The sequence below is a fragment of the Marinobacter sp. genome (assembly GCF_052091845.1).
Taxonomy (GTDB): domain Bacteria; phylum Pseudomonadota; class Gammaproteobacteria; order Pseudomonadales; family Oleiphilaceae; genus Marinobacter.
Map to the genome: position 1 here is coordinate 57,672 of NZ_JBQDCO010000003.1, position 57,671 is coordinate 115,342.

46 protein-coding genes (2 of these 46 cut by a window edge) are annotated in these 57,671 nt (G+C 53.6%); 5 read left to right on the plus strand and 41 right to left on the minus strand.

Features of this window, described 5'->3' with window-relative positions:
- The 16 genes from ACTHYN_RS01840 to leuC form a co-directional block, all read right to left on the minus strand.
- A protein-coding gene (locus tag ACTHYN_RS01840) for a DNA translocase FtsK (protein ID WP_441810791.1) crosses the window boundary here: on the minus strand, positions 1-699 show its beginning. The gene continues 1,869 nt to the left of window position 1, outside the view; only the first 699 of its 2,568 coding nucleotides appear in the window; the start codon lies at positions 697-699; its stop codon lies beyond the left edge, outside the window.
- A 13-nt stretch (positions 700-712) separates the two neighbouring features.
- The gene (locus ACTHYN_RS01845) at positions 713-1,948 is read right to left on the minus strand and encodes an O-succinylhomoserine sulfhydrylase (protein ID WP_441810792.1); all 1,236 of its coding nucleotides are present in this window, start codon (positions 1,946-1,948) and stop codon (positions 713-715) included.
- A 26-nt stretch (positions 1,949-1,974) separates the two neighbouring features.
- Positions 1,975-3,501, minus strand: coding sequence for an amidophosphoribosyltransferase (gene purF / locus ACTHYN_RS01850; RefSeq protein WP_441810793.1), 1,527 nt, complete (start codon positions 3,499-3,501; stop codon positions 1,975-1,977).
- A gap of 34 nt (positions 3,502-3,535) precedes the next feature.
- Complete coding sequence (locus tag ACTHYN_RS01855; protein ID WP_441810794.1) at positions 3,536-4,072, minus strand: CvpA family protein; 537 nt, start codon at positions 4,070-4,072, stop codon at positions 3,536-3,538.
- 91 nt (positions 4,073-4,163) lie between these two features.
- Complete coding sequence (locus ACTHYN_RS01860; protein WP_441810795.1) at positions 4,164-4,835, minus strand: SPOR domain-containing protein; 672 nt, start codon at positions 4,833-4,835, stop codon at positions 4,164-4,166.
- Between the two features lie 111 nt (positions 4,836-4,946).
- The gene (gene folC, locus ACTHYN_RS01865; protein ID WP_441810796.1) at positions 4,947-6,251 is read right to left on the minus strand and encodes a bifunctional tetrahydrofolate synthase/dihydrofolate synthase; all 1,305 of its coding nucleotides are present in this window, start codon (positions 6,249-6,251) and stop codon (positions 4,947-4,949) included.
- On the minus strand, positions 6,232-7,158 hold the full coding sequence (accD, locus tag ACTHYN_RS01870) for an acetyl-CoA carboxylase, carboxyltransferase subunit beta (protein ID WP_441810797.1): 927 nt from the start codon (positions 7,156-7,158) through the stop codon (positions 6,232-6,234). The genes folC and accD overlap by 20 nt, the downstream gene beginning before the upstream one ends.
- Complete coding sequence (gene trpA / locus ACTHYN_RS01875) at positions 7,155-7,967, minus strand: tryptophan synthase subunit alpha (RefSeq protein WP_441810798.1); 813 nt, start codon at positions 7,965-7,967, stop codon at positions 7,155-7,157. The genes accD and trpA overlap by 4 nt, the downstream gene beginning before the upstream one ends.
- Positions 7,968-7,986: 19 nt before the next feature.
- Positions 7,987-9,195 (minus strand): tryptophan synthase subunit beta, encoded by a 1,209-nt coding sequence (gene trpB, locus ACTHYN_RS01880; protein WP_441810838.1) that lies wholly within the window; start codon positions 9,193-9,195, stop codon positions 7,987-7,989.
- A gap of 26 nt (positions 9,196-9,221) precedes the next feature.
- A complete protein-coding gene (locus ACTHYN_RS01885; protein ID WP_441810799.1) occupies positions 9,222-9,839 on the minus strand; it encodes a phosphoribosylanthranilate isomerase in 618 nt (205 codons plus the stop codon).
- Complete coding sequence (truA, locus tag ACTHYN_RS01890) at positions 9,836-10,747, minus strand: tRNA pseudouridine(38-40) synthase TruA (protein WP_441810800.1); 912 nt, start codon at positions 10,745-10,747, stop codon at positions 9,836-9,838. Before truA ends, ACTHYN_RS01885 begins: the two co-directional genes overlap by 4 nt.
- A gap of 106 nt (positions 10,748-10,853) precedes the next feature.
- Positions 10,854-13,973: a FimV/HubP family polar landmark protein gene (locus ACTHYN_RS01895; protein WP_441810801.1), complete on the minus strand. Its 3,120-nt coding sequence runs from the start codon at positions 13,971-13,973 to the stop codon at positions 10,854-10,856.
- A 312-nt stretch (positions 13,974-14,285) separates the two neighbouring features.
- Positions 14,286-15,401: an aspartate-semialdehyde dehydrogenase gene (gene asd, locus ACTHYN_RS01900; RefSeq protein ID WP_441810802.1), complete on the minus strand. Its 1,116-nt coding sequence runs from the start codon at positions 15,399-15,401 to the stop codon at positions 14,286-14,288.
- 112 nt (positions 15,402-15,513) lie between these two features.
- Positions 15,514-16,587: a 3-isopropylmalate dehydrogenase gene (gene leuB, locus ACTHYN_RS01905; RefSeq protein ID WP_441810803.1), complete on the minus strand. Its 1,074-nt coding sequence runs from the start codon at positions 16,585-16,587 to the stop codon at positions 15,514-15,516.
- 88 nt (positions 16,588-16,675) lie between these two features.
- On the minus strand, positions 16,676-17,323 hold the full coding sequence (gene leuD / locus ACTHYN_RS01910) for a 3-isopropylmalate dehydratase small subunit (protein ID WP_441810804.1): 648 nt from the start codon (positions 17,321-17,323) through the stop codon (positions 16,676-16,678).
- 21 nt (positions 17,324-17,344) lie between these two features.
- Positions 17,345-18,763, minus strand: coding sequence for a 3-isopropylmalate dehydratase large subunit (gene leuC / locus ACTHYN_RS01915; RefSeq protein WP_441810805.1), 1,419 nt, complete (start codon positions 18,761-18,763; stop codon positions 17,345-17,347).
- Between the two features lie 181 nt (positions 18,764-18,944).
- Here leuC and ACTHYN_RS01920 point away from each other — a divergent pair, with 181 nt between their 5' ends.
- The gene (locus ACTHYN_RS01920; protein ID WP_441810806.1) at positions 18,945-19,853 is read left to right on the plus strand and encodes a LysR family transcriptional regulator; all 909 of its coding nucleotides are present in this window, start codon (positions 18,945-18,947) and stop codon (positions 19,851-19,853) included.
- A 79-nt stretch (positions 19,854-19,932) separates the two neighbouring features.
- Here ACTHYN_RS01920 and aroC read toward each other — a convergent pair whose 3' ends face one another.
- The 9 genes from aroC to ACTHYN_RS01965 all read right to left on the minus strand — a co-directional run bounded on the left by aroC (position 19,933) and on the right by ACTHYN_RS01965 (position 29,675).
- A complete protein-coding gene (gene aroC / locus ACTHYN_RS01925; protein ID WP_441810807.1) occupies positions 19,933-21,027 on the minus strand; it encodes a chorismate synthase in 1,095 nt (364 codons plus the stop codon).
- 37 nt (positions 21,028-21,064) lie between these two features.
- Complete coding sequence (prmB, locus tag ACTHYN_RS01930) at positions 21,065-21,967, minus strand: 50S ribosomal protein L3 N(5)-glutamine methyltransferase (RefSeq protein ID WP_441810839.1); 903 nt, start codon at positions 21,965-21,967, stop codon at positions 21,065-21,067.
- 96 nt (positions 21,968-22,063) lie between these two features.
- Positions 22,064-23,200, minus strand: a complete 1,137-nt coding sequence (locus tag ACTHYN_RS01935; RefSeq protein ID WP_441810808.1) for a patatin-like phospholipase family protein — start codon at positions 23,198-23,200, stop codon at positions 22,064-22,066.
- Positions 23,201-23,204: 4 nt separating this feature from the next.
- Entirely contained in the window at positions 23,205-24,119 is a 915-nt protein-coding gene (locus ACTHYN_RS01940) for a DUF4892 domain-containing protein (protein WP_441810809.1), read from the minus strand.
- Positions 24,112-25,035 carry an alpha/beta fold hydrolase gene (locus ACTHYN_RS01945; RefSeq protein WP_441810810.1) on the minus strand — a complete coding sequence of 308 codons (924 nt, stop codon included), beginning with the start codon at positions 25,033-25,035 and terminating at the stop codon, positions 24,112-24,114. Before ACTHYN_RS01945 ends, ACTHYN_RS01940 begins: the two co-directional genes overlap by 8 nt.
- A 13-nt stretch (positions 25,036-25,048) precedes the next feature.
- On the minus strand, positions 25,049-25,399 hold the full coding sequence (locus ACTHYN_RS01950; RefSeq protein ID WP_441810811.1) for a PilZ domain-containing protein: 351 nt from the start codon (positions 25,397-25,399) through the stop codon (positions 25,049-25,051).
- 104 nt (positions 25,400-25,503) lie between these two features.
- A complete protein-coding gene (locus ACTHYN_RS01955) occupies positions 25,504-26,535 on the minus strand; it encodes a DNA polymerase III subunit delta' (protein ID WP_441810812.1) in 1,032 nt (343 codons plus the stop codon).
- A complete protein-coding gene (locus tag ACTHYN_RS01960; RefSeq protein WP_441810813.1) occupies positions 26,528-28,642 on the minus strand; it encodes a transglutaminase family protein in 2,115 nt (704 codons plus the stop codon). The genes ACTHYN_RS01955 and ACTHYN_RS01960 overlap by 8 nt, the downstream gene beginning before the upstream one ends.
- 13 nt (positions 28,643-28,655) lie before the next feature.
- On the minus strand, positions 28,656-29,675 hold the full coding sequence (locus ACTHYN_RS01965) for a DUF58 domain-containing protein (protein WP_441810814.1): 1,020 nt from the start codon (positions 29,673-29,675) through the stop codon (positions 28,656-28,658).
- A 373-nt stretch (positions 29,676-30,048) separates the two neighbouring features.
- On the opposite strand from ACTHYN_RS01965, the gene ACTHYN_RS01970 reads away from it, so the two are divergent.
- Positions 30,049-30,615 (plus strand): hypothetical protein, encoded by a 567-nt coding sequence (locus tag ACTHYN_RS01970; protein WP_441810840.1) that lies wholly within the window; start codon positions 30,049-30,051, stop codon positions 30,613-30,615.
- Between the two features lie 147 nt (positions 30,616-30,762).
- Here the strand turns inward: ACTHYN_RS01970 and ACTHYN_RS01975 are convergent, their stop codons facing one another.
- Positions 30,763-31,740 (minus strand): DUF6160 family protein, encoded by a 978-nt coding sequence (locus tag ACTHYN_RS01975; RefSeq protein ID WP_441810815.1) that lies wholly within the window; start codon positions 31,738-31,740, stop codon positions 30,763-30,765.
- Positions 31,741-31,886: 146 nt separating this feature from the next.
- Positions 31,887-32,486: a hypothetical protein gene (locus ACTHYN_RS01980; protein ID WP_441810816.1), complete on the minus strand. Its 600-nt coding sequence runs from the start codon at positions 32,484-32,486 to the stop codon at positions 31,887-31,889.
- A gap of 173 nt (positions 32,487-32,659) precedes the next feature.
- Here ACTHYN_RS01980 and pabB point away from each other — a divergent pair, with 173 nt between their 5' ends.
- On the plus strand, positions 32,660-34,021 hold the full coding sequence (gene pabB, locus ACTHYN_RS01985) for an aminodeoxychorismate synthase component I (protein ID WP_441810817.1): 1,362 nt from the start codon (positions 32,660-32,662) through the stop codon (positions 34,019-34,021).
- A 58-nt stretch (positions 34,022-34,079) separates the two neighbouring features.
- Here the strand turns inward: pabB and thrH are convergent, their stop codons facing one another.
- Entirely contained in the window at positions 34,080-34,694 is a 615-nt protein-coding gene (thrH, locus tag ACTHYN_RS01990; protein WP_441810818.1) for a bifunctional phosphoserine phosphatase/homoserine phosphotransferase ThrH, read from the minus strand.
- Between the two features lie 242 nt (positions 34,695-34,936).
- On the opposite strand from thrH, the gene ACTHYN_RS01995 reads away from it, so the two are divergent.
- Entirely contained in the window at positions 34,937-35,659 is a 723-nt protein-coding gene (locus tag ACTHYN_RS01995; protein WP_441810819.1) for a phosphoadenylyl-sulfate reductase, read from the plus strand.
- Between the two features lie 25 nt (positions 35,660-35,684).
- Here ACTHYN_RS01995 and cysB read toward each other — a convergent pair whose 3' ends face one another.
- Positions 35,685-36,662: an HTH-type transcriptional regulator CysB gene (cysB, locus tag ACTHYN_RS02000; protein WP_441810820.1), complete on the minus strand. Its 978-nt coding sequence runs from the start codon at positions 36,660-36,662 to the stop codon at positions 35,685-35,687.
- Positions 36,663-36,915: 253 nt separating this feature from the next.
- Between cysB and ACTHYN_RS02005 the strand changes: the two genes are divergently transcribed.
- A complete protein-coding gene (locus ACTHYN_RS02005; protein ID WP_441810821.1) occupies positions 36,916-39,624 on the plus strand; it encodes a LuxR C-terminal-related transcriptional regulator in 2,709 nt (902 codons plus the stop codon).
- Between the two features lie 257 nt (positions 39,625-39,881).
- On the opposite strand, the gene dinG is transcribed toward ACTHYN_RS02005, so the two are convergent.
- From dinG to ACTHYN_RS02065, 12 genes are all read right to left on the minus strand, one after another.
- The gene (dinG, locus tag ACTHYN_RS02010; protein WP_441810822.1) at positions 39,882-42,029 is read right to left on the minus strand and encodes an ATP-dependent DNA helicase DinG; all 2,148 of its coding nucleotides are present in this window, start codon (positions 42,027-42,029) and stop codon (positions 39,882-39,884) included.
- Positions 42,029-42,706, minus strand: a complete 678-nt coding sequence (locus tag ACTHYN_RS02015; RefSeq protein ID WP_441810823.1) for a general secretion pathway protein GspB — start codon at positions 42,704-42,706, stop codon at positions 42,029-42,031. The genes dinG and ACTHYN_RS02015 overlap by 1 nt, the downstream gene beginning before the upstream one ends.
- Positions 42,707-42,709: 3 nt before the next feature.
- Positions 42,710-44,419: an ExeA family protein gene (locus ACTHYN_RS02020; RefSeq protein ID WP_441810824.1), complete on the minus strand. Its 1,710-nt coding sequence runs from the start codon at positions 44,417-44,419 to the stop codon at positions 42,710-42,712.
- Positions 44,420-44,429: 10 nt separating this feature from the next.
- Entirely contained in the window at positions 44,430-45,878 is a 1,449-nt protein-coding gene (locus tag ACTHYN_RS02025; RefSeq protein WP_441810825.1) for a DUF3336 domain-containing protein, read from the minus strand.
- Positions 45,879-45,907: 29 nt separating this feature from the next.
- Positions 45,908-46,696 carry an MlaA family lipoprotein gene (locus ACTHYN_RS02030; RefSeq protein WP_441810826.1) on the minus strand — a complete coding sequence of 263 codons (789 nt, stop codon included), beginning with the start codon at positions 46,694-46,696 and terminating at the stop codon, positions 45,908-45,910.
- A gap of 62 nt (positions 46,697-46,758) precedes the next feature.
- The gene (locus ACTHYN_RS02035) at positions 46,759-47,880 is read right to left on the minus strand and encodes a beta-ketoacyl-ACP synthase III (RefSeq protein WP_441810827.1); all 1,122 of its coding nucleotides are present in this window, start codon (positions 47,878-47,880) and stop codon (positions 46,759-46,761) included.
- A 108-nt stretch (positions 47,881-47,988) separates the two neighbouring features.
- Positions 47,989-51,849, minus strand: coding sequence for an ATP-dependent RNA helicase HrpA (gene hrpA / locus ACTHYN_RS02040; protein ID WP_441810841.1), 3,861 nt, complete (start codon positions 51,847-51,849; stop codon positions 47,989-47,991).
- A 59-nt stretch (positions 51,850-51,908) separates the two neighbouring features.
- Positions 51,909-53,585 carry an AMP-binding protein gene (locus ACTHYN_RS02045; RefSeq protein WP_441810828.1) on the minus strand — a complete coding sequence of 559 codons (1,677 nt, stop codon included), beginning with the start codon at positions 53,583-53,585 and terminating at the stop codon, positions 51,909-51,911.
- A 239-nt stretch (positions 53,586-53,824) separates the two neighbouring features.
- Positions 53,825-54,868 (minus strand): AgmX/PglI C-terminal domain-containing protein, encoded by a 1,044-nt coding sequence (locus ACTHYN_RS02050; RefSeq protein ID WP_441810829.1) that lies wholly within the window; start codon positions 54,866-54,868, stop codon positions 53,825-53,827.
- Positions 54,865-55,224, minus strand: a complete 360-nt coding sequence (locus tag ACTHYN_RS02055; RefSeq protein ID WP_441810830.1) for a hypothetical protein — start codon at positions 55,222-55,224, stop codon at positions 54,865-54,867. The genes ACTHYN_RS02050 and ACTHYN_RS02055 overlap by 4 nt, the downstream gene beginning before the upstream one ends.
- Positions 55,225-55,716: a tetratricopeptide repeat protein gene (locus tag ACTHYN_RS02060; protein WP_441810831.1), complete on the minus strand. Its 492-nt coding sequence runs from the start codon at positions 55,714-55,716 to the stop codon at positions 55,225-55,227. It abuts the gene before it with no gap.
- Between the two features lie 2 nt (positions 55,717-55,718).
- Positions 55,719-57,671, minus strand: the 3' portion of a protein-coding gene (locus ACTHYN_RS02065; RefSeq protein WP_441810832.1) for a tetratricopeptide repeat protein. 873 nt of this gene lie beyond the right edge of the window; only the last 1,953 of its 2,826 coding nucleotides appear in the window; its start codon lies off the right edge, out of view; the stop codon is at positions 55,719-55,721.

Consider the following 57,671-nt stretch of genomic DNA (forward strand, 5'->3'; position numbering starts at 1 on the left):
TGGCTGTGTGTCTTCAGCTGAAGCAAAGCCGGAGTCGGTGGAGGGTGTTGTTTTGCTCTGCGTTGCCAGCCGCTTTAATGCCTGCCCCATGCGAAGCGTAAGCCCTCCCAGCTGATCCATCAGCCAGAACCAGGACAAACCAACAGTCACCGTCAGGGCAAAAAGAAAGATGGCGATAAGAAGCAGAGTGGTGGCCGGCAGGTTAAAAAAGCGCACCATAGCATCGGCAACCGCGGCTCCCAAAACCCCGCCCGATGAGACTCCTAACCCAAAAACGGAATACAGTGACAACAGACTTGTGGCGGACAGAAGAATCAGTAAAAAACCGCCAAATCGCATCAGAAAAAGCGGCCAATGCAAGTCCAGAGAGTCATTTCGTAGACGAATCAACATGATGGCATAGCCCGCGACCATCAGCGGAAACAGATAGGCAACGTGGCCAAAAAAGTCCATCAGCAAACTGGCAAGCCAGGCACCAGATCGGCCCGCCGAGTTAAGCACACTGGTGTCATGCCCAATGCTGGCCCAGCCTGGGTCTGCGGGATTAAATGTCACAAGCGCCATGGCCAAATAGATACAAAGGGCAATAAGCCCGATCACGGCGCCTTCACGGGCACCCTGCGCAGCAAGGCGGTGAAAGCGCAGTTGCTTATTGGTCAGTTCCTGTGATGGTTTCTTCGCTTTTGCAGATTCGGCCATGAATGCTCAAACATTAAGTGTTGCTTTCGTCCTGAAGCACCTGAAAACCTCTGTAAAGGTCTGTTTTCAGATCTTCGACTGCTTCTATGCCCACGGAGAGACGTAACAGATTTTCTGTTATGCCTGCTCTGGATTTATCTTCCGGGGATAACCGCCCGTGTGTTGTGGTCGCCGGGTGGGTGATCGTCGTTTTTACATCCCCCAGATTTGCCGTGATGGAGATCATTCGGGTGGCATCGATAAAACGCCAGGCTTCCTCACGCCCCCCTTTCAGACAAAACGACAGCACACCACCAAAACCTTTCTGCTGCTTTTTTGCAAGCAAGTGCTGTGGATGGCTTTCAAGCCCAGCGTAATATACGCACTCCACTTCTGGTTGCTGATCCAACCACTTCGCTAACTCTAACGCATTGTCGCAGTGGGCTCGCATACGGATTGGTAAGGTTTCCAAGCCTTTATGGAACACCCAGGCGTTAAAAGGGCTCATAGTAGGCCCGGCGGACCTCAGAAAACCATAAACCTCATCCATCAGTTTGTTCGGCCCGACCACAACTCCGCCGACACAGCGGCCCTGACCATCCAGATATTTGGTTGCAGAATGAATCACAATATCTGCGCCATGCTCAAAAGGGCGCTGCAGTACAGGCGTGCAAAAACAGTTATCTACCACAAACAAGGCATCGCTATCGTGGGCAAGTTTTGCCAGCGCCCCCATGTCTGCAACCTCACAAAGCGGGTTGGATGGCGTTTCAACAAATAGCATACGGGTGTCGGAACGCACTGCTGATTCCCACTCCTGGGTATCAGTGAGGCTTACAAAGGTGGTTTCGACACCAAATTTAGCCATATATTTCTGGAACAACACATTGGTGGTTCCAAATACGCCACGAGAGCAAATAACATGATCACCGCTTTGCAACAGAGCCATGCAGGTACTGAGAATAGCCGCCATACCAGACGACGTTGCAACAGCGCGCTCCCCGCCTTCCATGGCAGCCATACGACCCTCAAATGCCTGCACCGTGGGGTTGGTGAAACGAGAATAGATATTGCCCTGCTCTTCGCCACCAAAACGCGCCGCAGCCTGAGCGGCACTGCCGTATACAAAACTGGATGTGGGAAAAATAGCGTCACTGTGCTCAAGTTGGCCGGTTCGAATCTGCCCTGCCCTCACCGCCAGTGTATCCAGAGACATACCATCGAGATCCGATTCGGGAATCCGGATAATTTCTTCACGGTGAAAAGTCATGAGCGTCTCCTGGTAGGGCTCGGTAATTAGTCTTCGTCGTTGTAGAGATCAATAATGCCGTTATCCGATGAGGCAGCACTTTCTGCCCCTGAGCGCTTCATATCATTACGGGCTTCATCAAGGCGCTCGAGGTAGGCATCGTCAATCCCTCCCGTTACATAGTCTCCGGTGAACACGGAACATTCCCAACCGTCTATGTTTTCATTCACATCGCTAACGCACGTAACCAGATCTTCCAGATCCTGGTAGAGCAACCAATCGGCACCAATTAAGTCGCGGATTTCATCAACGCTTCTCTCGTGGGCAATCAGCTCTTTGGCAGATGGCATGTCAATGCCATAAACGTTGGGGTAACGCACCGGCGGCGCAGCAGATGCAAAATACACGTTTCTGGCGCCGGCATCCCTTGCCATCTGCACAATCTCCTTGCATGTGGTGCCCCGAACAATGGAATCGTCCACCAGCATCACGTTTTTACCGCGAAATTCGAGATCAATCGGGTTCAGTTTCTGGCGTACCGATTTTTTCCGCATCGTTTGGCCAGGCATGATAAAGGTTCGGCCGATGTAGCGATTTTTTATGAATCCTTCGCGGAATTTCAGCCCCAACCGGTGCGCCATTTGCATGGCTGATGTGCGGCTGGTATCCGGAATAGGCATAACCACATCAATATCGTGGTCCGGACGCTCACGCAGCACCTTATCTGCCAGGGTTTCTCCCATGCGAAGCCTGGCTTTGTATACCGAGACCCCGTCCATGATGGAATCCGGCCGAGCAAAATAGACATGCTCGAAGAGGCAGGGGTAAAGATTCGATTTTGTGGCACATTGCTGTGAATACAATGTGCCATCGGTTTCAATGTATACAGCTTCGCCTGGCGCAATGTCTCGCACCAATGTATATCCGGCCGCACTCAAGGCTACGCTCTCGGACGCAATCATATATTCTTTGTGGCCAGACTCGTCGGTTCTTTCGCCATAGCATACCGGGCGAATGCCGTTAGGATCACGAAAACCAACTATACCGTAACCGGTAATCATCGCTATCACGGCATAAGCGCCGACACAGCGTTGATGAACCGCACTGACTGCGGAAAAAATATCATCCTTTGTCGGATCAAGCTTACCCAGCTTTTGCAGCTCGTGTGCAAACACGTTCAGCAGCACTTCAGAGTCCGAATTGGTGTTGATATGACGAAGATCGGTGCGGAACAAATCCCGGCTTAATTCGTCGGCATTGGTCAGATTACCGTTATGGGCCAGCGTGATGCCATAAGGGCTGTTCACATAAAAAGGTTGAGACTCTGCAGAGCTGGAACTTCCTGCCGTTGGGTAGCGCACATGGCCGATACCTACATTGCCAACCAGGCGGTGCATATGGCGAGTATGAAAAACATCACGAACCAGACCATTATCCTTGCGCAGATAAAACCGTTCGTCCTGAAAGGTAACAATACCCGCCGCATCCTGGCCTCGGTGCTGAAGGACAGTCAGTGCATCGTAAAGCGACTGATTGACGTTGGAAGTGCTGACGATACCGACAATGCCACACATGGATAAGGTAATCTCCGGGTGTTAATTCTGAATGTTAGCGAGCTGCAGACGTGGGTTCCACGGCCTTTTGGGAATCAGGTTCAAGAAAACGGGCGAACTCATCGCCGAATGTCCGTCTGGACCAGTCCTCAACCACCGCAAGGCGATCGATCATGACAGATGTCCTCCACCAGGTATCCTGGGCCAGAGGGGTATAACGGATAAATGCAATTGCCACGATCACAACCACAATGCCACGCAACAGGCCAAATCCCATACCCAGCACTCTGTCAGTCGCTGACAGCCCTGTAGCACGGACGAGATGCCCGATCATGTTATTAATGATTGCGCCAACGATGAGTGTTCCGAAAAAGAGAATGGCAAATGCCGCTATCAGACGTACAAGCGGCGTTTCAACGGTATTTTCCAGCAAGGCCTGCATTTGCGGATGAAAAGTGCGGGCAAGAATGAACGCCCCCACCCACGTGACCAAAGACAAAGCTTCTTTTACGAAACCCCGCTTTAAACTAATAAGAGTGGAAACTGTGATGAGGGCAATGATGACCCAGTCAATCCAGATCAGCGCGTCCATGTATGTCCCGATGGAGAAAAGGAAGCGCGAATTCTATCAGGAAACCCGGGCGCACCAAACCGCCTGCGTGATATAAACCACGTAAAAAGTGCTATTTAGCGCCTGACGTAACCAGACTGTTCAAGCCGAAAGCCTTATCCAGGGTACGCTTTGCAGCTTCTGCTTTCGATTTTTCCGCAAAGGGCCCGCTAAACACCCGTGTGAGAGTGTTGTCACCGCGAACGACTTCTTGAAGATGCGAGTTATAACCTTTTTCGCGAACATCATCACGAAGGCCCCGGGCGTTGTCGCTATTTCCGAAGCTACCCAGTTGCACTACCCAGGCACCTTTTAATGACCGGGTAAACTCAGCTTCTGTTTGCTCAGTGCTCACCGGTGTTTCCGGCTCTTTTGAGGTCACAGGCTCGGGCGCTGCCGGTTCAGGGGCGACGGATTTGGCCACTTCGGGCTCTGCGCTGTCGGATTCGGGCTCCGCGCTGTCGGAATTGCCCGTGGCAGGTTGAGCGGCGGGCTCGCCATTTTCCACAATTTTGAAGTCTTGAGCGGCGGGTTCCTGGCTCGAAGCTTGATCCTGCTGGTATGAGGGGGGCGGCGCTATATCCGACTCTGGCGCTTCCACTTCCGGAAATGGTGGCTCTTCGGGAATATTAATCGACGTAGAAGTACGTTCTGAGTGAGGCTCATCAAAAACCATAGGAACAAAGATAACGGCCAGTGAGATCAGTACCAGCGCCCCAATTATTCTTTGCTTCAGTCCATCCACGTTGTTCAGCTCCCGGTTCGTTTTTGCTGAATTATAGTAACCGCCCACCCGCCATAACTCAAAGCCCTGCGGTTCCCTATGGATAAAGTTTAAGGCGACCAAACGCCTGGCTTACAGCAACAACGCACGCGCTCCGGCAACGGTAAAGAATGAGCCAAAAACAATCACGATGTCGGCAGGGGCGGCACCGACCTTGGCAGACTTAATAGCATCGGCAACGGAGTTGTGAGTGCTTGTCTGGCTCGGAAGGCAAGGGGCAAGCCTGGCACTGAGTGTTTCAGCACTTAGCCCCCGGGGCATATCCAATCCGGCCAAATGCCAGGTATCAACCACCGGAGCCATGGCCTGGACCACACCCTTTGCATCTTTATCTTCAAGCGCAGCATACACAGCGTGAACCTTGCGACTGCCGCCTTTTAGTACTCCGAGCCGTTGGGACAACCACCTGGCTGCGTGCGGATTGTGTCCCACATCGACATACAGGTCCGGGCGTTGTTCGAGGCGCTCAAAACGCCCTGGCAAACTGATCCGGGGCAGCGTGGTTTCTACCAAGGATACCTCCCCGGCCGGCTCAAGTATGTGCATAGCCACAACAGCGGCCGCCACGCTCTGAACCGGCAAGGGCCCAGCCGGAAGCCTGATAACCTGCCCTTGATGGTGCAGGCGGGCTGTCATTTCACCGGTATCCGCGACTATCTCTTCGATACTATAGTCGCACCCCGCCCTTAGTAGCCGGACCTTCTGAGCCGCTGACTGTTGCAGCACAGAGCTTGGCGGGTTCATATCGGCAACAATGGCAGGAATGCCAGGGCGAAGAATACCCGCCTTCTCAAAGCCGATAACCTCACGGTTGTCGCCCAGAAATGTGACATGATCGATATCAACCGACGTAATAATGGCCAAATCCGGGTCTATCACGTTCACCGCATCTAGCCGCCCGCCAAGGCCAACCTCAAGTATCCAGTCCTGCACGCCAGATTCCTCAAGGGCCACAAACGCGGCCAGCGTGCCAAACTCAAAATAAGTCAGGGTGACTGAACCCCGGGCAGCCTCAACCTTTTCAAACGCGCAGATCAGTGCTGAGTCATCAATATCCACACCGTCAATACGAATGCGTTCGTTGTAGCGCTGAAGATGCGGCGATGTATAGGCACCCGTTCGCCGGCCAGCCGCTTTCAGCAGGGCCTCAAGGGTTCCAACGGTACTGCCTTTCCCATTGGTGCCTGCAAGCGTAATGACCCGGGCATCTGGCTTGTGTCTGAACAATCGGCGCAACACCACCAGAACCCGGTCAAGGCCGAGATCAATGTCGGTGGGATGGATCAATTCCAGCCAGGACAGCCATTGGGCAACAGTGGCCCCGGCCCCCGGCGCTTTGGGGGGCGGGACTGCATTCTTACTCGGTGGGGGTGTCAATGTCTGGTTTTTCCGTTATTTCAAATTCGATGGGCTCGTCCGTTCCGGGCGATTCCGAGCCGGTGAACTTGGCCAGCACATGAGCTATACGTTCGCGCATCTGGTGTCGATGCTGGATCATGTCGATCGCACCATGCTCCAGCAAAAACTCACTGCGCTGAAATCCTTCCGGCAATTTTTCACGAACGGTCTGCTCAATCACCCGCGGGCCGGCAAAACCGATCAGGGCATTGGGCTCGGCAATATTGAGATCGCCCAGCATAGCGAGACTGGCAGAGACACCCCCAAACACTGGGTCCGTCATCACGGAAATGTATGGAATGCCCTCTTGCTTCATGCGCTCAAGCACTGCTGCGGTTTTGGCCATCTGCATTAGCGACAAGATGGCTTCCTGCATACGGGCTCCGCCACTGGCTGAAAAACAAACCAGAGGAATGCGCTCCGCGAGTGCAACATTGGCCGCCTGTACAAATTTCTCGCCCACGACCTGCCCCATGGAGCCGCCCATAAACCCAAATTCAAACGCACAAGCTACCAACGGAACACCCAGTGTCGTGCCCTTTTTAGCCACCAGCGCGTCTTTCTCTCCGGTGGCTTTCTGGGCCTGCACGAGGCGATCTTTATAGCGCTTGGAGTCCTTGAACTTCAACCGATCCCAAGGTTCCAGATTTTCGCCAATTTCCTCTCGACCTTCTTTATCAAGAAAAATATCGAGACGACGGCGAGCGTTGACCCTCAAGTGATGGTTGCACTTGGGGCAAACATCCAGGTTTTTCTCCAGCTCCGGCTTGTAGAGAAAGGCACCACACTTCGGGCATTTCTTCCAAAGCCCTTCGGGTACGCCTGTTCTGCGATTGGATTCCGAGCGGATCTTGCCCGGCATTATCTTGTCCAGCCAGTTACTCATGGTTTTATCCTGTCCAGTGCTTCTCGCATCGGGGTGAGCAGATCTGTCAGTGCTCGTTTAAGCCCTTCGATATCTGCCTGATTTCTGGCTATTGTATCGACCAGCACGCTGCCAACAATTACACCATCGGATACCCGCCCCACGGCAGCAGCTGTTTCTGCATCGCGAATACCAAAGCCGACACCAACCGGCAGAGCCGTTAATTCATGAATGTGCGCCACTTTAGCAGCGACATGATCCACATTTATCTTAGCGGCTCCGGTTACGCCATTAAATGAAACATAGTACACATACCCCGAAGAGTGATCGGCAATGGCACGAATTCTTTCATCAGTGGTGGTTGGCGCAAGCAGGAAAATGGGGTCGAGCCCCCTTTGGGAAAACAGAGGCGCAACGTCATCAGCCTCTTCTGGCGGCAAATCCACCGTAAGAACGCCATCTACACCCGCCGCAACCGCCGCATCAGCAAACACGTCGTAGCCCATGGCTTCAATGGGGTTAAGGTAGCCCATCAAAACAACCGGCGTTGTGGTGTTGGTTTCCCTGAACTCACTTACCATCGCCAAAACAGCGCGCAAAGAGGTGTTATGTTTGAGCGCTCTCTCACAGGCCAGCTGGATCACCGGCCCATCGGCCATGGGGTCCGAGAATGGCACCCCCAGCTCGATAATATCAACACCTGCATCGACCATACTATGCATCAGGCCGACCGTTTGGTCTGGGTGAGGGTCACCGGCGGTAATAAACGGAATAAGGGCCTTGCGGCCTTGTCCTTTGAGGGTGTTAAGAACCCCTTCAATTCGGCTCATGCCTGCTCCTGTTTATTGTTCAAAGTTCAATACCATCCAGCTGTGCAATGGTATGAATGTCTTTATCGCCGCGGCCGGATATGTTGATGATAACCGTTTGATCCTTGTCCATCGTAGCTGCCAGTTTGAGGGCATAGGCTACCGCGTGTGACGTTTCCAGCGCAGGCATAATGCCTTCCACCTGGGTAAGCCTGCGAAATGCGCCGAGCGCCTCTTCGTCGGTTACCGACACATAATTGGCGCGACCAATATCCTTTAGCCAGCTGTGCTCAGGCCCCACACCGGGATAGTCCAGGCCAGCACTGACAGAGTGCGTACTCGCAATCTGGCCGTTTTCGTCTTCCATCAGATAGGTACGGTTACCGTGCAGTACTCCGGGGCGTCCGGCGCACAAAGGGGCGGCATGATCACCCGAATCAATACCTAGCCCGCCGGCTTCTACACCATAGAGTTGCACAGATTCGTCTGTGAGGAATGGGTAGAACAAGCCAAGGGCGTTGGAACCGCCACCTACGCAAGCCACCAATGCATCTGGCAGCTTGCCGGTCTTTTCGAGTGACTGTTGACGCGCTTCGCGACCAATCACTGACTGAAAGTCCCTGACCAACAATGGGTATGGATGGGGTCCGGCAACTGTCCCGATTATGTAGAACGTATCATCAACGTTGGTGACCCAGTCGCGCATGGCTTCATTCATGGCATCTTTTAACGTGCGGCTTCCACTTTCAACCGCATGCACCTGAGCGCCCAGCAACTTCATGCGATACACATTCAGGGACTGGCGCTGCACATCTTCAGCGCCCATAAACACGTGGCAGTCAAGGCCAAGGCGCGCGCACACAGTGGCCGTGGCGACACCGTGTTGCCCCGCGCCTGTTTCGGCGATAATTCGCTTTTTACCGAGAAAGCTGGCCAGCAAAACTTGCCCAATCGTGTTATTTACCTTGTGAGCGCCTGTATGATTAAGATCTTCACGTTTCAACCAAATCTGCGCGCCACCGGTTTCGCGGGTTAACCGCTCAGCGAAGTACAGCGGGCTGGGCCGGCCAACATAATCCGCCAGATCCTTGTCAAACGTCGCCTGAAACTCCGGATCTGCCTTCAACCGAAGGTACTCCTTCTCAAGAGTCATCAGGGAATCCATCAGGGTTTCGGAAACGAACCGCCCTCCAAAGGCACCAAAATGCCCCCGCGCATCCGGCAGTGCCGCCAGCATTTCTTCAGTCAACTTTACAGACACGGTGAACCTCTCTATTAGACTCGATGAGCCTCTTTAATGAAGTCAGAAATTTTTTCGATGTCTTTGATGCCTTTGCTTATTTCAACACCACCACTGACATCAACAGCCCAGGGCCTCACCTTCTCGACAGCGCCAGCCACGTTAGCAGATGACAAACCGCCGGCCAATATAAGAGGCAAAGAGCGTTGCGCCGGAACCAGATCCCAATTAAACGTGCTGCCTGTTCCGCCGTAACGGTGAGGGTCCCATGCATCCACTAACAGACCCGAAGCGAGCTGGTAATCGTTGAACGCCTGTTTAATCTGTTCGGCTTTTTGAACCCTCACAGCCTTGATCCATCGCCGGCCAAACCGACCGCAGAACTCTGGAGTTTCATCGCCATGAAACTGGAGTAAATCCAGTGGAACACGGCCAAGAACCTCCCTGACCTGCTCTTCCGTTGGATTCACAAACAGCCCAACCACTGAAACAAACGCAGGGGCCTGCCTGGCCAGAACCTCCCCTTCTTCAGCAGTAATAGCCCGGGGACTGGGAGCGTAGAATACAAATCCCAAGGCGTCCGCCCCTTTATCAACCGCTGCTTTCACATCCTCAACACGGGTCAGACCACAAATTTTGATGCGTGTTTTCATGGCGCCTGCACCGGCTTTTGTTTGATATGAATATGCGTGGGTTCCACTGGACTGTTCTGTGCCTTGCCAAACCAAGGCCTTACAAAGGCCGGGCCACACTCCGCAGCAGGCACAGGGAAACCTCGCGGATACCCCACGTCTACCAGATACAAACCATGCGGCGGGGCGGTAACGCCTGCAAGGGTGCGATCCCTGGCAAGTAGTATGTCATTAATCCAGGATAACGACTGCTTTCCCGTCCCCACGTCCATGAGTGCCCCCGCAATATTTCGAACCATGTGGTGTAAAAATGCATTGGCCTGAACATCAATTACGACGAAACCACCTTTCCGGGTTACGTTTATTTGCTCAAGAAAACGAACCGGAGTTCGGGATTGGCAGCCTGCAGCACGAAATGAAGAGAAATCATGCTCTCCTACAAGCGCTTGGGCAGCATAATGCATGCGCTCGGCATCCAGAGGCCTGAACGTCCAGCTTACCTGACCACGCTGAATTCCGGGCCTGACCGGATTATTATAGATCACATAGCGATAGCGCCGGTAAACTGCAGAGAAACGAGCGTGAAAATCGTCACTACCATTCCCTGCCCAGTGCACAGAGATATCAAACGGCAGAGCAGTATTTATGCCCATTACCCATGAACGAAGGCTGCGAATGGAAGGCGTTTCAAAATGAGCGATTTGGTAACTTGCATGAACTCCAGCATCAGTGCGGCCAGCGCATACCAGGTCTACCGGATGGTCTGCTACCTTTGACACAGCTCTCGTAAGCTCTGCTTCGACCGAACGAACGCCGGACTTTTGCAGCTGCCAACCATGAAATTCACGGCCATCATATTCAAAAGCCAGAGCAACCCGCCCGCCACCGATAACTTTATCCGTTGTGAGTTCCTGGGGGTAGAGAAACACGTATGAACCCGAAAAGTATGTTGCTGTAAAAAGAAAACGCCGGCTGATTGCCGGAGTGTACCCCCAGCGGCCGGCGTTTGCTGCCTCAATATCCGATTATAACGGATCAGGACAGATTTTTAAGCAGATCCTGTGCTTCGACTTTCTGGTTGTCATCCCCCTCGAGAGACACTTCTTCGAGTATGTCGCGGGCGCCGTCGCTGTCACCCATCTCGATATAAGCTCTTGCCAAATCCAGCTTGGTCGCAGCTTCGTCTGTTCCCGCAAGGAAATCAAAATCATCGTCGTCACCAAGATCGCCTTCATCGATATCGGTAACGGGTGACTTTGCAGTCTCGTCCTGAACTTCATCAGACGCTACAGGTAGGTCCTCCTGCTCGATGTCACCCAGACTATCTTCAAGTCCAAGTTCATCGTCCAGAGAAAGCTCATCTTCCAGGGACAGCTCATCTTCTTCCGGACCAGCACCAGCGGAGCGTGCAGAATCTTCTGAATCGGAGAACTCTTCCATAAGGGCAAGATCGTCGTCGGATACATCCAGCTCAAGGTCATCAAGTGAAGACTTTTCCATTTCGGAACCGCCAAGCTCACCTTCATCACCTGCAACCTTATCCAACTCAGCATCCAGCTCATCAAGGAAGGACTCATCCAGAGACTCAAGACCTGTGTCTTCAGAATCTGTCCCAGCTTCAAATGGGTCGTCAGACGCTAACTCGGGCGAATCTTCAAGAGACGCAAATGCATCCTCAAGTGATTCCTCCTCCGGCTCCTCGAGCGAGTTATCAAAAGGCTGTTCAAGTGAGTCTTCAGCCTCCGGATCGTCCAGATCGATTTCCAAAGAAGAGTAATCGCTGGCCTCTTCCTGAGCGTCTTCCGGCGTCTCGTCTTCGGCATCTGACAAGTCAAGCCCAGACAGATCGTATTCGATCAGACCGTCATCGTCCTTTTTCTCTTCATCGACACCCGTGTCTGCCTCAGCTGGCTGATCTGTTTCGTCCAGGGCATCAAGACCGTAGTTCGTCTGGCCTGAGCCAAACTCGCTGAACCCGTTTTCTTCCTGCCCTGACTCTTCACGTACAAAGTCGTCGGTAGCCTCAGTTTCTTCACCAAAGGACCCTGAGCGCAGCTGAGATTCAAGGTCATCAATGCTAGGCATTGATTCAGCCTCTTCAAGGCGGGCACGAAGATCACTTGCCTGGGCAATTGCCTCTTCATCATCCAGTGTCTGGATTTCGCTGTATTGCTTTTCGAAAGACTCACGGTCCTGGTTGTCTGCATACACCCCTAAAAGCTTCAGTCGCAGGTCAGTGCGGCTCGGCTCTCGGGAAATGGCAGTTTCCAGCACCTCGCCAGCCTGATCATAACGACCATAGGCCACGTAGGCATCTGCTTCTGCCAGAGCATCACTGACACGGCTCTGCTCAGACTCGCCCTCATCGAGGGTTAAATCAAATGCACCGTTTTCAGACCCATCTGTTTCACTGTTCAGCTGCTCATAAAATGCCTTTTCACGATTCGCACTGCGGCGCGCCAACAGCAAAAGAATCAACAGCAGCAGAACAAGACCACCACCCAGAGCAACCTGATAAAGTGTGTTGCCGGTAATCGCATCAATCAAGTTGCCTGGAAAGCCTTTATCTGCAACTGGTTGCGACTTGGGTTCGGGCTTTATCTCAGGGTTGGGCTCAGCCTTTGCCGGCGCCTCCGACGCTTCGGCATCAGTCCCGGTGTCGGTGTCAGAGATACCATCAGCCGGCGGTGCGTCAGAGACTGCACTGTCAGTATCAGCCATACCCCCGGTTTTATCTGGTTCAGCAGTTCCGGCTTCATCCAGACTGCCCTCTGACGGCTCAGCGCCCGACTCTGCAATGCCCGATTCATCAGTGGATGCTTCCTGCTCCGCACTTTGATCGGTTAGCTCACCGGTTTGCTCGGCAGCATTCCCGGCCACTTGTGCCTGTTCGGTGCTCAGCTCAGCGCCGACCCCTGTTTCTGCTCCCTGGCCTGCGCCAGAAGAAGCCGGCTCAGCTTGATCAGCCGCTGCAGCATCGTCGCCGTCCTGCGGAGCATCCAGTTCTGTCGCGTCGTTCGCGGCAGCACCTTGCTGAACTTCCGCAAGCTGGTTGTTTTTAAGCTCGATCAAACGCTGCAGCGTCTTCACCTGGTCTTGCAGATCGTCAACGCGGCTGTTGAGCTCATCGTTTTCGCGGCGGGCGCTTTCAAGCTCTTCCATAGCTATGGCTTCGCCAGCATCTACGCCGCCGGCAAGCTGACCATCACCACCCGCAGAACCACCCTCTGTTTCGCTTCGACCACCTTTGTCATCAGCGACCAGCAGCTTGAGCTCATCGCCAGTGGCGGCTGGTTCACCAGCTCCCTGGTTTTCAGGCTGCCGGGGAGCAGTAGCGTCTACGGTGCGCCTGGGCTTCTGGAACGCCTCATTCTGTTGCGCCACCGCTTGATTTGCCTCGGCGCGACTGCGACTGCGAACCTGATCTGCAGTCGGTACACGCAGTACTTGCCCACGCTTTAGCCGGTTGATGTTATTGCCCATAAAGGCATCCGGGTTCAGGTCCTGCAACGCCAGCATTACCTGCTGCGTTGAAAGACTGCTATCCGGGCGAACAGCAGAGGCAATGGTCCATAAAGTATCAGCCGGCCCTGTCGGCCCGAACGTGTCTGACCGATAATTACTGCCGCGGGACTGTTCTACCCTGGCCTGTGAACGGGTCGACCCGGCGCTGCGAGCAGACGATGCAGGGCGTGACTGATCCGCCGGGGCACTTGAGGGCGACTGCACTTTCTCTGAAACACCAGAGTCTTCCGCATAAACCGGCGGGTCAACCAACACAGCGTATTCACGCATCAATCGGCCATTAGGCCAGGTAAGTTCCAGCAAGAAGTTGAGGTACGGCTCCCTCAGTGGTTCACGTGAGGAGACATTCACCACCAAGCTGCCATTGGCGAGAGTTGTTACGTCAAAATTGAGCTTTCCAAGAAACTGGTTTCGCTCCAGGCCGAGACGTTGATAAGCCTTTTCCGGAGCTATGTTCACAAACACATCAGCCGGATTCACGCCCCGGCTCTGTGGTAGAACAATCTCCGCATTCATCGGCTCATTCAGATAGGACTGAAGTTCAATTTCACCCAATCCAAGGGCGTGAGCGACGCCGGATCCGAGCCCTCCCGCCAGAGCCAATGCAACCGCAAGCTTGCGTACCTTCATGCTTTTTCCTTTCCAGTCTCCGATATCCGCGACTGCTGTTTAAACAGAATCGGACGAGGTGGGATGACTTCCGTCTGGATAATTCTGGATTAATATGTCGCGCGTTTAACTTTTAGCCCGGCAAGTATTGTTGATAAGATCTCTTTTATCAATCAATCAGCTGCAATCCTTGCACCCTTTATTTATCAGTTGCACGGAACTTCCTAGCGTCCCTGAAAATAACAGGGGCGGAGACTGAAATCAGCCTCCGCCCCCTAGCCGGCTTCTCGAAACCGGACACAGTTGGCATTAATTGCCTCTACGTAACATTTCTTAACGTTCCTGCAAAATCCGTAACATACGACGCAGGGGCTCAGCAGCTCCCCACAGAAGTTGATCACCCACGGTAAACGCAGAAATATACTCTGGCCCCATGGTTAGTTTACGGATACGCCCAACAGGGACATTCAACGTGCCAGTTACCTTGGCAGGCGTCAGCTCCTCAATGCTCGCGTCACGATCATTAGGGATCACTTTCACCCAATCATTTGCGTTCGCCAGGATGGATTCGATCTCGGCGACAGGCAGATCTTTCTTGAGCTTGATGGTCAACGCCTGACTGTGAGAGCGCATGGCTCCGATCCTTACACAAAGACCGTCAATAGGAATCGGGTTGTCTGAGCGACCAAGAATTTTGTTGGTCTCTGCCCCGGCTTTCCACTCTTCCTTGCTCATACCATTATCGAGCTGCTTGTCGATAAACGGAATAAGGCTGCCAGCCAGCGGCACTTCAAAATGTTCGGTAGGGAAACCGTCAGAGCGCATGGTTTCAGTAACCTTGCGATCGATTTCCAGAATAGCCGAAGACGGGCTTGCCAGCTCTTCGCTGGCGCTACCATTCAACTCGCCCATCTGATTAAGCAGCTCGCGCATATTCTGGGCACCCGAGCCGGATGCAGCCTGGTAAGTCATGGGCGACACCCACTCGACCAAATCCTGCTCAAGCAGGCCGCCAAGGGCAAGCATCATCAGGCTGACCGTGCAGTTACCACCCACATAATCTTTCACGCCGCTCTCCAGAGCAGCATCGATTACATTGCGGTTAACCGGGTCAAGAATAATAACCGAGTGGTCCGCCATCCGCAGTGCAGAGGCCGCATCAATCCAGTAACCCTTCCAGCCCGCATCACGCAGTTTCTGATAAACCGCATCGGTGTAATCGCCACCCTGGCAGGTAAGCACAACATCGAGGGTTTTGAGGGTTTCAATATCGAACGCATCCTGAAGAGGCGGAACGCCCTCTTTTCCTACATCCGGCGCAGGCTGGCCGGTTTGCGATGTAGAGAAAAACACCGGATCGATATCGCTAAAATCATTTTCTTCACGCATGCGTTGCATGAGGACTGAACCTACCATGCCACGCCATCCTACAAGTCCAACTCGCTTCATGTGCGACCTTTGAACCTCATTTTGTGCCCGCCCTCAACCTTTATCGCTGGCAGGGACAGGAAGAATGATCCCGCAGCAACCGCATCGTGTTGCTGTCGGGCTTTATCGTATATTACAGAGCAGCCAGTACCGCATCACCCATTTCGCGGGTAGACACCTGAGTACCGTTTTCCGACATAATATCAGACGTACGCAACCCTTGATCCAGCACGCTGCTTACCGCGGCTTCAATAGCCGCTGCAGCCTGCTCTTCGCCCAGACTGTATCGCAACATCATTGCCGCACTAATAATCGTGGCGAGCGGGTTGGCCATACTTTTACCGGCTATATCCGGGGCTGAGCCATGGCAAGGCTCGTACATCCCCTGCTTTTTCGAGTTCAGTGATGCCGAAGGCAACATACCAATTGAGCCGGTAAGCATGGCTGCTTCGTCAGACAGAATATCACCAAACATGTTTCCAGTCACAATCACATCGAATTGCTTAGGTGCACGAACCAACTGCATCGCGGCGTTATCAACGTACATATGAGACAGCTCTACGTCTGGATACTCGCTCTGAAGATCATTCATGATTTCACGCCACAGCACCGTTACTTCCAGCACGTTAGCCTTGTCAACAGAGCACAGCTTTTTGCCACGCTGCTGCGCCGCTTCAAACGCCACCCGGCCAATACGGCGGATTTCGGATTCCTTATAAATATAGGTGTTGTAGCCTTCACGCTCGCCATTTTCGAGCTCGCGAACGCCTCTGGGCTGGCCAAAATAGATGCCACCGGTAAGCTCTCGCACAATCATGATGTCCAGGCCGGAAACCACTTCAGGCTTAAGAGACGACGCCGAGGCAAGCTGCGGGTATAGAATGGCCGGACGCAGGTTAGCGAACAACTCCAGATTTGAACGTAAACCCAGCAACCCTTTCTCCGGGCGCTTTTCCATGGGCAGACCATCCCACTTGGGGCCACCGACAGCCCCCAGTAAAATAGCGTCGGCTTTGCGGGCTTTGTCCAGCGTATCTTCTGGCAGCGGGTTGTCCACGGCATCCAGTGCAGCACCACCGACCAGGGCCGACTCGAAGCCAAGATTCAAATCAAATTTATTGTTGATGGCATGCAGGACTTTTTCAGCCTCTGCAACAATTTCCGGACCTATACCGTCACCCGGCAGAAGAAGGATATTTCTAGACATATTGGGCTTCCAAGTACTCGAAAACCGGGCCGACCTGGCCCGGTGAATTTAATGAATGTTACCTGTTTGGTACGATCAGATCCGACCTTTACTGGCCGGCACCAAATAACCAGGGCGCTGTTTGGCGACGCTGGTTTTCGTAGGCTCTGATCTGCTCAGCGTCTTCAAGGGTAACGCCAATATCATCCAGGCCATTGAGCAGACAGTGGCGACGAAAATTATCCACACTGAATCCGAAAGACTCACCCGAGGGCGTGACCACGGTTTTAGCTTCCAGATCCACTGTCAACTGATAGCCTTCAACAGCCTCAGCCTCCTGAAACAACTGCTCCATCACATCCTCTTCCAGAACAATGGGTAACAAGCCATTCTTAAAGCAGTTGTTGTAGAATATATCAGCAAAGCTGGGCGCAATAATTACCCGAAAACCATAATCATCAAGAGCCCAGGGAGCATGCTCTCGGCTGGAGCCACACCCGAAGTTACTACGGGCCAAAAGCACACTGGCGTTTTCGTACCTTGGCTGATTCAGTACAAAATCCGGATTCAGTGGGCGGTTAGCGGTATCTTGATCCGGCTGTCCTTCATCCAGATAACGCAGCGCATCAAACAGATTCGGGCCAAACCCCGTGCGCTTGATGGATTTCAAAAACTGCTTGGGAATAATCATGTCCGTGTCCACATTGGAACGGTCCATGGGGGCTACAAGGCCCTTGTGTTGCGTAAATGCGCGCATGGTTCAGTTCTCTCCTGTGGCTCAGTTCAGCAGTTCGCGAACATCAACAAAATGACCGGCTATTGCTGCCGCTGCAGCCATAGCCGGGCTCACCAGATGGGTGCGACCACCAAAGCCCTGCCGGCCTTCAAAGTTTCGGTTAGAGGTAGACGCACAATGCTCGCCCTGGCCGAGTTTGTCAGCATTCATGGCCAAGCACATAGAGCAACCCGGATCGCGCCACTCAAGCCCTGCTTCAATGAAAATCCGGTCCAGACCTTCGGCTTCTGCCTGGGCTTTCACCAGGCCTGAGCCCGGAACAACCATGGCCTGAAGTAAACTGTCTGCCACTTTGCGACCCTTAACGACCACCGCGGCTTCCCGCAGATCTTCTATGCGGCTGTTGGTACAGGAGCCGATAAACACCCTGTCCAGTTTGATGTCCGTAATCGCCTGGTTTGGCCTCAGCCCCATATACTTCAATGCCCGCTCAATGCCTTCGCGCTTAATCGGGTCTTCTTCTTTGGCTGGGTCGGGCACATTGCCAGTCACGTTTACAACCATTTCCGGAGACGTACCCCAGCTTACCTGGGGCATAATGTCTGCACCGTCCAGCTCAACAACTTTATCGAATACCGCATCCGAATCACTATGTAGTGTGCGCCAATATTTAACCGCGGCATCCCAGGTTTCGCCTTTGGGCGAGAACGGTCGGTCTTTTACATATTCAATGGTGGTGCCATCAACCGCTACCATGCCTACGCGAGCGCCGGCTTCGATAGCCATATTACAAATGGTCATCCGGCCTTCCATGCTCAGGTTCTGAATAGCCTCACCACCAAACTCAATGGCATGCCCAGTGCCGCCAGCTGTACCGATTTTCGCAATCACCGCAAGCACAATATCTTTGCCGGTAACACCGGCACCTAACTGGCCGTTTACCTTCACCAGCATATTTTTCATCTTGGTCTGAACCAGACACTGGGTGGCCAGTGCATGCTCAACTTCGGAGGTACCAATACCATGGGCAAGACAACCAAAGGCCCCATGCGTAGACGTGTGGGAATCGCCACACACAATGGTCATACCTGGCAGTGTTGCACCCTGCTCTGGCCCGATCACATGCACAATGCCCTGACGCTGGTCCTTAATCTTGAACTCAAGAATCCCGAACTCGTCACAGTTTTTATCGAGTGTTTCTACCTGAATGCGAGAAACCGGATCAACAATACCCTCAATACCCTGGGCACGATTTGTGGTAGGTACGTTGTGATCCGGTGTTGCCAGGTTGGCATCGATTCGCCAGGGTTTTCGATTTGCAAGGCGCAGCCCTTCAAAAGCCTGCGGCGACGTCACCTCGTGCAGCAACTGGCGATCAATGTAAATCAGCGCAGAACCATCATCCCGCTGCTTTACCAAATGATCGTCCCACAATTTATCGTATAAGGTCTTGCCCGCCATGATTCTCTCTCACTTTCTGGAGGTACAGTTTTGATGCTCTGGATCAAAGCATTCTATTAATACTCTATACCTATGATAGCGTCGCCCCATGAATAACCGCAATTCATGTTTTTCATCTATCGCATTCCATGCAGTTATGGATTAACCTTTCCTGACAGGAGATAAAACAGGAAAACAGATTTTGGACTCAAACGCCCTAAAAGCTTTCCTCACTATCGTCGATCAAGGCTCCTTTTCGGAAGCCGCCGAGCAACTACATCTTACCCAGCCGGCCATCAGTAAACGCCTGGCCGCGCTGGAAAACCAGCTAGGCACACCTTTAATAGACCGCAGCAACCGGCAAATCCGCCTGACCGACTCAGGCAGCCGACTCCTGCCTCATGCCCGTAAAATTCTCGACGAAATCCACAACGCCCGCATCGCGCTTTCACCAAATTCGGGCCAGATAGAAGGCGAACTGCAAATAATTGCCAGCCACCACATAGGCCTGCATCACCTGCCAAAATGGTTGCGCCGGTTCAAGCGCGAACACCCACATGTGACCATAAATCTCCAGTTCATGGAATCAGATGCAGCTTATGAGCAAATGCGCAAACGCAACGCCGAGCTGGCCTTTGTCACACTTAGCGACAGTATGCTCCCAAGCTTCAACGTGTTCGCACAATGGCCAGACCCCATGGCCTTCGTGGTAGGCTCGGATCACCCACTAGCCACGATGCTAAAACCAACACTGGCCGACCTGGCCAAACACCCAGCCTTGCTACCAGACACTTCCACCTCAACCTACCGCGTAGTAAGTCGGCTGTTTCTGGAGGCCAACCTGCCCTTACAGCCACAAATGCCCACCAACTACCTGGAAACCCTGAAAATGATGGCCAGTGTTGGCCTGGGCTGGAGCGTATTACCACTGCGCATGGTAGATGGCAGCCTGAAAGTGCTTGAAGGTGTGCTTACGGAAGAAACCAAACCGGGACACCCGGTTACCCGGGTGCTCGGCGGCATAGGGCTAACCGGCCGCCAGCCAGGCAACGCTGCAAAAGCGTTGCTGGCGATTGTTCAGGAAGAAGAAGGAAATCAAAACAAAGGTTAGCCGTAAGGTGTGACCGGCAACCCCCAGGCTATGGTGATTCAGCCCCATCTGACTGGATCATTTCATCAAACAACCAGGTCTACAGCTGCCCAATATCCGGTGTAGAAACAGCAACATCGCCATTCTGCCCGCGATGGCGCAGGTAGTGATCCATCAAAACAATGGCCATCATCGCCTCGGCAATCGGCGTAGCACGAATACCCACACAAGGATCGTGCCGCCCCGTCGTCACAACCTCAACAGGGTTGCCATCCACATCAATACCTCGACCGGGCAAACGCAAACTCGACGTCGGCTTCAACGCAATACTCGCAAGAACAGGCTGCCCCGAAGAAATGCCCCCCAAAACACCGCCAGCCTCATTCGACAGAAAGCCCTCAGGCGTCATCTCATCCCGGTGCGCCGTGCCCTTCTGATTGATACACCCAAAGCCCGCTCCAATTTCCACACCCTTCACCGCATTGATACTCATCAACGCATGGGCAAGGTCTGCATCCAGGCGGTCAAAAACCGGCTCTCCAAGCCCCGGTGGCACGCCTTCCGCAACCACATTGATACGCGCTCCGATAGAGTCACCCTCTTTACGCAGGGCATCCATGTAAGCTTCCATTTCCGGCACCTTATCGGCATCGGGACAGAAAAACGGGTTCTGATGAACCTGATCCCAATCGAGCTTCTCCACTCGAATGGGGCCAAGCTCCGACAAATACCCGCGGATACGAATACCCAGGCGTTGCTGCAAAAACTTCCTCGCAACCGCACCAGCTGCGACCCGCATAGCGGTCTCGCGAGCGGATGAACGACCGCCACCGCGATAATCACGCACACCGTACTTATGCATGTAAGTGTAATCTGCGTGCGCAGGACGGAACTGCTCCGAAATTTTGGAGTAATCCCTGGAGCGCTGATCTGTATTCTCGATTAACAGCCCAATCGGCGTGCCCGTGGTTTTGCCTTCAAACACACCAGACAGAATACGCACCTCATCTGCCTCGCGGCGCTGGGTAGTATGCCGTGATGTACCCGGCTTGCGACGATCCAGGTCCGCCTGCATATCCGCTTCTGAAAGCTCAAGCCCAGGGGGGCAGCCATCAATAATGCACCCCAGCGCAGCACCATGGCTCTCACCGAACGAGGTTACCGTGAACAGTTTCCCAAAAGAGTTTCCCGACATAATTCAGTATCTTGTAGTAGTATTTTAATAAAATAATTTAATGCTTGGCTTGCCACTGCCGAAGGTCCTGTTCAGTAATAGCAAAGACACCGTTGCCGCCGTTGCTGAATTCGAGCCAGGTAAACGGGAGTTCCGGGTAAGCTTCATCCAGCGCTATCCAGCTATTCCCCACTTCAACCACAAGCAAGCCACCAGGGGTAAGATGCCCGGCTGCGCCGGCAATGATCCTGTGTGCAATGTCCAGTCCATCATCGCCGGCTGTTAAGCCCAGTCTGGGCTCATGGTGAAACTCATCCGGCATATCAGCCATATCTTCAGCATCTACATAGGGCGGATTGCTTACAATAATATCGTATTGCCCGCTGATGTTCGCGAACACATCCGACTGCACCGTGCGAACCCTGCCGCGAAGCTCGTGAAGCTCTATATTTGAATCAGCCACCGCTAATGCATCTGCCGAAATGTCGGACAGATCTACACTGGCTTCTTCAAAGACAAAAGCGACACCTATGCCGATGCAACCGCTACCTGTGCAAAGATCCAGAACACGCTCAACCGGTTTGTCTGCCAGCCAGGGTTGAAAGCCGTTTTCAATCAATTCCCCGATCGGAGACCGTGGCACCAAAACCCGTTCATCCACATGGAATGGCATTCCCATAAACCAGGCTTCGCCTAGCAGATAAGCAAGGGGAACCCGCTCTTCTATCCGCCGCCGGATTCGCTCAAGAACGGTACGCCGCTCTTCCCTGGTAAGCCGCGCATCCAGAAACAGCGTGTTGTCTTCCAGCGGGAGATGCAGGCTTCGCATTACAAGCTGTACGGCTTCATCCCATACGTTATCCGTGCCATGGCCAAAAAAAACCGGCGAGGCGGCAAACTCGGAACAGGCGTAACGGAGGTAGTCGCGAACGGTGTGTAGATCTTCAATAGGGCTGGTCACAAACGCGGTTTCCTGTAATGTCGGATTCAGTGCAAGATTATACGCTGTTTCAACGGCTTGCTGCAGCCTGGTCGAACAGGCCATGACTGGGCCGGCCTAAATAGCCAGAGGCCCATAACTGCCTTGATTTTCTTCAAAGCGGTCCAGCGCCGCCGCCATTCGCTCACGCCCCAGTTGAATGAGTTCGGGCGCCTTGTGGTAATCGTAGCTCCGACACGCATTCTTGGGGATGTTAACCAGCAAATCCGGCGGGTAACCGGCAATTTTGTACTGAACAAGAGCGCTTTGCATGGTCTCGATTGTAAGGTTCATAACATCAAACTTGCCGATTCCAAGCTTGTCCCAATCTATGGTCTCGTGCTCTTCCTGCAGCGCTTTCTCGCTGTGTTTCCGGGGTTCTTTTTTCTGAACCTCTTTCGATATTTTCTGTTCCGGGCTGTCATCGGAGACATTCTTTCTCGGCCCCAGGGATCTCAACGCATCCCAATCGAACCAGCGTGAGGCTTTGTCGCGGAGAGTATTCATCCACTCGTCGGTATCTTCCTCATCAACGCTACCTGAAAACGCGGCATCCGGCACTCGTTGGCGACGATCATCCTCACCACTCAGGTTCACTGCAACGATAATATCCGCATGGGCAGAAATAGTGGGAATGATAGGCAACGGGTTCAGTAGCGCACCGTCAATCAACACCCGGCCACCCATAACCAGCGGTGTTACCACACCCGGGATGGAAACAGAGGCACGTATTGCCCGGTCCAGAGGGCCTTCCTGAAACCATATTTCCTTGTGGGCCAATAAGTCCGTCGCAACGGCTGTATAGTGCAGCGGGAGGTTTTCGATACGAGTATCACCCAGCATTTCCCGCACGACAGAGAAGATCTTTTCGCCCCGGATAGCACCGGAAGAATTAAAAGTGAGGTCCAGCAGCTTGAGCACATCAAACTGACCAAGCCCGGTTACCCAGTCTTTGTAATCCTGCATTTTGCCGGCAGCATACATGCCGCCAACCAGAGCCCCCATAGAACAACCCGATATGGCGACAATGTTATAGCCGCGCTCTGCCAAAATCTCTATCGCACCGATATGGGCATACCCCCGGGCACCACCACTGCCCAGAGTCAGAGCAACGGTTTGGCGTTTGCGCTTCGGGGCGTTGCTTTCGCTACTAGCTATCTCGGTGGCGGATATGTCGGAGCTGTCCACAACTTTGGAGACATCATTTTCTGACACGCAATTACCTCGTTATAACCATTACCTCAACCCGATCTCCCTCCCGGGCGGGATCGGCAATAACCACCGAAGGCCCGACAACAAGCAACTCCTGCTGTTGCCTGGAGACACCGGTTTTAGCCAGAATCTCGGAAAGAGACTCTGTCGCTTTGCGCGCGCGGTTGATGGAATCCTTGAACGATTCGTTTGCCCCCAGTGCGGAGTAGCCCACAAGGACCACCGTGGCACCTTCACGGCGTGCAAGCTCATTGATTTTACGGCGGTCTGTAGCTCGCCAGTCAAACTGGTAAGTAACGCCTCCGTGCCAGGGAACAACCACAGGACCGACAATGCGATTGTTTACCGTGCCAAGGCCGGGAACTGCCGCGCCAGCCGCTACCTGTAAATGCTCCACCCATACATACTCTCGCAGGTTGCCCCGGGTAACCGTATACACGGAGGTCAACCAGCGGCTGCCGTCCTCGGCAATACCACCGGCCACAAGATAATCCTGCGTTGCGTCCCGGCCATACAGAACCGACTGGCCAAACACCTGGTTTGCCCACACATTGCTTCGCCCGCAGCGAACCCCAGAGCACTCAAACAAAAGCTGAGCACCACGATCTTCAAGCAACCTCAAGTAGTGCTCTCGCGCTTCCCTGCGGTTCGCATCCCGGGAAATTTGATAAAGCCGCCCTTCCCCGGAAACCGGTAACCGGGCCATGGTTTCCGAGCGAATCTCGTTGTTCACCTCTCGTACAGGGCTGAACAGAACCAAATGTCCGGACGACTCAATAGGCACTGTTAATTCAAGCACGGATTGGGCAAATGCCTTGGGCATTGCCTGGAGCAGTTCGGCACTGGCAAGGCCGGACCCGAATAGCAGCAACACAGGTGCAAGCAAGCGACATACAAACAGTTTGCGCAAGGTATCACTCATTATTAAGGAAGTTTCTGACAACATCGGCAACCGGTCTGATATCCCCATCAAGATGACAGTGATGCCCACCGGGAACCTCCACTTTTTTTACGTTGGGCATCGCACTCAAGCGATTATCAAGTCCTTTACGACCAGTAAGCAGCCCTTCCCTGGCACTGACCAGTAATGTTCGAGACTGTACCGCTGCGAGAGAGGCCACTACCTGGCTTTCAGACATCATAAGTGGCGAAGGGTGGCGCAGGCGGGCGTCGGTGCGCCAGCTATATCCGCCGTCTGCAGGCTTGAGATTGCGCGGCATCAACGCCAGTGCAGCTTCATGGCTCAGTGGGCTGAGCCCGCCTTCACGAACTTTTGCTGCAGCCGCTATATCTCCATAGACAGCAGAGCGGCCAGACCCGGAGATGCGCTTGCGAATGGATTTGCGAAGCTGCGGGATGGTTTCATCTGCTGAGCGACTTAAGGCACCCAGGCTATCTATCATGACCAGCTTTCTTATACGTTCCGGAAAAGCCGCTGCATATAGCGAACCCACAATACCGCCCAGGGAGTGCCCCACAATATCCACTTTCGTGGTCTGTTCCGGGCCGCATATATGCGTTTCAATAAGCTCTGCGATGTCTGCAACATAATCCATTAATTGGTAGCTTTGGCCTGCAGGGCGATGATCGGAATGCCCATGGCCAGCAAAGTCCACTGCGTGCAACGCCGACAGCCGTGCCAGCTCCGGCGCCAGCTGACAGAAGGTAAGACTGTTATCAAGCCAGCCATGAAGCATTATGACAGGCGTGTTAGCCGCTTGTGATGCATTGTTAGCTGGCCAGCTCAAGCCTGCCAGCGTAATGTTTTGCAGTGGCCATTGCCTCTCCTGCAACCCGGCCTCGCTGCAGATGTCTGGCGATGTGGCAGGCTCATTCATTCTGAATCGCCCGTCACATTGTATGGGTTGGGCGATCAGAACTCAGAGAACCGGCGAGATAGGCCTCGATCTTGGTTCTGGCACTTTCGTCATCACCCGTAAACTGCACACCAATGCCTGCCGCTCGATTACCCTGGGCGCCCTTGGGAGTAATCCAGATAACCTTACCCGCAACCGGGAGCTTTTCCGGTTCATCCATCAGGTTCAGCAACAAGAAAACCTCGTCACCAAGCTGGTACTGCTTCTGGGTAGGAATAAACAGCCCACCCTGACGAACATATGGCATATAGGCGGCGTACAACACCGCCTTGTCTTTGATCGTCAGGGTAAGAATGCCGCTGCGTGCACCAAATCCGGGCCCCATATCTGACACCTTTTAAAATTGAATGTGTTACCGGTAAATTAATTGTGCGGGAGAAAACCCCTGATAAGCCCGAATCATAGCAGTTGTGCCAAGCAAAAGCGCAACTAGGATGCCCGACGTTTTTTAGGCATCAAATCCCGCCAGGCTATCAATAACCGGCTGGCTTCCAGTTCCGGGCTAACGTTATAGATACCAGCAGCCCGGCTTTCCCGCACTATGTCCAGCAACTCATGGGCGCGCCACGCAGGATTAATACCCGCCAGAAACCCCAGCATTTCACCAGCTTCGGAGTCGTTTGCCTGGCCCCTGGCGCACAATCGAGCCAGGTCGGCTGCCCAGCCCTCAAACAACCAGAGCATATCCTCCAACCCCAGCGCCTTAAAGGCTTTGGCCGCTTCCGAAACAGCAATCTGGCCCTTCATAAATTGACGGAATTTATCGAACGCCTCGTCCCGCAATGCCGGGAACTCACCTGTGGCATACTCCAGCGCAAGGCGCGGCGCATTGCCTGCCAACATCAGAGACTTCGCCATCAGTTCAGCGGAAGGTTGCTTGTCAGCCTCGAGATGGGCCACTTTACTGACCAGCCACTGGTTTGCCTGCTCCACCGTGGGGACAGGTATCGACAGCACCTGACACCGGGACCGGATGGTGGGCAACACCGGGCGGCCGCTTTCCTGCAACAGCAAAAGTACAAAGTCTTCCACTGGCTCTTCAAGGGTTTTGAGCAGTGCGTTGGCTGAGTTGATATTGAGTTGATCTGCGCGATCAATCACGGCAATTTTGCGACTGGCAACCTGGGGCGACGACACCGCATAAGCCGACAGTGACCGAATCTGTTCGATCTTGATCATCCGGGACTTTTCCGGTGAAAACACCTGAACATCCGGGTGGCTGGAGGCCGCAAACAGCTCGCATTGGCGGCACTGGCCGCAGGCAACCGGTGAACCGCTCTCGGCTTTTAACGGATTTGTGCACAACAGCAAGCCTGAAACCGCATCAGCCCATGCCCGTTTACCCACGCCACATTCCCCGTTAACAAGTAACGCATGGGGAAGCCGATTCTCGGCCAGACGCTGCTGGATAAACTGCCATGGCTTCTGAAGCCAGGGCATTTCGAGGGCGATGTCAGTCACTTTGCTTTCCTGATTGAGGGCTGGGCCGACGTTTTTTCGGCCGGGAGTTGCCAGCTCTGTGCAGTTGCCGTTTCATGGTAGCCAGCAATCTGCGCAAGCGTTTGAGATCATCATTACCATCGCGGGCGGATTGAAGCTCGGGTTCAGGCCTATAATAATGGCTGTTAATCGTCCGGGCAAAAAGCCTCGCGGATTCTGCCACCGCAGGCTCAGCATTGGCCAGCCTTGATGCCAGGACAGACGGCGTTTCACCGTGCCTGACCGGTACGCCTGCCCGCCCACACAGCTGGTACCAGGCACCCAGCACACGGCTGTATCCATCACGATTTACGCCCCGGCGCATCTGTATAGCTGATACTAACCCCACAATCAACAAAGCGGCACCCACAATGCCTGCGGTCAGATACCCCAGCTCCCGCATGCCAAACCCACCAGGCAGGCGAGACATCAAATCCAGCTGGCTCTGGCCCTGATACCCAACCACCCAGCGTTGCCATTGATAGTTGATACGATCAAGCTGCAGGCTTGCCCACTGGATGATGGCCACATCGCCGTATTTCTGGGCAGACGCCCAGCTGTTTTCGAGAAAAGAGCCTTCGTCGGCGACCGCTTCCCGTAAACCCGATTCAATTCTGTCCGGGGCGATAGCCGCGGTCGGATCGATACGAATCCACCCCTGCCCTTCAATCCACGCCTCAACCCAGGCATGGGCATCATACTGCCGAACAATCAGGTAATCGCCGCCGGCACCGGTTTCGCCACCTTGATACCCCACCACCACTCGCGCGGGGATACCCGCGGAGCGCAACACAAAGGTTGTGGCGCCCGCATAATGGGCGCAGAACCCGCGTTTTTCTTCAAAAAGCAGGCTATCGATACCGTCGTCTGGCATCACCGGCGGGCGCAAAGTGTAAAAATAAGGTTGTTCCCGAAAACGGTTCAATAGCGACCGAATGACGCCCATATTATTGGTTGAGTTTTTCAACTCACTGGCCAGAGCGCGCGCCCTGGGGTTTCCCTGCGCAGGCAACTGAAGGTAAAGACGGGCTTCATGGGGTTCTAGGGAGTGTGCGGGCGTTTTGGCGGACTCTTCAAGGGCCAGCCTGTAACGAATGCTACTGTCTGCCGGTCGGCGGAAACGGAAAAGATCATCCGACTCCTTCACTATGTTATCAGACACCGCTTCCGAGCCTTTGAGGGCAAACGCCCATCGTTGGTCCGTTGCTTCCATCAATACATCGTACTCACGTGCCGTCAGTTCACCCGCGCCGCCATCCACATTAACCCGCCCAAGCGAGCGATACGTCTCGATGTCACTCTGGCGCCAGGTGCTTTCATCCAAAGTGTCCAGAATGAGCCCTCGCCAATACCTGTCTCTGTATTCGGGTATTGTCCCACCGAAAGTGACACGAAAAGCCCGCTCACTGCTCTGGGCCAGGTTGGATATATCCCCCGGCCGCATAGTGTCACTGATGCCTGTGCGCGCCTGGCCAGAAACAAGCGGCACGCTCCACAGAGGCGCCATACGGGGGAAGAACACAAACAGAAGTACAACCACTGGCAGTACCTTAAGGAGCATAACACCCAGCCTGCGCCAGCCGGCTTTTATGCCACCGGGTAAATCCGGTGCGTTCAGTACTTGCAGGCCGATGAGTAACAAGGCGATGGCGCCAATATTCACCAGCGCCCAATGGATTTCCTGATGGAACAGAAAATTCACCGTAGCCAGATACACCAGAATATAAAACAGCACATAAAAATCCCTTGCCGTGCGAGTTTCAAGCCACTTCAAGCCAACCGCCAGCACAAAAAATGACGCCGCGGTGTCCACCGTAAAACTGCCCTGCACTCGAATAAGATATACCGCTACCAGCGTCAGCATAATGCCTGTACGCAACCAACTGCCTGGCAAACGGACACGGCCTTGCTGAGCAAGCCACCGCCAGCCTGCCAATGCGGTACACACAAAGATCAACCACAGGGGAAGTCGATCAAACTGGGGGGTTAGCAACAAAGCAAAACTGATAATCAGCCATAACAGTGCCCGAGACGGCAAGGTATCGTTGTGTGGTTCAGGCTCACTCCCGGCTTTGCGCCAAAAACTCACAAATGCACTCCTTTTATACGCCTTCAGTTTTTTTTGTTTGGCTGTACCAGCGCGTGCCATGGGGCACTGCGAAGGCATCTCGTGGTTTTTCTTCGCCCCAGACAGCTAACGCCCTCAGGCACCGAGTCGCATGGGCCGCACCACTGCCCGGCTCTATGACCTGCCCGGGCAAATTCAAACCGAACCTTGCCCCGCTTTTTTCCCGCTCGAAAACAAGCCATGACAGGTAACCTAACCGCAATTCATAATCCACACCGGAAAACGCATTAAAATCCAGCCAATGGGGGTTGCCTTTATCAGCTTCCCAGTCTGCCACGACCATCTGACCACTGCGGGCAAATCGCTTCAACATGATACGCTGGCTCATATCCCCCTCTCGCCAGGGCCTTAGATCCGCGTGATCATTCCCTTCCGGGGAGCGGAAACTGGCGGTTTTATCCCCATCTTCTGCGGCGCTTGGAACATCCGGGGCGACAATGGGCCTTGGAAAAACCACAGCGGCTTCCGCCGGCCTCATCCACGACCAGGCCTTTAACAAACCAAAGGGGAAGCAGGTCTCTACCCTAATGCGGTCTGGCCGCAAATAGCCCCGAAATGCTGAGGATACAGGCAAGGCAATGTCTACTGACTGGCCAGCAGGTACGTGGGCCACAGGCACCGACAAATTATCGACAGACAGCGTAAGAGCTATGGCATCGTCTTCGCCGGCGGCCGCCCGCAACCGAAAAACAATATCATCCCCTGCAACCCCCTCGCCCGCCTGAACCAGTGTTAGCTCAAGGCCGGAAAGGTTGCGATGTGTCTGGTGCATAGCCCCCACAAACACCGCACCAAGCAAAAAGGTAATCAGGTAGATAAGACTGTTCTGATAATTTATGCCGGTAAGCAACATTATCAGAAGCAACAGCCCGAACATTACGCCAGCCGGGGCTGGCAAGATAAAAAGGTTTCTCTGGGTGAACACCTGAACATCCGAGCGCGGAATGCGGCGGTTTATCCAACCCTCAAAGCGGCTGCGTATCAGTCTGCTCATTTTGCCCCTGAAGCCGGTACATATAGTTTAATGTTCAGTGCCTTAATGGCCGAACCTATGCAAAGTTCAGCACTATGTTAACCCGCCTAACCAGGCTTTTTGTAACACTACGGCAATTCAAGGGGTCTGATCACAAACTGGCGTCTGCACGCTTGAATTACTGTAAGACAACCCGAATACTTGGAACTATAGAGAAGCGTACTGATTGCTGTAACCTCAGACACGCCTCGCACCTGAGTTCATCGCAGCAAGAGGCAATATTATGAACAACCAGAACTTACCAATCGGGTATCACTCCGTCGCGATAAACTTTACCAAAAGTGCCTCGCGAATAACGGCTGGCCTTGCCGCTGCGCTGGCTTTTTCCGCTTCAATGCCAACAGTTGCGGGTGTTCAGGCCATGACCTCAGACGAGATGGTCGAAACCTACGTGAAAGATTCTGCGGTAATAGTGGTACCAAAAGAAAACCGCAAATCAGAAGCAGACCGCCAGCGCATCATTCGCGCCCTGACGATATCCCCGGGCGAACCCGTTACCACAGAAGCAGAAGACGAAGCCTACCGAAAAGCCCTGCAAAGATTTACAGACGAGGGTAAATCCGACGCCCTTGCAAATGCTGAGGAAGAATTCCTTCGCCGGGCGCTACTTCTGCCCCAGGAAGAGCTTGCAAGAGCGCAGCCTCCTGCAGCATTCACACCCAATATCCCGCCATTGGTCTTCGGGCAGCAAATGCAGATTCCGGATGAGCCTTTCACCCAGTCTTTTCTTAACGATCAGCTGGGTATTGGTTTTGATGGGCAGAATCTGAATTTTTCCATTGGCAGCCCACCGGGCATAGATCAAATACAAATCCCGCAAGGCATTAATGAAGGGCCAGTTACTCTGACGCCAAGGCCGGGTGGCGGATTTGATCTGTCCATTGCGGTGCCTGACCAGTAAGCCGCAAACCTCACGCCCCAGCTTCAAACAGTACGGCAGCTTTTATTTTTAAGCTGCCGTTTTTTATGGCCATTCATATTATCTTTCCAATAACGAAAAACGCCCCGCGGTGCGGGGCGTTTCAACACAACTGGTTGTCAGGTCAGATTAGTGACCGTATACAGCCAGCTTGGTGTCAGAGATGTGCAGGTTGTCGATACCAATGGTACCGATGTTAGCACCACCGATAATGGTTTCTGCAACACTTACATCCATCAACACATCATCAACGTCTACACGCAGAACATCGGTAGCACCTGATGCGCCCAGACCATTGCCCTTGTAGACATCCAGACGAGCTACAGCAAACGACTGGCCAAGTGGGTTGTTACCCGAGGCAAGAGCAGCGAGTTTGCCCTCGAGAGCTGGATCTTCACCGTTAGCGTCGCCCAGCAGATCGGCCATTTCCTGATCTGAGTACGTAGCGCCACCGGCGTTAGCACCTACGATCTTCATACCCCGAATGCCGACACCGAGGAATTCCACATCAAAATCCATCTGTTCAACTGTGAAAGCAGCATCCAGATTCAGAGTACCGGTATTCGCAATACCGCCAACATCTTTAGTGTCTACGCGGATATCCAGGGCAGCCAGCTGACCCCAAGCTTTCAGGCCTGAGATAAGCGTGGTGTTCTGAGTGGCGGAGCCCGCCTCAACATTGTCGCGCAGCGACATGCTGTCAACCTGCATACCCCAATCGATCGGGGCACCCGTGTTGGAGCCGACATGAATTGTTGCATCACCGTCTGCGGCAACATCAATGTCGATTTTCAGATCATCCAACAATTCGCTCTGGGTCACCAAACCGGTCTGCGGATCATACCCGCCGTTGGGATCGTTTGGATCAGTTAGAGTCAAACCACTGGCGTCTGCACCACCAATCTCAATGCCGGAAACCGCGAAGGTGCCCTCATCAGTGTATGTGAACTCACCAATCGAGACACGGGTTTCCAGTTCGATGGTTACACCAGCCTGACCGGTGACGTTCCCCATCGCTGAGTCGTCAAGAGCTTTCAGATCTGCGTTAGCTGCGAACGGGGCAGCGGCAATTGCTGTTACAAGAGCAAGTTTTTTCAGGCCTTTCATTTTTATCTCCTTATCGACTCATTTTGTTGTTGTATGAGCCTTAATTTTGGAAGTGGAGTTCGTGACCCCACAACTCCATTAAAGATTGTTTTACAGTCCGATTCCGTGAAAACGCTCACACTTCGTAACAAACAACATCTATTCGGTTACTTTTTCAATTTGTCGCCGCTTTGTTTTTCAGGCTTCCCCTCATAAAAAAAAGCGAAAGGCTTTTTTTGAGAAATTGGCTCACCAAAGGATGCCTCACCATCTTCCAGGTTCAGGGGGATAAGCTTGAGTCCCGACACGCCCAGGCGATGTTCATGCTCAACCGCAACAATGCGCTGGGTTTCGCCGTCTTTTTTGATAGAACCAGGGTATACGATCAGCGCCGCATCAATTCGATTATGCCGCGCCACAGACCTGAGGCTTGCACGGAACATGTGAACCTTGATATTCGGGGGGGCGCTCTCAGCCTGCCCTGATAACGACACCTTCTTCAGATCCTGGTTTTTCATCAACATCCATGCCTGGGGACTGAAAAGACCCGTTTCTTCCATCTCTACCTTCACCTCTGCAACCGCCTTTTCCAGCAAAGAGGTCAAATCATCTTTGGCACGCAGAATAACAACCGCCAGTTCCTCGTTCGTGAATTTACCGTCCGAAAGAATATGGTCTTCGTACTCTTTACCTTCTTGAGCGGCTGCCGGTACGCCAATCATTAAACCCAACACACACAGCCATACAGTCAAAACGCGATTAATCATATCTGGTCCTTCCGGGTTAAGTTCTGCGTTAATTCAGTAGGTGGATCCTGTTACTATAGGAACCGATAGCCCAGCAGGTTTCCACGGTTTTCATTACACCAGCAGTTCAAACGAACGAGCAATCCTGAAACTGTGTACCAATTAACATTCTCTCGATTCAGAACGGAGGCTGCGTGAGCACAACTGGCGCAAAAGAGCTCACCGAAGACGAGTATCATTCGCTACTGGCGCACGCTTCTGTGCAAAGTGATTTTTTCCACCTGGGAGGCGCCTCCGGCGCGAAAGGTGTTGGAGATTTCGCAGGATTTGCATGCCTGGCCGAGACCGAGTGCCAGCAAACGCTGAAAAGCGAATGCTCTTTTGCCGAGGCCCAGAAACGTATTGAGAGCATTGAGCAGGCCAGTGGCTACTATCAGGTAAAACACGAACAAGCTGACGAGTACCTGGTCGGAGGCTGGGTCGGCTCTGTCAGCTTCGAGTTTGGTTACCTTCTGGAAGAACGGTTGTCAGCCATAAGGCGCGCCTCACCAGATCCGGTTCTTACAGCAAACCTTTACCTCTGGATGGCCAGTTGTAACCAAAAAACTGGCAAACACTACCTGTGGCTGCACCCTGAGTGTTCGGCAGAAAAAATAGCCAAACTCGAGTACTGGCTCAAAACCTCTTCGGCACCTGCGAGCTCTAACTGGGAGATAACAGCGCCATTTCGCCCCAGACAAACAGCGACCCGGTACAAAACCAATGTAGATAAGGTCAAACGCTATATTCAGGCAGGCGACTGTTACCAGGTGAATCTTTCACAGGAATTTGAAGGGCGGTATAAAGGCAATAGCTGGAACGCCTACAAGGCCTTAACGAAAACTCACCCCACGCCTTTTTCAGCCTTTATTCGTCAAGGCGCAGCGGACATTTTATCCGTCTCTCCTGAGCGTTTTCTGAGCATCAGTCAGAATATTATGAGCACGAGTCCTATAAAAGGTACCCGCGCCAGAGGACGAACGACTGCCGAAGACCGGGCATTAGCTGAAGAACTGATAAATTCGGAAAAGGACCGTGCAGAAAACCTGATGATTGTGGATTTGCTTCGCAACGATCTTGGCCTGCATGCCGAGCCTGGCACGGTCAAAGTTGAGGGGCTTTTCGAGCTGGAGTCCTTCCATAACGTTCATCACCTCGTTAGTCACATTCAAGCCACGTTGCGATCCGACGTCACGCCATTCAGAGCGTTCCTGGCTGCCTTTCCGGGTGGCTCGATTACAGGAGCGCCTAAAATAAGAGCAATGGAAATTATCAGGGAACTGGAACCACACTGGAGAGGCCCCTACTGTGGTTCTGTATTTTATATGGGCTTGAATGGCAGGTTGGACAGCAACATAGCCATAAGAACACTACTTTGCCAGTCCGACGGCACCATACGCTGCTGGGGCGGCGGCGGCATTGTTGCCGACTCGGAACCAGAAAGCGAGTATCAGGAAACCCTCACCAAAGTGAAGCCGCTGATGGATTTCCTCGAGAAGCTGAATCAGGGCGACTAGGTTAGCTATCGCCCTGATTCGAAAGTGCCAGCGCCCGGCAATGCAAAACCGGCTGAATTTAAGCGGAGTGAACAGCACTCGCCTTCAGGAATTCCTGCTTCAAATCTGAAAACTCCTGCACAGCCGGGTACTGCGGGAACTCATCGATTACATTCTTTGGCGCGTGGAACAGAATGCCTGCTTCTGCCTGCCCCAACATGGTGGTGTCGTTGTACGAATCACCCGTGGCAATAACGCGGTAATTCAACAGTTGGAACGCACGCACCGACTGGCGCTTGGGGTCTCTCTGGCGCAACAGGTAATCGGTAATCTGGCCATTCCCGGCCACTTCCAGCTTATGGCAAAGTAGCGCCGGGTAACCCAGCTTTTTCATCAGCGGCATGGCAAATTCGTAGAAGGTGTCGGAGAGAATCACTACCTGAAACCGCTCGCGCAACCAATCGAGAAACTCACGGGCGCCTGGTAGTGGGTCCAACTCACCAATTACTTCCTGAATCTGAGGCAAGCCGTATCCGTGCTGGTCCAGAAGCTTAAGCCGCTGCGTCATCAGCACGTCGTAATCCGGCACATCGCGAGTGGTCGCCTTGAGCTCTTCAATACCGGTTTTCTCTGCAAATGCGATCCAGATTTCCGGGATCAATACGCCTTCAAGGTCAAGACATGCCAGTTCCACAGTGATCTCCTGATTCAGTGTTCCAAGTAAGGATTTCAAACGAGAGCAAGGCGCGCTCCCCTTCTATTAGCGCGGTATCATAAGAAAAACCGGAGAAGAATGCACCGGCAACGACAACAAACCTGCGCGCCCTTACTACCAGAACAAACAAAAAGATATATACATATAGACTGTCATTCCTTCATGGAATTAAGCATTTAATGCTAACCTTCTTTAAAACCCGCATTAGGTACGGACATTTTATGAGTAATATCCGGGAGCTACAGGATGAACTGGGCCAGGAAAGCCCGAGAGCCATTCTGAAAGCCGCTTTCAAGCGCTATGACAACATCGCTATTTCTTTCAGTGGCGCCGAAGACGTGGTGCTCATCGAAATGGCCCACAAGCTTACGAATAATCTGAAGGTGTTCACACTGGATACGGGTCGGTTGCACCCGGAAACCTATGGGTTTATCGAGCGGGTCCGCAAGCATTACGACATCAATATAGAGGTGCTATTCCCGGATACCACCGAAGTACAGAATTTGGTGAACCAGAAGGGATTGTTCAGCTTTTATGAAGACGGTCACAGCGAGTGTTGCGGTATTCGCAAGGTAAACCCTCTCAAGCGTAAACTTGCAGGTGTTGATGCCTGGATCACCGGCCAACGTAAAGACCAGAGCCCGGGCACCCGGAACGAGGTTCCGGTTGTTCAGGACGATGCCAGCTTCTCCGGCCCTGACAAATCCCTGGTCAAGTTCAACCCGCTTGCCAACTGGACGTCAAAACAGGTGTGGGACTATATTCGAATGACGGAGGCGCCCTATAACGAGCTTCACGAAAAGGGATTTGTCAGCATCGGCTGCCAGCCCTGCACTCGCCCGGTTTTGCCAGGGCAACATGAGCGTGAAGGTCGCTGGTGGTGGGAAGAAGCCACGCAAAAAGAGTGCGGCCTGCATGCGGGTAACCTGATCGCCCGCCAGTAACACCGGCGGGGCTGGCAGTAATCTGTCAGTGGGTGGGTAACTCTATGTCCTTGAATAAGGCTTCTATATCACCGCGGTTGCTCTGGCGCGCAACGGCTTCATCTATGGCCTCCTTCGTAAGATGCGGAGCGAATCGCTGGATGAAGTCGTACATATAGCCGCGCAGGAATGTCCCCTTTCGGAAACCAATCCGGGTCACGCTTGGGCTGAAAAGCTTTCTGGCATCCAGAGCCACCAGGTCCGTATCGGTTTCAGGGTCAAACGCCATTCTGGCAATAATCCCTACCCCGAGCCCCAGGCGTACATAGGTTTTGATAACGTCGGCATCCGCTGCCGTAAACACCACTTTCGGGGTCAAACCTTTGGTCTGAAATGCTTCATCAAGCTTTGAGCGCCCGGTAAACCCGAAAACATAAGTCACCAGCGGATACTCAGCCAGTTTTTCCAGTGTTAACTCAGACAACTGCGCGAGCGGATGATCCTTGGGAACCACCACCGTCCGGTTCCAGCGATAACAGGGCATCATGATAAGATCGTTGAATAGCTCCATGGCTTCAGTCGCTATGGCGAAATCTACAGTGCCGGCGGCCGCCATTTCGGAAATTTGCATAGGTGTGCCCTGGTGCATATGCAGGGACACATCCGGGTATGCTTCAATAAAGCCACTGATGACGGGCGGCAAGGCATAACGGGCCTGGGTATGCGTTGTAGCCAGACTCAGATCGCCCTTACGCTGATTACTGAATTCCTGGGCAATCTTCTTGATACCTTCGGAACGGCGCAGAATTTCACCGGCTTCGCGAACAATGATTTCACCCCCCGGGGTGATACGGGTAAGGTGTTTGCCACTTCGGGCAAATATTTCCAGGCCTAGCTCGTCTTCAAGAAGGCGAATTTGCTTGGAAATGCCCGGCTGGGATGTAAACAGACTCTGGGCAGTTGCCGACACGTTAAGATCATGGTGCGCAACTTCCCAAATATAGCGCAACTGTTGTAATTTCATTAGCTCTGTCGCTCCCTGAGTTTTCGGCCTTCTGCGGGCTGAAAATGAATGTGTACGGGTAGCCCGCGTATAAGAATACGCATAACGCACCAATTTTTCATTCTTTATTAGTATAGAAGATGCCTTTGATTCAGTTTAGACCAAAATGACATTTACGCAGCTTATGACAGCGATGTTTGCCCCCTGGCCCTTGACTTGACCGGGACATAGCACACAATCCGAGATCATCATTTATTCGGCATCCGGAACAGCCATGCTTTTAACCACCAAGTTTCTCAGGCCCGCGTCCGACCCGAGAGCGGTTCGCCGCGAACGCCTCACTTCGCTGTTGGAGCCACGCCAGCCCAAGCGGCTGAATCTTGTGATCGCGCCGGCCGGATTTGGTAAAACCACGCTGGTCAGTCAATGGTGCGCCCAGACGCCTGGCCCGATTGCCTGGTTATCCCTTGATGAGCACGATGATGAGCCCCGGCGGTTCTGGCAATACGTGGCGAGCGCCTTTGAACACGCCGGTCTGAGGGGGCTCGAAGCTTGCCATAAACATCTTGCCGGCAGTACCGACGATCATATCAGCAGTGCAATTACAGCACTGATCAACACCCTTGCGGCTGATGGCGGCTCATGGAATCTGGTGCTGGATGATTTTCAGTTTATCTCAACCGGACAGGTTCAGCGTCAGTTCGGTTACTTTGCGGATTACCTTCCTGCCGGCATCACCATCACGCTGGCCTCCCGAACGGAACCACCTCTGCCACTGGCCCGCTGGCGTGTGCGCCGCTGGGTGCAGGAGATCCACCCGGCGTTACTGGCATTTTCTGAAGATGAATGCCGGCAGTTTTTTCATAGCACCATGGGTCTTGCCATTTCAGAGCAGGAAGTACAGGCCGTATGCCGTCGTACAGAAGGCTGGGTGGCAGCCATGCAGCTTTCTGCACTATCGGGCAACAGCCATACAACCAATGCCCTGCACATAGACGAACGGCACATAAGTGACTATGTGCTCAGCGAAGTGCTGGACAAACAACCAGAACCTGTTGTCGCCTTTTTGCTGGATACAGCATGCTGCCCCCGCCTGTGTGCCTCACTCTGCGACACGATCCGCACAACCGGCGGCATCAATAGCACCGACAGCCAGGAAATGCTGGAAACGCTACTCTCGCAAAATCTGTTTCTGATTCCTCTTGATAACCACAATGAATGGTTCCGCTACCATGATCTGTTCCGTGATGCCTTACTGCAACGGATCAGCCAATCACACCCGGAGCGCGCCCACCTACTCTGGCACCGAACAGTGGAATGGCTGTTAGACCACGGCCAGGTGCAAGAGGCTATTACCCAGATTGTACAAAAGAAGGATTGGCCGTGGCTGGCGGGGGTATTGGCTACCCACGGCAATAATCTGATCCACGAGGGCTATCATTTGCCGGTTCTGGGCTGGCTTGAATCCCTGCCTCCGGAGCAAACAGAAGGAAGTGCGCAGCTACAGATGCTGCGTGTGTGGAGCCGTTTTTTTGCCAATCGGTTCGATCATCTGGAACCTCTATTGTCGAATGTAGAAAACTTGCTGAACCGCCGTGTTGCTGACTCTGCGCCGGACGCAGAAGGTGCACTGGGCCTGCAAAGCGAGATAGCACTTATACGGTCTTATCTTGCTCGGTCCCGCAGCGATAATACAAGCGCCAACAACCTGACCCAGCAGGTTCTTGCTGATATAGACCACACTCGAATTCCACTTAAATCGGTGACTTATTACGGTTTAGGGTTAGACGATTATGGCAGGGGTGATCTGACCGGCGCCGAAGAAGCGCTAAAATCTTCGATTCACTACGGCCAGGTGGAACGCAAGCCAAGCACAGTACTCTCAAGCGGCGGGCTTTTGGCGTGGATACAGTACAACCGTGGCGATATGGATCTTGCCCAGAATACCTGCACAGACGTGCGCCGATGGGTCGACCAGCATTATTCTGATCCAACCCAGCCCCGATTGATCTCATGCTGGCTTAGTGCAGCACTGACCGAAATTCACCGGGAACGCAATCAAACACAGGATGCCGCCGCGCATCTCGCACCGCTACTGGAGCATGTAGACCAGGGAACAGAACCTGGCCAACACGTGATCATTCAGCATGTTCGGGGGCACCTTGCGTTTAGTCATGGCCAATACCAGGCGGCAATCGAAGCACTGGAAGATGCCGAACAGGTTGGCCGCAGGCGAAGGGAGCATTTTGTTTTTGAGCCGCCAGCCAGTACGGCACTGAAAGCACGATGCTTTCTGGCTTCAGGCCAGGTACCTCAAGCGCGGCAAAGTCTGGAGTCATTAGCGAACCAACGGGTTACAAACCCACTGAACAAGGAACAGAATCAAATCAGCTGGGCCCGGCTGCTGGTGGCAGAGAACAAGCCGGAGCAGGCATTGGGTATTCTTGACGCGCTGATATCCGAAACTGAAAAAAACGAACATAACCGGCACCTGGTGGAAGCACTGCTGGTATGCGGCGAGGCACTTGCACAGCAAGGCAGACGTAACGACTGCCAAACGCGACTTGAACGTGCGGTTAGCATGGCTGCGGAAGCTGGTTTTATGTGCCTGTTTGCCGAGGAAAGTCCCCGCCTGAAAGAATTATTGCTTGAGTTGCCTTCTCTGCAGAACGAGGGAGGCTGGCAGCGCAACATAAGATCCCTGCTGCAGCCCCAAAAGAAACCAGGCACCGAGGGCAAGACACTCACCAAGCCTACTGCGGTGAGCCCGGAACAGAGCCTTGCCGAGCCCCTAAGCCAACGAGAGCTGGAAGTACTCGAGCTGATCAATGCCGGCGGCGCAAACAAGGACATCGCTGTGCGCATGGGCGTCGCGCCTGCCACGGTGAAGGCTCACATACGTAACCTTTATGGCAAACTGGGCGTTGGCCGAAGGACCGAGGCCTTAGCGAGGGCGCGGGAACTGGGCCTTCTTAGCCAATAGGTTTGACCGAAAAGTGTGACACTCGCCACACTTTCCGGGAACTATCCACCCGCGCTACGCCCTTTGGACGATTCGGCTACGCCCTCTACTCCCTTAATATTGATTCCACGGTAGGGCAAGCCCCCGCCAGGAATTCTGGAACTTCAGGCCTTCAGTTTTCTTCTTAAGCGTTGATTAAACGCACGGGTTTTTCGAGGCCCCCTTGATATAAGCCAGCCTTCGGGCTGGCTCTTTTTTTGGCTACTATTTCTTTATATTTATCGGGCGATAATTCGCCGGAACGGCGGCAACGCATCCAACAGCAACTGGCCATAACGCCTGGCGATAATTCGGCGGTCGAGAATGGTCACCCTTCCGGTATCTTCTTCGGTACGCAGCAAACGGCCGACAGCCTGCACCAGTTTTATAGAAGCGCCAGGCACCGTAATTTCCATAAACGGGTTACCACCACGCTGGGTAACCCATTCGGCCAAGCCCGCTTCGATTGGGTCATCCGGCACCGAAAAAGGAAGCCGTGTAATCACAACGTGGTGCAGATACTTGCCCGGCAAATCGATCCCTTCTGCAAAGCTCGCCACGCCAAACAGCACGCTGGCCCTACCCTCATCTATGCAAACCCGATGTTGGCGCAACACCTCTCCCCGGGACATATCGTCCTGAGTGATGATCAGGTCCGGATATTCTGGCGCCAGCGCATCCCGCACCTGGTGCATCTGCCGCCTGGAAGTAAACAGCACAAGCGTGGCAGTCTCACCGGCCCAAACGCCCGGCAGGCGTTTGATCAACTCATCTGAAAAACCATCATCGGTGGGCATACAGGTCATGGAAGGCACTTCTACCGTCGCTTTTTCGCTATATCGGAACGAACTTGGGACCACCATCATCCGGCTGCCTGCCGGCAAGCCCGCCCGGGATTGAAGGCGATCAAAGCTGCCCAATGCGGTCAGAGTAGCACTGGTAAGCACAGCGCCGTATGCCCGCGACCACAGCCTTGAATACAAAAGGCTATCTGCCAGTACCGGCGAACTGAACAGGGTAATGTCTTCGGCATGGTCCCAGCGCTGGCGCACACTCCAGCGTGCCGGAGGCGGGCTTTTACTTTTATCCGGGCCATCAACCTGCTCTGTCCAGGCCGTCCAGAGCCTTAACTGGTCTTCTGATCGGCTGTGGAAGGCGCCAATCACCGGGAACCAGGCCTCGGCTGTATCGCGGTCAATGTCATGCTGCTTGCGCTCATCAAAAGCGCCCTGTAGCTCATCTGCCAGGGCGCCAAGGTGCCGCACCAGGTTGGCGGTGGCTAACCGGCTTTCAGCGGCCAGTTCTGCCAATGCCTCTGGCAGTTCGCCCTCCGGGTAACGCCACTGGGCTGAACGTCGCTCGTCGTTAAACTCCCAGCCAGTGTTGTGTTCGGCTTCTTCATAAACCCGGCCAAGTACCAGGTCGACATCCCGGGAGGCATTGCTTATGCGATCAATGGTTTTGGCTCCCTGCGTACCTGCCGCCAGGTAGGGCTGCATTTTAACCAGCGCCTGAGACAACTGCTTAAGCCATTGCCGGGTAGAATTCAGGGGCACAGAAGCCGCAAAGTGATTCAGTGCTTTGTCGGGCAGGTGGTGGGCTTCATCAAATATAAACAGGGCATTTTCAGGTTCTGGCAAAATGGCGCCACCACCCAAAGCCAGGTCGGCAAGCACAAGGTCGTGGTTGGCCACCACAATGTCCACTTCGTCCAGGTCCTTACGGGCATCAAAAAAAGCGCAGCTGTCAAAGTAACTGCAATGCCGGTTAGTACACTGGCGATGGTCGGTTGTTACCTGCCGCCAAACATCATCCGGTATCTGCTCCGGCCAGTGGTCCCTGTCGCCATCCCACTTGCGCGAGCCATAGCTTGCCAGCATTTCTTCAAAGAACGCCCGGGTACCCGGTTCTTCTGTGCCAGGGGTATCGAGCAGAAACAACGGCATGGTGTCACTGTCGCCGTTACCTTCATCATGCAACCTGGATTCAAGGCGGGACATGCAAAGATACCGGCCCCGGCCTTTTGCCAATGTCCAGCTAAAGTTCATCTTGCTGTGAGTTTTCAGGTCAGGCAGATCCTTGAGTACAATCTGATCCTGCAGCGCCACGGTGGCCGTGGATATAACCAGGGTTTTATTCAGCGCCCGGGCCACAGGAATAGCCGCAATCAGATACGCCAGTGTCTTGCCCGTACCTGTGCCCGCCTCAACCACACAGGCCGCGGGTGCTGAAGTTCTCTGGCCATCGTTTTCGGTTATATCGCCCATATAGCGGGCAATCTCGGCAATCATCAGTCGCTGGCCATAGCGGGCCCGAACGTCCTTACCGGCCAGCACTTCCCGGTAACTTTGCTGAATCTTCTGCTTGATCTCTTCGGATAATGCCATCAGTCAGGGCTCACCCAATCGCGGACAATGCCTACACGGAAGGTCCTGCCCTGCTTGCTCAGCACAACGCCTTCTTCAGTGATTTGTTCCACGGTCATGCCGGAGAAGGATTCCCCCTGACGTAAATAGTGACCATTAATCATCACACGACTGGCATATGGATCGGTGGAGTATATATGGCTGTTAAATATCAAATCCGGAACACTCTTCTGAAATGAAAAGGGTAGCTCAACCAGGTGTGGCACTCTTGCTCTGGGTTCATCCTGACGTAATGCCGGTGCTCTTCTTTCGGGGCTCACAGAGGGCGTAATAATGGTCGGCCGCTCACGTACAGGGGCGGCTACAGGCTCACTCACCCGCTCTGGCTCTGGCTCCGGTGGAGCCGCACCCGCCTCAGCCCCCGGCTCAAGCTCCGGTTTTGCTGGCTGTTCCAGCCTGGCTTCAGGTTCCGGCGTTTGCAGTGGCTGCACCACAGGTAACTCGGCTGAGCTTTCCGGCCAGAATACAACGGCCAGCACGGCGGCGTTAACCAGCAATGCCAGCGCCACCCAAACCACCGGAGACCTCCGCCGTTTTCCGGGGCGGTGAATCAACTGCACCTGCTGCCCAAGATCTGGCACCTTGCCCTGGCGGCGTTCAGTTTCTGACTTTCTGAGGGCGTCAAGAATGTAAGACATGCGCTACCCTTCCGCCTCTAACTTGGGCTCTCCCAGCCTTGGGACTTCTGCATTCAGGTCATTATTCACCTGAATAATCGTCATGGCCCCTGCGATACCATCTACCGTCAGGCCCTTTAAAGACTGATACCAACGCACCTGTTCTTGTGCAGGCATATGTTTGATCTTTGCATTGCTTGCATCCGACTCACTGTAGGCATCTGCCAGCTCCATCATGCGCACGCCTACCCATAACTCTTCGCTTGCACCATCGCTGGAGCCAGGCTTACTGTTGACATAATCAGGAAGCTGCCACAACACGCGATACTCACCAAACCAAAAAGGCTCAAGGCTGGTAAACGTCACCCTTGCCGGCCCAGTGGGCAAAACAATCTCCGCAATGTCGCCCTCAAGATGGCGCAGCACAACATAACCCCGCTTGCCGGCATCATCCTGGAGCGCCAGCATAGCTGGCCTGTCCAGAAACGAGAGGCTTCTGCGGCTGCCCTGTCGCTCAAGGCAATCGAGCCCGGATTGCCGGGCAAATTCACAGGCAATTGGCGACGCCTGTGGGCTATATTGAACCCCCCAAATACTAAACAATCCGCGAAAGGCGTCTGATAAATTCAAAGCCTGCTCGGAAAAGTTAAAAGAAGGTGTTTTGTTCTCTGAACGGTCAGACCTTTGGCCCACAGAGGTTAATTGTTGCTCAGGTGCAGACCCTCGCTCTTCCGGTTTGCTGTCACGTTGAATAGTGCCACCCTGCGAAACGGGGCCCACTCTCCCATCAGCAACGGCTTCTGCTCCAGACCACTGCTGATATAGCCAAAATGTACCAATGACAGCCAGTAACAAGGACGCAACAAGCACCATAACACTGGAAGCACCCGGTTTGCTTTTATCTCCCGCAGGGGTTGGCCCGGCATTGCGTTTGCCACCCACCTCCCTTGCCGCCTGCCGTATATGGGTTGATGTGATCTCGTGCTCACCTTGGGCATAAGCCCCCAGCAGAGCCCGATCGCTTATAAGGTTTATCAGCCGGGGTATACCATTGCTTGAGCGGTAAAGCTTGCGTACGGCCGAAGGCGAGAAAATATCGCCGCGCATGCCGGCAACACCCAGGCGGTAACTGAGATAAGCTGGCAGTTCACTACGATTTATAGCATCCAGATGGTAACGGGCCGTTACCCTTTGGTTGAGTTGTCGCAACTGCGCAAGCGCCAGAATCTCCTGTAATTCCGGTTGGCCAAGCAACACAATCTGCAGCAATTTTTTTTCCGCAGTTTCCAGGTTGGTCAGCAGGCGAAGTTGTTCAAGCACATCGGCGGAAAGGTTTTGTGCTTCATCAATCATCAGGACTTTGTGTCGCCCTGCGCCATGGGCTTTCAGGAGATCCAGGTTAATCAAGTCGACCATCTGTTTGATGGTGGCTCCAGCCGGATGAACAATATCCAATTCATCGCAAATAGCAGAAAGCAGCTCCCGGGCCGACAATCGGGGATTCAGAATCAGGGCAATATCTACGTGATCCGGAGCATTCTCTATAAAACAACGGCTAACCGTTGTTTTACCCGTACCCACTTCCCCGGTAATCACAATAAAACCGCCCTGGCCTTGCACGCCATACATCAAATGAGCCAACGCCTCTTTGTGGCGTTCGCTCAAATAAAGATAGCGTGGGTCAGGCGCGATAGAGAACGGCGGTTCTCTGAAGCCGAAGAAGTCGTAATACATGGGCGTCCAATCAAATGTTCAGGCTGTTCTGATGTTTCAGGCGTCGCACGCAACACTCCAGGGTCTTGGAAATACGCGCATGGGAACGAATCATGGAGATTTTCGGCCAGGTTGCACGCTCGCCTGCCAGAATCATTTCACGCACGAACTCTCGCCTTGGATCTGCCAGCATTCGCCGATAATCCTTGAATGAGTACTTGGGCGCAATGGTAACATCGCCAGAATAACGCTGAGCCATGATGGTATACATCTGGCCATAAGCTTGGCGCAGCAATTCCGGCCGGACTCGCTTGCGCAGATAATCAAACACACCCTGTCCGTGAAACTGAATCTCAGACTTCAACAAATGCAAAGGCAAACTGGCCAGGGAAAGTTTCTCATCCCGGCCTCTGGCGTTTAAAAAAGGCACCACATGCGGGTTTGTCTGGCTTACGATAGTGAAATTAACATCGTAAAGGTGCATTAATCGATCAACAGGCAAATCACTGACCACCGAGCCATCCACAAATTTCAGCCTAGACATGTAAGGCAATATCTGGCCCTGAATATCCTTTTTCATCAAGGTGACCGGCGGGAAGATACCCGGCACTGCCGCACTGGCAAGGGCTGCGCTCCAAACCATGAGGTAAGGCGACGTGTAGCCAGACAATAATCGGGCTTTTTGGTGCGCCTGCACCGGCGATACACTCATGTTTATGGAGCGCCCGGTGCGCTGGTATGCCTCTTCAAAGGTGTACTCACCAATATTGCTTCTGAGGCAGGTGCGAAGCTGTTCCTGATCCATCAACCCGTTGCCCTGCATGGCACTTACCAGGCCACGCCACTTCCAGGCTTTGAGATTGTGATTTTCGGGGACCAGCATTTCAGGGATTTCAGCGTCTGTATGCACGCCCAACATACCCGCAATGATGGCGCCTATGCTGGAACCGGTTACAACCTGGGGCAGCAAGCCTTTCTCCCAAAGCGCTTTAATTACCCCAAAGTGAAACATACCAAGACTGGCGCCACCGCTTAGCAGCAGCGTTGGCCGACCGTAGCTGGTAAGGGTATCGCGAAAAAACTGCAGCTTATCGGCAACTGAAAAGCCCGGCACTGGGTGATCGCAAAGAAAATCCAGTGCCTCGCAGGCTTGAGCGATGTATTCTTCAATCAAGTGCTTGGTGCCCACGCGGGACTGTGTATACAGCGCGGGATTGCCCATGTTGCCAAGATCGTGATGAAGGCCCTCGCGCAGCGCTCGTTTTAGCCGTTCAAAGTCATTCTGCTGCCGGTACTGTTTAATGTTGCTCAGGCGGTCGTACAGCAACTCATAATGATAGTGCTCAGAGGCGAAATCTTCCTTCCACTCGGCATTGCCCTCAAGAAAATCCAGCTCCAGAGCGGCAGCTTTCCACACCTCGTAGTTAGGCGCCTCTGCAAGCATCTTGCGGAATTTTTTGATTTTTGGATCTGTGAGCACCTTATGGCTCCCTCAGCAGGCGGTCTGGATCAGAAGTCGTCCAGCATCAAATCTTCATCGTCATCACTGGCAAAAGGGTCCCGGGTGACTTGTCCATCGTTGATCAGAAACTCCCTGCGCTGCATGAATGCGTTACGTACAAAAATATACTCATCGCCGGAAATGAACCCCTCAGCAGGAATAAGATCGGCCCGTTGATCTACAACTTGAACGCCCCGGGCGTAGTAAACTTCCGGGCTGTCAACCTCGTCCCAGAGGGATGGAAGCACAAAGCCATCCATGCCCATACCGCCCAGACGCCTTGGGCTGGAAGGCCCAAGAAATGGAAGCATCAGATATGGGCCTGAACCAGCACCCCAATAGCCCAGTGTTTGTCCGAAATCTTCCGGTCTTTCCGGCAGATCAAACGCCGTTGCAACATCAATCAGGCCACCTAACCCAAAGACCGTGTTGTAAGTGAAGCGCCCGGCTGCCACTACTGCAGATTCACCCTTTAGCTGCAAAATGCTGTTGGTGAAGTTTCGAATTTCCGTCAAATTGTTAAAAAAATTGGTCACGGCACGGTCGGCAACATCCGGCATGAAGGTACGATAGGTTTTGGCCACAGGCCTTAACGCCCAGCGATCGACTGTATCGTTGAAGGTATATACCTTGCGGTTCCAGGCCTCGTAAGGGTCATCAAGGTTTACCGATGCTGCGTTTTCAGGCACTGGCTCCTGCACTGTCTGGGCCCTTGCGGAACCTGCAGACAAAACCATCGCCAATGCAGCCAAAGGGAGCACGGCAGAAAACCAGCTCCGGGGTGAAATTCTTGTCATGCTCAACTCTTGGCTTGTTAGTGATCGCCCCGGGACGGCCCTGAAACACCGCCCCAAAGATATCAGCGGCGGCGTACGACAACACTGCCTATGGAATAACCTGCACCGAACGAACAGATAACCCCTGCATCGCCGGTTTTCAGATCGTCTTTGTGCTTATGGAACGCAATGATAGAACCTGCGGAGCTGGTGTTGGCGTACTCATCAAGGATCACCGGTGCTTCATCTTCACTGGCGTCGCGGCCAAGCACCCTGCGAGCAATAAGCTGGTTCATGTTCAAATTGGCCTGATGCAGCCACATTCTGCGCAAATCCTCAGGCTTCAGGGACAGGCTTTGAAGATGATTCTGGATAGTTTCAGCCACCAGCGGCGACACTTCCTTGAATACCTTACGGCCCTGCTGAATAAACAGTTTATCCGGCTTATTGATACCCTGCTCGTCGGCACGGTTCAGAAAACCGAAATTATTACGGATGTTGTTTGAAAACGTCGTTTTCAAACAGGTGCCAAGAATCTCAAAACCCTGCCCGGGTTTCGTATTTTCCTCACGTTCTACCAGAATCGCAGTGCAGGCATCGCCAAAAATAAAGTGGCTGTCACGATCGCGAAAGTTCAAATGACCCGAGCAAATTTCGGGACTAACCACCAGCACAGCCCGGGCCGAGCCGTTTTCTACTGAATTGACCGCCGCCTGCAAACCAAACGTGGCAGAGCTGCAAGCCACGTTCATATCGTAAGCGAAGCCTTCAATACCCAAGGCAGACTGAACTTCAATCGATACTGCAGGGTAAGCACGCTGCAGGTTGGAGCAGGCCACAATAACCGCATCCACATCGCTGGCTTTTTTATCTGCCTGTTCCAGCGCCTCATGACACGCAACCAAGGCCATATCGCATTGAACCGACGGCTCATCATTGCCGCGCTCAGGGATATACGGAGCCATGCGCTCAGGATCGACGATGCCGGACTTATTGATGACGTGTCGGCGTTTGATCCCGGAAGCCTTCTCTATAAAGGCTGAAGACGAAAGCGGCAGAGCCTCCGTTTCGCCACGCTCAATCGCGTCTGCATGGTCTGAGTTATACATCTCAACAAACTGATTAAAAGCTTCGACCAGTTCATCGTTTTCAATGGTCTCCGGCGGTGTGTACAGGCCGGTTCCGCTAATGACGGCTTTAATCACGCTAACCCCACGTCATGAAGAAGGAAACAAAAAGACGGAAATATCGTTCTTTCAGAAATACTAACACAGTCCGCAGGTTTTGCCCGCTCAGCAGAAAGGCTTACACCGTCAAACCCGTGTGAGTTCCCATTGCTTGTCGAGTCGCTTTGCAGAAACCGTCATAGCTGTGCCCAATTGCTGGGCAAAAAACGAGACCCGAAACTCTTCCAGCATCCACCTGTAAACCACAAGCTCCGGGTCACGAACACCCTGTCTTTGTTGCTCTTCACGCTTATTGGCATAACGAGACCAGAGAGGCTCCATAATGTGCAAAAACTCACGTTCGCGCCCCATCTCCCTTGGCATTTTTTCCAGCCGAATCAATGCAGCCTCAAAGTAGCGCCCAAACTCTGCCAGCCATTGCGATTGAGTAGCAACCAAAAAACCTGGATAAACAAGATTTTGCATTTGGAACTTCAGGTCCGCCATGCTGTTTGCCAACGCGAGATCAATCTTGCCTTTAAGCTTCTTCGCCACTTTCTGGTACCCCATCATAGCCTGGTAAAGACGCTCATCTGCTTGCTCAAGGGCGGGGATAAAATCTCCACGATGGCGTTCAAACAGCACATCAAAGGCTTCACGGGTTTCTGGCGCCGGAGCGTGTAAAAAATGCTCCATTGCTGCCGCCAGCAGCAAATCATCCAGAAGCACCTTTGCCTGGCCCACCGGCGCGAACATCAAGGCCGACTGTTTAAAGCGCGGCAGTTTTCGCTCTAAATCGTCAAGGGTATTGCCAAACCGGTTCAAAATGAGCCGGGCAACTCCTTTGCGAGTGGTGTCTTCAGCGGTCAGTCGATCCAGACAACGAACCTGCTTAACCGTTTTGCCCATGTCTTCAATAGCCGGGTAAACGGTAATCTGCATGCCGCCCTTCTCGGTCTGCACCTGCCGCGGCAATTTGCCAAAGGCCCATTCAGTGTATTCCTTTGCAAATTCCTCACTTCGGCTCTCGCTAGCAGCCGACGCAAGCGCTGCTTCGGCCTGACCTTCCAGCTGACCCTGAAGTGTGTCTGCTTCGCGACTTTCCGCGATGACTTTGCCACCATCGCCAAGCACTCTCAGATTCATTCTCAGGTGGCGGGGCAGTTCATCGTCAGGCCAGGTTTGCGGATCGATACGCACCCCGGTCATACGACGCAACTGCTCTCCTAACTGCAAAGCAAGCGGTTCGTTTGAAGGATGAAGGTTGGCGACAGCCGCATCCACAAAATCCGGCACCGGCACAAAATTACGCCGCACTGACTTGGGAAGACCTTTAACCAGCGCCACGCACTTTTCCCGAAGTAGCCCTGGTACCAACCACTCCAGGCGCCGGGAGGGAATTTGTTTAAGGGCCATCAAAGGGACCTGAAGCGTCACACCGTCGCGCTCGCTGGTAGGCTCAAACTCGTAACTGAGCGGGTAGCGAACGCCCTCCCACTCCAGAAAGTCCGGGTACAAATCGGCTGCCTGGGCATCAACCGGCCTTTGAAGAACATCGTCCTCCGTCAGCTCCAGGTTTCGTAGCTCGTCAGCGGACAGGCTCTTCCACCAGCTTTCAAAATGACGGCCACTGACAATGTTGGCCGGCAAACGCTCATCGTAAAAACCCACCAACACTTCATCATCTACCAGCAAATCCCGGCGGCGCGTTTTGTTTTCAAGCGCCTCTACGCTCGCGAGCATCTCGCGGTTACGGCTGATAAACGGCGCTTTAGAGCGGTAGTCGCCTTCCACCAGAGCATGGCGTATAAACAGGTTGCGGCACTCAACAGGATCTATCTTGCTGAACGCTATGGCCCGCTTAGGCACCACATCGAGGCCATAGAGGGTAATTTTTTCATACCCCATTACCTGAGCGCGTTTTTGCTCCCAGTGAGGCTCAAAATAATGGTGTTTTACCACATGCCCCGCAAGAGGCTCTATCCACTCAGGCTGGATAGCGGCCACCATCCGGGCAAACACCCGGCTGGTCTCAACAATCTCCGTGGCAACAATCCACTTTGGCCCTGTTTTTGATACTTTTGAGCCGGGAAAGATCATGACTTTGCGATTGCGAGTAGCCAGGTATTCCTTCTTCTCGACCTTTACGGCTACCTGCCCCAGAAGCCCCGCCAAAATAGCCTTATGTACGGCATCGTAGCTGGCTGTTTCTTTGTTGAACGAGAGTTTTTGGTCACGGCAGATCAATGTAAGCTGGCGATGAATATCGCGCCATTCGCGCATGCGCATCCAGCTCAGAAAGCTCTTCTGACAGACTTTTTTCAGTTGATTCTGGGAAAGCTCCTGGCGCTGTTCCTCATAAAAATTCCAGATATTGAGCAGCGTGACAAAATCTGATTCTTTATCGTTAAACGGCGCATGGGCCTGGTCCGCCGCTTGCTGTTTGTCCTGGGGCCGTTCTCTCGGGTCCTGAACACTTAGCCCGGCAATGATCACCAGCGTTTCTGCCAGGCTGCTTTGGTCTGCTGCCGTTACCAGCATGCGTGCAAGACGTGGGTCCAACGGCAACTTGGCCATGGTGCGCCCCAGCTTTGTTACCCGGCGCTGATTATCTACCGCACTCAGCTCCTCGAGCAGCTTGTAACCATCGTTGATCAGCCGTTTGTCCGGCGCTTCCAAAAACGGGAAATGGCGAATCTCGCCCAGGCCTGAGGTAGCCATCTGCAAGATAACGGAAGCCAGATTGGTACGCAGTATTTCCGGGTCTGTGTATTCAGGCCGGCCCAAAAAGTCTGCTTCGTCATACAGACGGAAACAGATACCCGGCGCAACCCGGCCGCAGCGCCCTGCCCGTTGGTTGGCACTGGCCTGGGAGACTGGCTCTATGGGCAGGCGTTGTATTTTCGAGCGAACGCTGTAACGGCTGACCCGGGCGACACCGGCATCGATCACATAGCGAATGCCCGGCACCGTTAATGAGGTTTCTGCCACGTTGGTGGAGAGCACAATTCGGCGGCCACTATGCCCCTGGAACACCCGGTTCTGCTCCTGATTGCTCAGTCGGGAATACAGCGGCAGTACTTCTGTGTGCCGCAACTCCGCATGGCGCAGCACCTTGCTTAAGTTACGTATCTCACGCTCACCCGGCAGGAATATGAGTACATCGCCAGGCGGCAGTTTTTCGCTTCGTTCGTGTTGTTCAATTTCTTCAATTGCAGCAAGAACACCATCGTTCCAGCCCTGATCGCGATCATCCTCATCTCCGGTGAGCGGACGATACCGAATATCAACGGGGAAGGTACGACCGCTCACCTCGATGACCGGCGCTTTGCCGAAAAAGTCACTGAATCGGTCCACCTCAATGGTGGCAGACGTGATAATGACTTTCAGATCGGGACGTTTGGGAAGCAGCTGTTTGATGTAGCCGAGCAGAAAATCGATGTTCAGGCTGCGCTCGTGAGCCTCATCAATAATCAGTGTGTCGTACCGATCAAGAAAGCGGTCGTGCTGGACTTCCGCCAGCAGGATTCCGTCGGTCATTACTTTGACCCGGGACTGATCCGAGGTGTTATCGGTAAAACGTACCTGATAACCAATCTGCTGCCCCACCTGCTCGCCGATCTCATCGGCAATGCGGGCAGACACACTGCGAGCTGCCAGTCGCCTTGGCTGAGTGTGGCCAATAAGGCCACGGGTGCCGCGACCACTGTTCATGCAGATTTTGGGAATCTGGGTGGTTTTACCCGACCCGGTTTCGCCGGCGACAATCACAACCTGGTGGTTTTCGATCGCTTCACGGATATCATCCACACGATCAGAAACCGGTAAGCCTGCAGGGAAGCTGGCCGGCTTGTGCAGGTCCTGGCGCTGGCGCACCTTTTGTCGGCCACGCTCAAGCCAGTTCGCCATTTTATCCAGATCTTTCTGGTCAGGCTTCCCCTTGGTTCTTGCCACCAATTTAACAATGCGGGCAGCTTGCTGCTGATTGCAGGCAGGCAGCTGCTCCATTATCGCTTGCAAGGCGGCTTTTACTGAGGCGTTGTCATCAGATTGCAAGGTCACCGTAATTACTTGTTATCCGGTTCGTCGCGCAGCTCACGGCGCAGGATTTTACCCACGTTGGTTTTGGGCAGCTCATCGCGGAACTCAAAATAACGGGGCACTTTATAGGCTGTCAGACGCTCACGGCAAAACTCTTTCAGTTCGTTTTCAGTGGCACCTTCAGCCGTGGTCACAAGGTAGGCTTTAACGGCTTCGCCGCTTTTGGCATCAGGCACACCCACAGCCGCACACTCAACTACCTTGGGGTGACTGGATAAAACATCTTCAATCTCGTTAGGGAAAACGTTAAACCCGGAAACGATGATCATGTCTTTTTTGCGGTCAACAATGCGTATATAGCCATCCTCCTGAATCACAGCCACATCCCCGGTTTGGATATAGCCATCGTCAGTGAACGACTTTTGAGTGTCTTCCGGGCGCTGCCAATAACCGCGCATCACCTGTGGGCCCTTTACACACAACTCGCCCGCTTCACCCAACGGCGTTTCGTTGCCATCGTCATCAATGGTTTTAACCTTGGTAGAAGGCACCGGCAAACCAATCGTGCCAAGCTGAATGGCACTGCCCGGGTTGAACGTGACGACCGGAGAGGTTTCGGTCATGCCGAATCCTTCAGAGATAGCGCAGCCCGTGACCCGCTCCCACATTTTTGCTGTGTCGCTCGTCAGCGCCATGCCGCCAGAAGACGTTAGCTTAAGATGGCTAAAGTCGAGTTTTTGGAAATCGTCGTTATTACACAGCGCGACAAACAAGGTGTTCAGACCGAGAAAAGCCGTAAACTTGTGGTTCTGCAACTCTTTCACAAAGCCCGGTATATCCCTCGGGTTCGGGATAAGTATGTTATGGCTGCCAGCTTCGAGCATAATGCCGCAGTTCAGCGTGAAGGAATAAATGTGATAAAGCGGCAAAGGCGCAATCACCACTTCCTGGCCTTCAATTACTGAATCTTCCATCATTGGGCGAACCTGCAACAGATTCGCTACCAGGTTGCCATGAGTGAGCATGGCACCCTTGGCAACGCCGGTTGTGCCGCCCGTATACTGCAACACAGCTATGTCGTCGGTCTTGCACTGAACCGGCGTGAACTTTTCGCGGGCGCCGGCGCTGAGCACGGCGGGCAGTTTATGAGCCTGCGGAATGCTGAATGGCGGCACCATTTTTTTCACATGCTTCACGACTGCGTTCATCAGCGTGCGCTTGATGGGCGAATGCATGTCGGCAATTTCTGTCACAATGACGTGTTCAATGCTGGTGTGAGGCAAAACTTTCTCGGCGTTTTCCGCCATGTTTGCCAGTACAACCAACGCCTTGGCACCAGAATCATTAAACTGGTGCTCCATCTCGCGGGTGGTATACAGCGGGTTGGTGTTTACCACAATCAAACCGGCACGCATGGCCCCGAATACTACAACCGGGTACTGGTTCAAGTTGGGCATTTGCACGGCGATACGGTCGCCAGGCTTAAGATCCGTTTTGTTTTGCAGCCAGGCCGCAAAGTTGCGGGTTTGAGTGTCCAGGTCACGATAAGTGAGAGTTACACCAACAGAGCTGAAGGCGGGACGGTCTGGGTACTTTTTTACCGCCTGCTCAAATACATCCACCATGCTGCTATATTTATCCAAATCCACTTCACGGGGAACACTGGCAGGGTATTTGTCTTGATAGAACGTCTCAAAATCCATCACCATCTCCTGTCTGGCGCTTTTCATTATAATGACTCACCAATGCCAGTTTGAATAAAAATCAACGCGACATAGGTATCAGGCCCAAAAAAGTTGGGAGAGAATAGCAGTTTTGTTAACGATGAGGTAGTTTCAGGCAACAACCGGAAACACCTGGTAAAACGGGACGCCAGATTAGCGGCGGCTCTGATTGCAGGCGTAAAGAGCTAAAAATTACCATTACTAAAGGTATGGACAACTTAGCCGGGAAGAAAATCAATAGGGAACTTCACCTTGCGGGTTTCCACATTCGCTTTACCAAAGTTAAAAAGACGAACCCGCAAGGCGATTTTTTGTGCTAATGCCGGGTTGCCAAGCTCAGAGTTGACCACGTTACAGGCAGACACGGTCCCGTCTGGCTCTATAACCAGTTCGAGCAGCACCTTACCAGCCAACGTTGGATCTTTTCTGAGCTCTCGTTGGTAGAGCGAGTAAAGTGCCGCTTTACCCGAATCAAAAACCTGCCTGATATTGCTCATTGGGCGCTCGCTCACCGCCGATTTTTGTTTCGGCGCGGAAACGCTGGCCACTGCAGATTTCGCTTGCTTCGGAGCAGACACCTGCCTTACTTCATGCCCTGCTACCTTTGCTTTTGACTGGGTGCCTGCCTGCACATTTTCTACCCCGCCACTGCCCTGCAAAGCATCCCTGCCGAGTTGATCCCGGTCTTGAGCTATAGCGCCATTATCCGGGTTGGGCACGTCATTGGTATTCGCCTGAATGGCCGGTGCAGCTTTGGGCGCCGGCTTGCGCATTGAGGCCAAGCGATCTTTCATGGTTAAAAGTCCGGAGCGCGAGGCTGTTTCTCTCGCTTTCTCCACCGCTTGGCCGGCAGGCTTTGGAGACGGTTTTACCGGGACTGGTTTGGGCACTGGCTTGACGACCGGTGGGGCAGCTTTCGGTTTGGGCGGCGCCTTGTCCGCAACAGGTTCGGGGCTTGGCTTTTCGACAGGTTTAGGGGAGGCAGTGACTTTTGGCTTTTCAACCACCTTTGGCTCTAAAATCAATTTGGCCAGCTGGGGCGGCAGTGCTTCAGGCTGTTCTCTCTCAGGCACTGGAATGTCTAGCATAGAGATATACAGCGCCAGCGGAATAAAAAGCAGCAGGGCTGCCACTGTGATCGCGGTTAAACGAAGCCGTTCGCCCTCTTCTTTGCTCCAGAACAAAGAGACCCCCGCGGCACGGCTTAACGGGTTTGAAAGCGGGAACTCTGCACTGGCAGCCATAGCGTTCATACCCGTCATTGCCGCCCTCCGGCCGGCCTGTTAGAGCCCTCATCCGAAGCAACCCCCAGGCTTTGACGGAACTTGCGGTGCCGCTCAAAAACCACAGGATCCAGGGGTTGAATAAGTGCCGGCGCGGAACGTTCTAATTCTGCCCTTGGCCGACGCGGCAACGTGGGTGCACGCCAGGGTATAATAGTGAGCACGCGAGGCTCGTCTTCACCAATGCTGGCCGAAATACCTTCAATACTTAAACTTACCACCCTGCCTTTTGAGGCATCCGTTCTCTCAACCCCGTCAGTATTATCAGAAGCTGCATAAACCGCAGGTGTGATCAGGCAAACCAGAGCCAGCCCGAAGAGCACGATTGTTTTCATTTAATCCAGCCTCCGTTCCAGGTCCGCAATCCAGCCCTCTACTTTTTTATCTTCCCTGTCAGACAGGCCCTGATAGCGCTGGTAATGTGTGAGCGCCCGGTTCAAATCAAGTAAATAAAGCTCGGAAATAACCGCCAGGTTGTAATGCAGTTCAGCCACGTTTGGCGAGCCCTCAAGCCCGGTTTCCAACACGCCTGCCGCCTCTTTAAAGCGGTGGGCCTGCTGCAACAAAAGCGCCAGATTATTGTGGGTGACTGCATCCGCCGGGTTGAGCTCAACGGCCAACTGCCAGGCCTCAATAGCTGCCGGGAGATTGTTTTGCTCATACGCCGCTGCACCTTCTTGCACATGCACCAGAGCCTGTTGCGGGTCAGGCGGTTTTTGTGACTGTTCCACCGGCAGAGAAGGCTTGATGGTTTGCCCCGAACACCCGAACAGACAAAGGACGGTTGCCAGCAAACACCAGTGCCAGCATGGTTTTAGATTACACACCGTCATGCTCCTCCACTGTTGGGGTCATCCACCGTCGGGCTCATCCATCGTAAGGATCGGTCATAACGGCCAGGGTGCAACTCAGCGAGCACGCTCAGGCTTTTCTCTATCCAGGCACCAAATCGACCTGTTGCCACACGCTGGTGGTTTTTTGCATGCAGCTCTATGGCGCGCTCCTCAAACGGATACGCCTCCTCCTCAAGCAACATCCGGTATTGCATTTTTTCCAGTTCGTTCAGCTCTTCCGGTGCCGCGGATGCCATAAGGTCTCTGGCCATAGCTCTGTGCAGCTCTGCTCGACGAAAGAGAGTTTCGGCCAAGACAGTATCGCCACCCAAAGACTCTGCATTGCCAAAGTGCGTTCGGGCTTCTTCCATGGCCTGTTGTTTTCGCTCTAATGCGGGCTCAAAGGGAGCGCTCAGTTTAATGGCAGAAAATTTTTCAGCCGCCTTGGCCCCCATTGTTAACGCACCACTCGCTGCCCACTGCAAGGTCTGCTTCGAGTGCCAGCTGCTCTCCAGTTCTGCGGCCACCATGTCAGCCTGCCATTGTGCCGGCTGACTGCCTGCTTCAATCAAGCGGTGACGCATAGTCTGTAACTGAACATGCTCACCTGCTGCCATAGCCACAGGGCCGGTTGCGAGGTAACTGTTGTAGATGGCGTTGCGCTGGCTTACTGCTTTGGCTTTGTGGAATTGCGCAGCAGCCCTGAGCTGATAACCCCATACATCTTCGTTTGCCAGTTCCGTTTCTGGCCTGCGGCTATCGGCCATCGCCATCAGTTCTTTGGCTGCCCGTAACGGCTGGTCTGATGAGGTATAAGCCAGAACCAGCTTTTCACCCACTCCGGCGGCAAGGACATGCAGCGGGTAATCTGCCCGAAAGCGATTAAGCTCGTTAATTGCCGGCTGCCAGTTCGAGGCTTTGAGCAGAGTGTTTGCGGCATCAAAACGCCCTTTAACGGCTGTTTCGGATCCGGGTAATACGGTTTCAATTCGCTGAAAATGTGCGACCGCAATCGCAGTTTTGTCGGCTTTGGCTGCTTGCTCGCCCTGGCGGTAGATGGCGTGTGCCAGTTGCTCGCGTAACCCGGCAGCTTCGCTTTTCATGGGGCCGTTAGCGGACTTTCCAGTGGCAAGTGCCAGGGCTTCTCGCCAGGCTTTTTCGGCAAGCCCGTATTCCGCGGTTCGTTGTCGTACCCGGGCTATGACTACCCAACCAGTGTATTGCAATTCAGGTGCAGCCTGAGAGTGCGCAACGGCTTGCGTGGCGTAGTGCAAAGCTTGCGCGTTATCCCCGGCTTCTAGCCAGCGAGAGGCTAAATCAGCCAACAACCCCGGGGTTCGGCTGTCCGAAACAAAGCGCTCTATGAATCGTTCAGTTTCTGCAGTCAGGTCGGCAAGGCCTGGCTCAAATACAGAGGACGCCTTTTCTTTGGTTACACCTGCCCGAACCAGAACAAGGGCGGCCCAGCCAGCATCAGCATCGTGTTGGTATCCCGGTGAGTCGTATGCTGCCAAGTGGAAATTTTGCAGGGCCGCCGGGTAATTTCTTGCCTGTAGCCGGGCATCACCCGCCAGGCGAAAAAGCTCCCCAGTGGTCTCGCCACGACGGGCCAACCCTTCGTAGTAACCCGCTGCAACGCCATAGTCAGTCGCCCCGTCACCTGTCGTGGAGGCACCCTTTGCATAATGATAATCTGCAAGAAAACGGCTTAATTCCCGCCATTTGTGACGATAATCAGCAGCCAGAGCCGCATAGTGGCGGTCATCGGCAAACAGAGCGATATAGTCGGCCATAGCCTCTCTGGACTGCGCCGGCTTGTTGGCTTGGTCCCAGACACTCACAATCTGCGCCATAAAACCCGCCCGCTGGGAATGGTCGGGAAAGTGCGCCACAAAAGCCTGGTTGGTTGTTACGCTTTCCCCGGCATTGCCTTGCACAGCGTATAAATC

Coding starts and splice junctions, on each gene's coding strand:
- ACTHYN_RS01845 (WP_441810792.1), bottom strand. CDS start 1,948: ATGACTTTTCACCGTGAAGAAATTATCCGGATTCCCGAATCGGATCTC.
- purF (WP_441810793.1), bottom strand. CDS start 3,501: ATGTGTGGCATTGTCGGTATCGTCAGCACTTCCAACGTCAATCAGTCG.
- ACTHYN_RS01855 (WP_441810794.1), bottom strand. CDS start 4,072: ATGGACGCGCTGATCTGGATTGACTGGGTCATCATTGCCCTCATCACA.
- accD (WP_441810797.1), bottom strand. CDS start 7,158: ATGAGTAACTGGCTGGACAAGATAATGCCGGGCAAGATCCGCTCGGAA.
- trpA (WP_441810798.1), bottom strand. CDS start 7,967: ATGAGCCGAATTGAAGGGGTTCTTAACACCCTCAAAGGACAAGGCCGC.
- ACTHYN_RS01885 (WP_441810799.1), bottom strand. CDS start 9,839: ATGAAAACACGCATCAAAATTTGTGGTCTGACCCGTGTTGAGGATGTG.
- ACTHYN_RS01895 (WP_441810801.1), bottom strand. CDS start 13,973: ATGAAGGTACGCAAGCTTGCGGTTGCATTGGCTCTGGCGGGAGGGCTC.
- asd (WP_441810802.1), bottom strand. CDS start 15,401: ATGAAGCGAGTTGGACTTGTAGGATGGCGTGGCATGGTAGGTTCAGTC.
- leuB (WP_441810803.1), bottom strand. CDS start 16,587: ATGTCTAGAAATATCCTTCTTCTGCCGGGTGACGGTATAGGTCCGGAA.
- leuD (WP_441810804.1), bottom strand. CDS start 17,323: ATGCGCGCATTTACGCAACACAAGGGCCTTGTAGCCCCCATGGACCGT.
- leuC (WP_441810805.1), bottom strand. CDS start 18,763: ATGGCGGGCAAGACCTTATACGATAAATTGTGGGACGATCATTTGGTA.
- aroC (WP_441810807.1), bottom strand. CDS start 21,027: ATGTCGGGAAACTCTTTTGGGAAACTGTTCACGGTAACCTCGTTCGGT.
- ACTHYN_RS01940 (WP_441810809.1), bottom strand. CDS start 24,119: ATGAGTGATACCTTGCGCAAACTGTTTGTATGTCGCTTGCTTGCACCT.
- ACTHYN_RS01945 (WP_441810810.1), bottom strand. CDS start 25,035: ATGAATGAGCCTGCCACATCGCCAGACATCTGCAGCGAGGCCGGGTTG.
- ACTHYN_RS01950 (WP_441810811.1), bottom strand. CDS start 25,399: ATGGGGCCCGGATTTGGTGCACGCAGCGGCATTCTTACCCTGACGATC.
- ACTHYN_RS01965 (WP_441810814.1), bottom strand. CDS start 29,675: ATGAGCAGACTGATACGCAGCCGCTTTGAGGGTTGGATAAACCGCCGC.
- ACTHYN_RS01970 (WP_441810840.1), top strand. CDS start 30,049: ATGCCAACAGTTGCGGGTGTTCAGGCCATGACCTCAGACGAGATGGTC.
- ACTHYN_RS01975 (WP_441810815.1), bottom strand. CDS start 31,740: ATGAAAGGCCTGAAAAAACTTGCTCTTGTAACAGCAATTGCCGCTGCC.
- ACTHYN_RS01980 (WP_441810816.1), bottom strand. CDS start 32,486: ATGATTAATCGCGTTTTGACTGTATGGCTGTGTGTGTTGGGTTTAATG.
- ACTHYN_RS01995 (WP_441810819.1), top strand. CDS start 34,937: ATGAGTAATATCCGGGAGCTACAGGATGAACTGGGCCAGGAAAGCCCG.
- cysB (WP_441810820.1), bottom strand. CDS start 36,662: ATGAAATTACAACAGTTGCGCTATATTTGGGAAGTTGCGCACCATGAT.
- ACTHYN_RS02005 (WP_441810821.1), top strand. CDS start 36,916: ATGCTTTTAACCACCAAGTTTCTCAGGCCCGCGTCCGACCCGAGAGCG.
- dinG (WP_441810822.1), bottom strand. CDS start 42,029: ATGGCATTATCCGAAGAGATCAAGCAGAAGATTCAGCAAAGTTACCGG.
- ACTHYN_RS02015 (WP_441810823.1), bottom strand. CDS start 42,706: ATGTCTTACATTCTTGACGCCCTCAGAAAGTCAGAAACTGAACGCCGC.
- ACTHYN_RS02020 (WP_441810824.1), bottom strand. CDS start 44,419: ATGTATTACGACTTCTTCGGCTTCAGAGAACCGCCGTTCTCTATCGCG.
- ACTHYN_RS02030 (WP_441810826.1), bottom strand. CDS start 46,696: ATGACAAGAATTTCACCCCGGAGCTGGTTTTCTGCCGTGCTCCCTTTG.
- hrpA (WP_441810841.1), bottom strand. CDS start 51,849: ATGGAGCAGCTGCCTGCCTGCAATCAGCAGCAAGCTGCCCGCATTGTT.
- ACTHYN_RS02045 (WP_441810828.1), bottom strand. CDS start 53,585: ATGGATTTTGAGACGTTCTATCAAGACAAATACCCTGCCAGTGTTCCC.
- ACTHYN_RS02050 (WP_441810829.1), bottom strand. CDS start 54,868: ATGACGGGTATGAACGCTATGGCTGCCAGTGCAGAGTTCCCGCTTTCA.
- ACTHYN_RS02055 (WP_441810830.1), bottom strand. CDS start 55,224: ATGAAAACAATCGTGCTCTTCGGGCTGGCTCTGGTTTGCCTGATCACA.